This is a genomic window from Ralstonia chuxiongensis, from assembly GCF_024158925.1.
GTDB lineage: Bacteria > Pseudomonadota > Gammaproteobacteria > Burkholderiales > Burkholderiaceae > Ralstonia > Ralstonia chuxiongensis.
This window is the reverse complement of record NZ_JAMYWC010000008.1, coordinates 112600-168978: the sequence shown is the minus strand read 5'-3', so window position 1 is coordinate 168978 and position 56379 is coordinate 112600. Positions and strand designations below refer to the sequence as shown.

Sequence of the window (56379 nt, the reverse complement as noted above, 5' to 3'; positions counted from 1 at the left end):
CTGGTGGCCAACCACGCCCAGGCCGTTCACTTCCTGCACCTGCTCGTCGGCGTCGGTGATCAGCCAGTGGCGGGAAATGAGCTGGCTCGGCACGTCACCGGTGTTGCGAATGGTGATGGTGTAGGCGAAGGCGTAGCTGCCCTGCTCCGGCTCGGATTGCTCCGGCAGATAGCGCGTCCGGACCTGGACGGTGAATTCGTAGCTCGGCATGTCGATCCACAATCAGAATTGGCGCCCATTGTGCGGCATGGCTGTGGCAGCGGCAAGGCGCGGACAGACGGCCGATCCGGCTAAAATAGCGGCCTCCTTTGCGCATCTGCGCGCCTTATCCGTCTCCCATCATGTCCGCAGCCATCGATCCGTCCGGTTTCCGCATCGCCCCGTCCATCCTGTCCGCCGACTTCGCCCGCCTTGGCGAAGAAGTGCGCCGCGTGCTCGAATCGGGCGCCGACTGGATCCATTTCGACGTGATGGACAACCACTATGTGCCGAACCTGACCGTCGGGCCGCTGGTCTGCGAGGCGATCCGCCCGCACGCGCAAAAGGACGGCAAGCGGGTGCCGATCGACGTGCACCTGATGGTCAGCCCGGTCGATCGCATCATCCCGGACTTCGCCAAGGCCGGCGCTGACCTGATCACGTTCCACCCGGAAGCTTCGGAGCACATCGACCGCTCGCTGGCGCTGATCCGCGACAACGGCTGCAAGGCTGGCCTCGTCTTCAACCCGGCCACGCCGCTGCACTACCTCGACCATGTGATGGATCGCCTGGACATGGTGCTGATCATGTCGGTCAACCCGGGCTTTGGCGGCCAATCGTTCATTCCGGAAGCGCTGAACAAGCTGCGCACCGTTCGCCAGAAACTCGATGCATACCAGGACAAGACCGGCCGCAAGATCCTGCTTGAGATCGATGGCGGGGTGAAGGCGGACAACATCGCTGAGATTGCCAAGGCCGGCGCCGACACCTTCGTCGCGGGTTCGGCCGTGTTCGGCAAGCCGGACGCGGATGGCGGCTATCGCGGCACCGTGGGCGCGCTGCGCCAAGCGCTGGCACCCCTGGCATGACGACGGGCGCGCTACCCGCCGGCCCCGTCCGCGCTGTCATCATCGACCTGGACGGGACGATGGTGGACACGGCGGGCGATTTCCACGCCGCCATCAATGCGATGCTGGAGGCCCTTGGCGCCACGCCGGACATGTCGGCCGAGGAAGTCGTCAGCTACGTCGGCAAAGGCTCGGAAAACCTCGTGCGGCGCGTGCTGGATGCGCGCTTGCCACCTGCTCAGGCCAATAGCCGCTTTGCGGAGGGCCTGGAGGCATACCAGCGCGCCTACGTCGCCATCAACGGCCAACACGTGAACGTCTATGAGGGCGTGCGCGAAGGGCTGGCTGCATTGCGCGGCATGGGCGTTCCCCTCGCCTGCGTGACGAACAAGCCACACGACTTCACGCAGCCGCTTCTGGCCCAACTCGGTCTGAACACGTATTTCGACCTTGTGTACCCCGGGGACGCCTTTCAATATCGCAAGCCCGATCCGTACCCCATGCTGCGCGTGGCGGAGGCATTTGGCGTGACACCGGCCGAAATCGTGGCCATTGGCGACTCGGAAAACGACGCCCGCGCGGCCCGTGCTGCCGGCATGCGCGTGCTGGCGGTGCCGTATGGCTACAACCACGGCCAGCCTATACAGGGCGCAGGAGCCGATGCTATAGTCGACACACTTTTTGCGGCAGCTGAGCTGATCCGGCCGTATGCAGAGCCACACAGCCTCGTCTCTGCCGCTTCCAACTGACGATCCATGTTCCTGAATCGCAAACGCGTCGACGCTGGTGGTGACCGGGGGGCCTGGCCCTGGCGGCCCTGGCACGCCCTCGTCCGGGCGTAAGCGTTTGCACGGCTGCTGATCGTTCTTCCTCGGTTTCGGCACTCTGGCGCGTCACGAACGCGCCGCCCAAACCACCCTCGCATCTCCTGCCCCAAACGCTGACCGCCCGCCGGTCTTCCGCTGGCCTGCTATCGGCTGCGGACGGCCCTTGCGGGATCGCACGGTCGCTTTTACGACGTTCGCGCGTTCCCATCCCTGATGTTCTGCTAACGTTCCGACGGCATCATTGACGCTCTTGCGTTTGCCGTGGAGCGAACGCATGCCGATGGGCGCGCAACCGCCCGCCTGGCGAATCGACCTGACCGCTCATGACCGAACTCGAATTCAAATCGCTGGCCGACCAGGGCTACAACCGCATTCCGCTGATTGCCGAGGCATTGGCCGACCTGGAGACGCCGCTGTCGCTGTATCTGAAGCTGGCGCAGTCGCACGACCGCGGCACGCACACGTTCCTGCTGGAATCGGTGGTGGGCGGCGAGCGCTTCGGGCGTTACTCCTTCATCGGCCTGCACGCGCACACGCTGCTGCGCGTCAAGGGCAACCACACCGAAGTGGTGACCGACGGCAAGGTGGTGGAAACGCACGACGGCAACCCGCTGGACTTCATCGCCGCGTTCGAGCGCCGTCAGAAAGTGGCGCTGCGCCCGGGTCTGCCGCGGTTCTGCGGCGGCCTGGCGGGTTACTTCGGCTACGACGCCGTGCGCTTCATCGAGCCCCGCTTGGCTGAAACCGCTCCACCCGACGATCTGCAACTGCCCGACATCCAGCTCATGCTGTGCGAAGAGCTGGCCGTGATCGATAACCTGTCGGGCAAGCTCTACCTCATCGTCTACGCCGATCCGTCCAAGCCCGAGGCCTATTCACGCGCCAAACAGCGCCTGCGCGCGCTGCGCACGAAGCTGCACCAGCCGGTAGATGTGCCGGTGACGTCGCCGTCGGTGCGCACCGACACCATCCGCGAGTTCGACAAGGCGGACTACATCACCGCCGTGCTCAAGGCCAAGGAATACATCGCCGCCGGCGACATGATGCAGGTGCAGATCGGCCAGCGCCTGGTCAAGCCGTTCCGCGACGCGCCGCTGTCGCTGTACCGCGCGCTGCGCTCGCTGAACCCGTCGCCGTACATGTACTTCTACAACTTCGGCGACATGCAGATCGTCGGGGCATCGCCGGAAATCCTGGTGCGCCAGGAAGAGCGTCGTGTGCCGGTTGCTGAAAATAACGGCAACGGCGCCGACGAATCCGCCCGCATCGTCACGATCCGCCCGCTGGCCGGCACGCGCCCGCGCGGCAGCACGCCCGAGCGCGATGCGGAACTCGCCACCGAGCTGCTCAACGATCCGAAGGAAATCGCCGAGCACGTCATGCTGATCGACCTGGCGCGCAACGACATCGGCCGCATTGCCGAGATTGGCTCGGTCAAGGTGACGGACCAGATGGTCATCGAGAAGTATTCGCACGTGCAGCACATCGTGAGCTCGGTCGAAGGCCGGTTGAAGCCCGGCATGACCAACATGGACGTGCTGCGCGCGACCTTCCCGGCGGGCACGCTTTCGGGTGCGCCCAAGGTGCGCGCGATGGAGATCATCGACGAGCTGGAGCCGGTCAAGCGTGGCATCTACGGCGGCGCCGTCGGTTACCTGTCGTTCTCGGGCGAGATGGACCTGGCCATCGCCATCCGCACCGGCATCATCAAGGACGGCAATCTCTACGTGCAGGCCGCCGCCGGCGTGGTGGCCGATTCGGACCCGGATGCCGAATGGAGGGAAACCGAACACAAGGCGCGCGCCGTGCTGCGCGCCGCCGAGCAAGTGCAAGACGGCCTCGACGCCGATTTCTGAGGTCAAGGAGAACACCATGCTGCTGATGCTCGATAACTACGACTCCTTTACCTACAACATCGTCCAATACTTTGGTGAACTCGGCCAGGACGTGCACACGGTCCGCAACGACGAGATCACGATCGAAGAGATCGAAAAGCTGAATCCGGAGCGCATCTGCCTTTCGCCCGGCCCGTGCACGCCGACGGAAGCCGGCATCCTGGTTCCGGCGCTCAAGCACTTTGCGGGGCGCGTGCCCATCCTGGGCGTATGCCTGGGGCATCAGGCCATCGCCGATGCGTTTGGCGGGCGCGTGATCCGCGCGCAGAAGGTGATGCACGGCAAGGTCAGCACCATCGAAAACACCGGCGTGGGCGTGTTCGCCAACCTGCCGAGGCATTTCAAGGTGACGCGCTATCACTCGCTGGCGATCGAGCGCGAAACGCTGCCGGACTGCCTGGAAATCACCGCCTGGACGGAAGACGGCGAAATCATGGGCGTGCGCCACAAGACGCTGCCCGTCGAAGGTGTGCAATTCCACCCGGAATCGATCCTGTCGGAGCACGGCCACGCGCTGCTTGCCAACTTCCTGAAGGAACGCGTCTGATGCGCCGCGCGTGCGCGGTGGCGCTGGCGATGATGGCAAGCCTGCCGGCAATGGCCGGTACGCTGGAAGCCTGCCGCGCCGCCCAGCCCGAAGCCGGCAACGTCGCCCGCTGCGTGCAGGCCGCGCGCAAGTCGGCGCTGGCCGAACTGACCGTTGCTGAATCGGCACGCCGCAACATGCTGCGCGCCCGCATTGCCGACAACCCCGGCACGGACCGTGGCGCCGCCATGGCATTCGACCGCACCGTGCGCGCACACCAACTCTATCGGCAGGCCGAATGCGACCTGCAACGCCGCCTGGCCCGCAATGCGCCCGATGCCGAACTGGCTGAAGCCGCATGCGAGGCCGATCTCTCGCGTGAGCGCATCGGCGCCTTGCGCGACGCCGCACAGCCGGCCACCCCGGCTGCGGCTCCGGCAGCGCCCAACTGAATACGGAACGACCATGTCCATCACTCCGCAAGAAGCGCTCGTCCGCTGTATCGAACATCGGGAAATCTTCCACGACGAAATGCTGCACCTGATGCGGCTCATCATGCGCGGCGAGATGTCGCCCGTCATGGCAGCCGCCCTCACCATGGGGCTGCGCGTCAAAAAAGAAACCATCGGCGAAATCGCGGCCGCTGCCACCGTCATGCGCGAGTTCGCCACCAAGGTCGATGTGCCCGCTGAGGTGTCCGATCACTTTGTCGACATCGTCGGCACGGGCGGCGACGGCGCCAACACGTTCAACATCTCGACCGCCTCGATGTTCGTGGCGGCGGCGGCCGGCGCGCGCATCGCCAAGCATGGCGGGCGTGGCGTCAGCTCCAAGTCGGGCAGCGCCGATGTCCTGGAAGCGCTGGGCGTGAACATCATGCTCACGCCCGAGCAAGTGGCCGAATCCATCGAGACAGCAGGCATCGGTTTCATGTTTGCGCCCAATCACCACCCCGCCATGAAGAACGTCGCCCCCATCCGCAAGGAACTGGGCGTGCGAACGATCTTCAACATCCTCGGGCCTCTGACCAACCCGGCCGGCGCGCCGAACATCCTGATGGGCGTGTTCCACCCGGACTTGGTCGGCATTCAGGTGCGTGTGATGCAGCGCCTGGGCGCAAAGCACGCCGTGGTCGTCTACGGCAAGGACGGCATGGACGAGGTGTCGCTGGGTGCCGCCACGCTCGTCGGGGAACTCAAGGACGGCGTGGTCACCGAATACGAAATCCACCCCGAGGACTACGGCATGCAGATGGTCTCCAACCGCAGCCTGAAAGTGGCCGACGCGGAGGAGTCCAAAGCCATGCTGATCGACGCGCTGGAAAACAAGCCCGGCACCCCGCGCGAAATCGTGTCGCTCAACGCGGGCGCGGCGCTGTACGCGGCCAACATCGCCGGTTCAATCGGTGACGGCATGAAGCTGGCCCGCGAGGCGATCGCCTCGGGCGCAGCGCGTGCCAAGCTCGACGAACTCGTGCGCGTCACCAACCAGTTCAAAGCCTGATATGTCCGACATCCTGCAGAAAATCCTGGCCGTGAAGGCCGAAGAAGTGACCGCCGCGCGCAAGCACCGCGACCTCGCCAGCGTGCGGGCCGAAGCTGAAGCCAACCGCAACGACAGCGCGCTCGGCCCCCGTGGCTTTGCCAAGGCGATGCGCGAAAAGATCGCTGCCGGCAACGCCGCCGTCATCGCCGAAGTGAAAAAGGCTTCGCCGTCCAAGGGCGTGCTGCGCCCGAACTTCAAGCCCGCCGACATCGCCCGCAGCTATGCCGAGCACGGCGCCGCGTGCCTGTCGGTGCTGACCGACGAGCAGTTCTTCCAGGGCCAAGCCGATTACCTGCGCGAAGCCCGCGCCGCCTGCACGCTGCCGGCACTGCGCAAGGACTTCATGGTCGACCTGTACCAGGTGTACGAAGCGCGCTCGTGGGGCGCAGATTGCATCCTGCTGATCGTTGCCGCGCTGGATCAAGGCCTGATGGTCGAACTCGAAGCGTGCGCGCTCGAAATTGGCCTGGACGTGCTGGTGGAAGTGCACGATGGGCGCGAGCTGGACCGCGCGCTGCGTCTGCAAACGCCGCTGGTGGGCGTGAACAACCGCAACCTGCGCACGTTCGAGACCTCGCTCGACACCACGCTCGACCTGCTCAAACACATGCCGGACGATCGCATCGTCGTGACGGAATCCGGCATCCTTACGCCGGACGACGTGCGCAAGATGCGCGCCGCTGCCGTCAACGCGTTCCTCGTCGGTGAAGCCTTCATGCGCGCCGAAGACCCGGGCGCCGAACTCGCCCGCCTGTTTGCCTGATCGATGGCCCGCGAAGTTGAATTGAAGCTGGCCGTGTCGGCCGGCACGCACGACGCGCTGGTCGGCTGGCTGGACGCCCATGCGCAGGCAGCCGGCTCGGTGGAATTGGGAAACGTCTACTACGACACGCCCGACCAGGCGCTGGCACGCAACCGTGCCGCGCTGCGCGTGCGCCGTCAGGGCAGTCAGTGGCTGCAAACGCTGAAGACCGCAGCAGTGAGTACGGCCGGTTTGAGCGCCCGCCACGAATGGGAGGTGCCGCTGCAGAACGATGCGCTGTCCGTCGATGCCTTTGTCGCCAACAACGCCGCCGAGGCCGCTGATTATGTGCGGCCACATGCAGCCGCGCTTGCGCCGCTGTTCCGCACCGACTTCACACGCCGCCTGTGGCATGTGCGTGCCGAGGGCGGCGAGATCGAGATTGCACTGGACGCCGGCGCCATCCTCATCCCCGGCACGCAAGCACGCGAGCCGATCGACGAGCTGGAACTGGAATGGAAGCCGGCCGCCGACAGCACGCTCAGCGAAGACGCAATTGCCGAGCGACTGCATGCCTGGACCGAGACGCTGCGCGCCGCCGTGACCGGACTCACGCCGCTCGACATCAGCAAGGCGCAACGCGGCTACCAGTTGCGCGCGAAAGCCATCGGAGGCCAGACATGACGCGACACGCCAATCCGGCGCAGGCCGCCCTCTTCGATGAGCCTGCGGTCGAAATCACCACCGCCGGAGATTTCATCCCGCTGGCCCGGCAGTTCGACGCCCTGCCCGCAGACTGGAAGACGCTCCTCACGCCGTGTATCGCTCAGACCAATTGGCCGGAGCTGTGTGCCTTTGTCGATGGTGAGCGCGCAGCCGGCAAGCCGGTCTTCCCCACCGACGTTTTTCGCGCGCTGCACCTCACATCGGTAGACGATGTGCGCGTCGTCATCCTCGGTCAGGATCCGTATCACGGCACGGGCACCGTCGATGGCCGCGAGATTCCGCAGGCGCATGGGCTGGCATTCTCGGTGCCCGCAGGCGTGCGCGTGCCGCCAAGCCTGCGCAATATCTACAAGGAAATCGAAGCGGAATTTGGCTGCAAGCTGCCAGGCACCTCCGGCAACCTGGAGGGCTGGGCACAGCAAGGCGTGCTGTTGCTCAACACCGTCCTCACCGTTGAACAAGGTCAGGCCGCTGGCCACGCCAAGCGCGGCTGGGAGCGCATTACTGATTGCCTGCTCGAGCAACTGGCGCGCGTCGGTCACAAGCGCGTGTTCATGCTGTGGGGCAGCCACGCGCAAGCCAAGCGCGCGCTGCTGTCGGATGGGCATCTCGTGCTGGAGGCGCCGCACCCCTCGCCGCTGTCGGCGCATCGGGGGTTCTTGGGATGCGGGCATTTCAAGACGGCCAACGATTGGCTGGCGGCACAGCACCAACCCACAATCGACTGGCTGAAACCACAGGCCGCTTGAGCCGCGCGGGCCATGCGGCCCCATCGACGAGCCCCCGAGCGTCGGCTTTGAGTGTCTGGAAGCCGGGTTCGGCGCTCCAGGACTCAACGTTGAATCTCCGAGACCCGGCCTCGACTCTCCGAGACTCGGCTTCGACTCTCCGAGACTCGGCTTCGACTCTCTGAGACTCAACTTCGACTCTCCGAGGGTCGGCTTCGACTCTCTGAGGCCTGACCCTTTGGCTCTCCGAGGCCCAACGTCGACGCTCCGAAGGTCACCTTTGACTGTCTGAGGCTCGACCTCGACTCTCTGAGGGTCAAATTCGACTTTTTTTCGACTCGAGTTTGAACCTTCGAGATCCGTCGTCGGCCCTCCGAGACTCAACTCTGGCCCTATGAGGCTGACCTTTGACGCTCGGATACTGGATGTCGGCTGTCTGTAGCTGGACGTCGGCTCTCTGAGCCCCGTCGTCGAGGGTCCGGGGCTCAGCGCAGTCGCGGTGGAAGATCGCCGCCCGTGCGAAGCCTTTCAGCCACCGGCCGCGCTAGTCCTTCGAAATACGCAGCGCGCGTCCGAGCGCACCACAGCGCAATGCGATCTTGGCCGTGTCGGCCCGCAGCGCCTGCAGGCGCCGCTCCAGCAAGTGCATCGCCGATAGCGAATCCGATTCTGCTGCCGCATCGACCATGCGGGAACGGGCGGATTTATCGGCGAAATCCGCAGCGCCCAACTCTTGCGTATCGCGCGGACGCACGCCCCACCCGCCTTCATGCACAGCCTGGTCGAAACGCTCCTTGGCGCGCGCGAGGCTTTCGAGCGCGGCTTCGGCGGTCTGTTCGACCAGCGCGCGGGTGTCAGCTTCGTCCAGCTCCTGCGCGCGCTGACGCATCAGGATGCGCACCGCCGCCACATGCGCGGCCACCAAGTAGTTCTGGACGATGAAGCGGTTGAGGTTGTCGACGGCGCGGTGGCGGCTCTTGGGCTCGTCCAGCATGCGCGCGAAGGCGGAGATCAGCCCCGTGAGCGATTCCATGTACTGCTTGCGCTGCACGCGATAGGCGAAATCATCCTTGAGCGTGCCGAGCAGCAGCTCGCGCGCGGCCTCAATAAAGCGCCGGTTCGTGCGCAGCACGTCATCCACCAGCTTGGGCAGGTTGCGATATTCCCAGGCGGGCAACACATAGCTGAACGCGGTCGCGATGGCCGCCCCGATCAGCGTATCGACCAGCCGTTCGCCAATGGCGCCCTTGCTGCCCGGCAGCAGCAGGTTGATCTGGATAAGCACCTGCACGCAGGCGGCAATGGCCGTGTAGCGGTAGCGCACGGTGACGAACGCCGCGCTGGCCGCCGTCGAGAGGTACAGCACGCCCATCAGGATCCACGTCGAATGGGTGAAGCGCAGAATCACCGCCGCGATCACGCAGCCGATGAGCGTACCAAGCACCCGATCGAAGTTCCGCTGGCGCGTCATGCTGAACGTCGGTTTGAGGATCACGACAATGGTCAGCAATACCCAGTAGCCGTGCGACGCATATGGCAGGTGGTCGGCAATCCACAACCCGGCAGCCACCGCCATCGAGATGCGCAACGCAAAGCGCAGCACCGGAGACCGCCAGGTCAGTTCTTCCAGCACCAGGCGCAGTTCGTATTTCTGGCGTGTGAGGAACGGCGTCATGTCCGGACGCAGCAGCACCTGCGACGGCTCGACCTGTGTGTCGGTGGCGGCATGCAACTGCGCCATCAGGCGGATCGCCCCGCGCACCGTGGCCACCGATTCTTCCAGCGCTGCAATGGCTTCGATCGGCACGCCATGGTGGTCGCGTTGGAGTTCGAGCAGCGCTGCCTCAATGGCGGCCATCTCCTTGTCGTACGACATCGGCGTAGGCGATGGCCGATCACGGCCGACGGCATAGGCGACGCCTTCGATGTCCAGGCGCATGCGCTCGATCAGCTCGCGCAGCAGACGCAACACCTCGGCATCGGCCAGCCATTGACGCAGCACGACATAGTCGGTGTTGGAAGACAGCAGGTACTCGTAGATGTCGAGCATCCGCATGTGGACCTGCACGAGGCGCCCGTCGCTGGAGGTGCGGTTATCGCGGAAAACAAAATCGCGCGCCACCTGCTGCTTGTCGGCCACCGAAATCTGCTGGCGCACGAGCGCATTGAACTGCTCGTCGAAATCCTTGGAGGCGTCGTAGAAGCCGGCTTTGCATTCCACGTACACGGCCAGTTCGTACAGGCATTCGGCCAGCACCTGCTCTTTGATGCGCCGCCGCTGGCCCCACGCCACCGCCATCGCAAAGGCCATGTAGCCGATCGCGCCGAGGAAGAACTGCAACGTGTGTTCCACGGCTTCGCGGAAAGCGAATTCTTCGGTAAAGGTGAGCGTCATGACGAACAGCGCCGCAAACTGCAGCGGCATCGTCTTGTTGCCGTACGCCACCATGAGCCCCGCCAGGAAGCTCACCACGACGATCACCACCGGCAGGATCGCGTACGGCGTCACCACCGCCACGAGAAAAGTGACGGCGGTGGTCAGCAGCACGCACGCCATCATCTCGTTGAACTTGTGCCGCAGCGGGCTGGGCAAATCCATGAGGCTGGTGCACAGCGCACCGATCGACACCACCATCGCGCCCTGCAGATCCATCACCAGCAGTGCGAGCAGCGTCAAGCCGATCACGCCCGTGGCAGTACGGATGCCGCGCGAGACGTAATGGCTGTAGAGGAAGGTGCGTGGATCGTGGACGTAATCCATCGGATCAGGCGGCGTGCGTCAGGCCGACTTGCCGCGCGCTACCTTGCGCGCAGCCGCCCGCTTGCCCAGCCACGCCGAGCGCAGCGGCGACGGCTCCGTCGCCAGCGCCAGGGTGAACTGCGGCGTGGCATCGGCGGCGAGTGTCACGTTCAGCGTCATCAGTTCGTCGCGGCGAAACACGTGCACCGGCACGATATCGTCGGCGCGATGGCGCGTGAGCGTCTTGTCGAGCTGACCCGACGGCACACGCAAGCCGTCCACCGCGACGATCAGATCGCCGGCAGACAATCCGGCGCGCTGCGCCGGGCTGCCGTCGAATACCTGCTGCAGCTTGACGAAGCCGTTCTCGGCGGCGGTCTTGACGCCCAGCGCGAGCGCCGTATCGGCGGCCTTGCGCGTGGCGCTAACGCCCATCGCCTTGAAGAGCGCGGGCAGCGGCGGGTCGTCGCGGCCCTCGCTCAACTGGCGCACCAGCGTGCGCAGGCGTACACCGGTGGTTTCTTCCATCAGGCTGATCAGCCCGGCTTCAGTCACGCCGCGCTGCGTGTGCCCGGCGGCATAGAAATCACGGCCGTACGTCACCCACAGGGCACGCATCACGTCGTCGAGCGAACGTTCGCCGTGGGTCTGCGTGCGGATCGTCAAGTCCAGCGCCAGCGCCACCAGGGAGCCCTTGGTGTAGTAGCTGACGATGGCGTTGGGTGCGTTTTCGTCCTGGCGGTAGTACTTCGTCCACGCATCGAACGAGCTTTCGGCCACGCTCTGCTTCAGGCGGCCGGCGCCGCGCAGCACGCCGTTCCACGTCTTGCCGAGCATCTCCAGATACTGCGCTTCAGAGATCAGGCCCGAGCGCACCAGCATCAGGTCATCGTAGTAGCTGGTGAACCCTTCAAACAGCCACAGCAGCGGCGTGTGGACCTCGCGGTCGAGCGCGTACGGCACGAAGGTGGCCGGTTTGATGCGCTTGACGTTCCAGGTGTGGAAATACTCGTGGCTGACAAGGCCAAGGAAGGTGCGATAGCCCTCGGTGGTCTCATCGCGGCCGGTCACGGGCAGGTCGTTGCGCGCGCACATCAATGCGGTGCTGGCACGGTGCTCCAGGCCGCCGTAGCCGTCGGTGGTGACCATCGTCATGAAGACGTAGCGGCGGTTGCTGTCGAGGAACGGCGCCGTGGCAGTGTGCGGCTCGAACAGGCGGATCTGCGCTTCGCAGATGCGCTTGAAGTCGCGGGCGATGCGTTCCAGATCGAGATTCGGCACGCGGCCGGTAAAGACGGCGTCGTGCTGCGCGCCGCAGGCCTCGAACGACACCAGCTCGAACGTGCCCATCTCGACCGGGTGGTCGATCAGTTCGTCGTAATCGGCCGCTTCGTACCAGCCGAAGCCGTAGCGCTTGGCGCCAGCCTTGCCCTGGACGCGGCCAGTGGCTTCGCGCAGCGCGGTGGCCACGCGCCAGCCGCGGTAGGCATCTCCGGCGGGCGGCTGGATGTCGACCAGGCACCGCTGGTCATCCGCGCCTTCCACACGCAGAAATACCGACGTGCCGTTGAAGAAGCCGTGCGTGGCGTCCAGATGCGCGGCGCGCACTGACAAGTCCCACGCATAGACGTCGTATGAAACCGTCAGCGGCCCGCTGCACGGGGCGGCCCACCACGTGTGCTTGTCGACCTTGGTCAGGCGCACCGGCCTGTCAGCCGACGATGCCTCGATCCGCACGATGTTGCGTGCGAACTCGCGGATCATGTAGCTGCCCGGAATCCACGCCGGCAGCGAAAAGCGCTGGCCTTGGCTGTCAGGCGCGTCAACCGTGACGGTGACGGTGAAAACGTGCGCTTCAGGCGCGGCGGGGGCGATGGTGTAGCGGATCGGCTTCATGGCGGACATTGTAGCGTTGCCGTCCCACGCTGCCGAAGGCAAATCGTCCGCAAACCGGCCTGCCAGCCTATCGGTTGACGTCGACCACGACGCGCCCGCGCATCTTGCCGGCCACGATGTCGTGTGCAGCGTCGATGGCCCCTGAGAGCGTCACCTCGCGCGTGATGGCGGCCAGGCGATCGGGCAGCAGATCGGCGGCCAGGCGTTGCCACGCGGTCTGGCGCAACGCACGCGGTGCCATCACGCTATCGATCCCGCACAGCGTTATGCCACGCAGGATGAACGGCGCGACGGTCGCCGGAAAATCCATTCCCTGCGCCAGCCCGCACGCCGTGACGACGCCGCCGTAGCGCACCTGTGCGCAGGCGTTGACCAGCGTGTGCGAGCCCACCGAATCGACCACCGCGGCCCAGCGCTCCTTCTGCAGCGGTTTGCCAGGGGCGGACAGCTCGGCGCGGTCGATCACCTCCGCCGCGCCCAGCGCCTGCAGAAAATCGGCCTCGCTCGTCTTGCCGGTGGACGCCACCACGCGGTAGCCCAGCTTGCCGAGCAGCGCGATGGCGATCGAGCCCACGCCACCCGACGCGCCGGTCACCAGCACCTCGCCGTCGCCTGGTTTCACGCCGGCGCGCTCCAGCGCCAACACCGAGAGCATGGCCGTGTAGCCTGCGGTGCCGATCGCCATGGCCTGGCGCGCATCGAGCCCCGCCGGCAATGCCACCAGCCAATCGCCGGAAAGCCGCGCCTGCTGGGCAAGGCAACCCCAGTGCGTCTCGCCGACGCCCCAGCCGTTGAGCACGACCGAATCGCCCGTCCTCCAGTCCGGGTGCGAGGAATCGAGCACCACGCCCGCCCCGTCGATACCGGCCACCATCGGCCACTTGCGCACCACGGGGCCTTTGCCGGTGATGGCCAGGCCGTCCTTGTAATTGATGGTCGACCAGTCCACGCGGATCAGCACGTCGCCAGCGGTCACATCGTTGGCAAGCGCTTCGGGCGTGGACAACGCCGCGTCATCAAGGTCGACGATGTGGGCCAGCGGCCCGCCATCCTGCTTTTCCAGCATCAGCGCGCGAAACGACATGCCAAGTCTCCGAGGGTGAGGTGAATGCAAGCGCCCAAAGAAAAAGCGCCGGATCTACCGGCGCTTCCTTCGTGCGAATTACGACTTCTTGAGCGCGGCGAACTTGCGCTCCAGCGTGGCCGCGTCGATCAGGCCCGGGGCCCGGGTGCCGTCCGGGAAGATGATGGCCGGCGTGCCGGTCACGTTGAGCTGCTGGCCGAGCTTCAGGTTGGCTTCCAGCGGTGTGTCGCAGGTGCCGGCGCCGCCCGGGGCGGTCTTGGCGGTCATCCAATCACGCCAGGCCTTGGCGCGGTCAGCCGAACACCAGATCTGCTTGGCCTTGGTGTTGGAGTCTTCCGACAGGATCGGGAACAGGAAGGTGTAGACCGTGATGTTGTCGACCTGCGTGAGCATCTGCTCCAGCTTGTGGCAGTACGGGCAGTTCGGATCGGAAAACACGGCGATCTTGCGTGCGCCGTTGCCCTTGACCCATTTCACGGCGCGGTCCAGCGGCAAGTCGGACCACTTCACGCGGTTCAGCTCGGCCAGGCGCTCTTGCGTGAGGTTGGTGGCGGTCTGCGTATCAAGCAGGTCGCCATTGAGCACGTAGCGGCCGGTGGCATCGCTGTAGACGACCTGGCTGCCGAGGTTGATTTCGTACAGGCCAGCCAGCGGCGACTTGGTGACGCTCTTGATTTCCACGTTCGGGCCCAGGGCCTTCTGTACCGTGGCCTTGACCTTGTCCAATGCGGGCTCGGCGGCACCGGCGCTCAATACATAGCCCGCGCCAATGGCTGCCACAGCCACCGCAGAGGCGATGGCCGCCACCCGAATACGAAACGACATAACGACTCCTGGAACCCCGAAAAACCACAAACCCGCTGAGACAGCCTCAGCCGAGTGCGTGCTTGATCAACAAGCGTTTGATAAATGGCGTCATGCCCACCATGCGCATCCCCGCGTTGCGTACCGTGCGGGGCAGCGCGCCCGGCAGGGCGAACAGTTTGTGCAGACCATCGGTAGCGGCCGTGAGCGAAAGCAGGTCTTCGCGGCGGGCGCGCTCATAACGGCGCAGCAACCTCAGATCGCCATGATCGCGCATGGTTTCACGTTCCGCCATCACCCGGCCAATTTCGGCCACATCCCGAAGCCCGAGGTTCATGCCCTGCCCGGCCAGCGGATGGATCACATGCGCAGCGTCGCCCACCAGCGCCACACGCGGCGCGACCGCCCGGCTGGCGTGTTGCAGCACGAGCGGGAAGCCCTGCGCAGGCGTGATGTTCGACAGACGACCAAAGCGTGCGGCGATGGCGCCACCGGCCGCGGCTTCCACGGCGCGGCACAGCGCCTCCGGCGACAGCGCGAGCAGCTCGCGGGCGTGGTCTTCGCTGGCGGACCACACCATTGACATGCGCCGATCGGGCAACGGCAGCATCGCGAGGATCTCGCCGCGCAACGGGGTGGTGTCATCCGGTGCGGCGGCCTGCTCGGCAGATGCACCGAGGAACCATTGCCACGCGGTGTCCTGATGCCAGCGCTCGGCCTGGAAGTTGGCAACCACGCCAAGCTGTCGATACGGCTTCGCTTCGGCCTGGATGCCGGCCTGCTGGCGCACCCACGAATTCTTGCCGTCGGCGCCGATCACGCATTCCGCGCGGATCGTCTGCCCGTCGGCCAGCGTCAGCCGCACGGCATCAGCTTCCATTTCGAAGCCGGTGGCGGCATGCGGGAAGGTCTGCACCGTATGGGCGAAGCGCAGCGCCGTTTCCAGCGCGCGCTCGACGAGCGACGATTCGGCAATCCACGCCAGTTGCGGCGTGCCGGCTGCGTAGGCGGAAAAATGCAGGTCGGGGTGGGCGTGCTCGCCACGTGCGGCAGCGTCGTCGCCAAAGATCCGCATGTCCTGCACAGGCTGCACGCGCGTCATGTCGAGCGCCGGCCAGATGCGCAACTGCTCCAGCAGCGCCTGGGAGCTGGAAGAAAACGCGTAGACACGCGCATCCCAGGCATCCGGCCCAGCGGGCGCGGAGGCTGGGGCGGGCGGTGCGATATGCGCGATGCGCAAGCCGATCTGCGCCAGCCGCAGCGCGCAGGCGCGCCCGACGATGCCGCCGCCCACCACGGCCAAGTGGTAAGGCGCTGCCTCTTTGGGCACAGCCTTGGAAGAGGAAAACGCGGGTGTATTCATGGTGCGCCGATTATAGCGGCGAGGGGTCTTCCAGCCTTGTGGCCGCGCAAATGTGTCACGGCCGACACTTGGCGGTGCCGCACCGCGGCTCGGTGTTTACGCCTACCAGCCCTGCGGCGAGACGCCGGCGCCACACGAACCCATTGCAACGCGCAGCGCATATTTGGCGCGCCAATATGCCGAGTGCGCCGCATATGTGCGAGGCAATTCGCCCGACCGCAAACCCGCGATGTGACGCCGTTTTCACCCGAATTCAGCGACTCAAGCCATCCGTCGGGATGGACGATAAAAGCCGGGTAATTCGACGTTTTGACGGGCGCGGCCGGCCGATACAGTGCGGGTCCGATCCACACATTCCTCATCGCCATGTGGACTTTTTCCGAACGCTTCGCCGCATCGCTGACGCTGGCCGCGCTGCTGGCACTGGCCGGCTGCGCGCAAATGCCTGCCCAGACGCCAGCCCCGGTGGCCCGCACCGCGCCCACGGGCGAAGTCATGACCTTCGCCATCCCGCCTGATGCACTGGGCGCGCATGACCCGCAACTGACCGCCGTGCTGACCAAGGCTGGGGCACTGGCCGCTGCGCAGAAACACCCCGCGACGATCCAGGTGGCCGCACTGGCGCAGGATTTCCGTTATCTGAACCAGGCGCTGTGGAACGGCGTGCCCGCGCAGCGCGCGGGCTACGTCCGCCTGGAAAACCTGACCGTCAGCGCCAGCCAGCCCTACAGCGTGACGATCCGCACGCAGGATTAAGAGGACCGTCATGCGAATGACCCATCTGCTCGTTCCGCTCACCGTTGGCCTGCTGGCGATACCGGCCGCAACGGTCTTTGCCGCGCCACCCGACACACTGATGCCGACGACAACTGCGGCGCCCGACCGCGTCTATCCGCCCCTGCCCTCGCTGGCGATGCTGCCGCCCGGCGGCGGAGCCGAAATCGAACCGGCGCCCGTGGCGCGCACGCGCGGCGGCAAGCGCAAGGTCGCGCTCCCACAGTGGCGCAAGGCGACCGAGCCGGTGCCGCGCATGGTGGTGTCGGAGGCATCGCACACGTATCTGGCCGGTATCGAGCGGCAGCTTGAAGTGGCCCTGCAGAAGTAATCGGAAACCGCCGGAGCCGCCATGTCCCTCGCCCGCCCTCTTCGCTTGACCTGCAGCCGCCTTGGCGTGGCGCTTGTGCTGGCCGCCTCCAGCGTTGCTGCGCACGCCGCCTCGGGCGATTGCTTCGAGCAGGCGGGCACCTACCAGGGCGTCAACCCTGCGGTGCTGCGCGCGATCGTGTGGTTTGAATCAAAGGGCGATGCCGGCGCCATCCACCGCAACGCCGACGGCTCGGTCGACATCGGCCAGGCGCAGATCAACTCGATCCACTTCAGCACGCTGGCCCGCTACGGCGTGCCGCGCCGTGCGTTGACCGACGCCTGCGTCAACGTGTTCGTGGCGGCGTGGCTGCTCAAGCAAAAGATGGTGCGCCACGGAAACACCTGGCGGGCCATCGGCGCGTACCACTCGGAAACTCCTGTCCACCGCGACGCCTATGCGCGCAGCATCCAGCGGGTGCTGATGTCGTGGGGAGAATTGCGGGCGGACCGCTGAATCGGGTCCGGTCCCGGAACCGCTCTGCTGCTCAGTAGTACGAAACGGCGGCGTACGCCTGGCGTGCGCCAATGGCGCGGCGCTCGCCGCTGACCAGGCGCATCAGTTCATCCTGGCGCGGGCAGACCAGCGCACGCACGCGGGCGTCGTTGGCCAGAATACGCATCATCAGGTCACGCTTGCGTTGCACTTCTTCGTGCGACAAGGCCGGGCGCAGGCCGTGGCCCAGACGCTCCATGTGGGCCGCGCATTCGCGCTCCAGCAAGCTCACTTCGTCCCAATCGCCGCGTTCGGCCGCATCCACCATGTTTTCGGACAGGCTCGCGATGGCCTCGTAGCTGGCGAACAGGCCAGCGCTGTCGGAAACCGTATGGATCGGGCGGGCGGCGGTGGCGACGGTCCAGGACATGCTGTGCTCCAGAATCAAACGTGTTGTTTGCGGGAGACCAGTGCAATAGGCATGCCCGGGCGGCCCGCCACCGTCTCCAGTGCGCGCAGAAACGGCGCTCAAGTCTTTGCCGGCTTGGCTTCGTAGGATACGGAGGGCATCTGGCGGCAGGCGTCGCGGGCCCGAAAAACGGCCGCTTCACGCGAAGTTGTTACGTTTCTGGAACGTAACGCGTAACGGGGCCCGTAACGCCTTCGCCCCCTCGTCCATGCAGCCGTGAAGCGCCTTGTTTGCCCAAGCCGCACTCTAGAATGAGGACATCGCGCCGCTAGCATGCGATCGGTTGCTCGGGCCGGGCATCTCCGGAGCGCCGATTGCCCATCGAATGAGAACTCACATGGACCAGACAAACGACGCGCACCCCGCCCTGCGCACGGTGCTGCTCACCTGCATCACCATGGTGGCGTTCGCGTCGAACTCGCTGCTGTGCCGGCTGGCGCTTCAACAGGCGGCCATCGATGCGGCGAGCTTTTCCAGCATCCGGCTGGTATCGGGCGCCGTCGTGCTAGCCGTCCTTGCGCGGGCAAGCGCGGGGCAGACACCGCCAGCGCGTGTTGATTGGGCTGCCGCGACGATGCTCTTCGTCTATGTCGTCTTCTTCTCGTTTGCGTATCTGACGCTGAGCGCAGGCACCGGCGCGCTGATTCTGTTTGGCGCGGTGCAGCTCACCATGCTGGCGGCCGGCCTGCGTGCCGGCGAACGGTTCGAGGCGCTTGGCTGGGCGGGTTTTGCGCTGGCGGCAGGTGGGCTCATCTATCTCGTATCGCCCGGCGTGACAGCGCCGACGCCGCTGGGTGCCGCGTTGATGACGGTGGCGGGCGTGGCCTGGGGCGTGTATTCCCTGCGCGGGCGCGGGCTCGACAATCCGCTGGGTGCAACTGCCGGCAACTTCCTGCGCGCCGCTCCCATGGCGCTCGCGCTGAGCATGTTGCTGTATGACCGCGCACACGCCAGCCCGGCCGGTATCCTGCTCGCGCTTGCCTCCGGCGCCCTCACTTCGGGCATCGGCTATGTGATCTGGTACGCCGCGCTCAAAGGGCTGTCGGCGATCCGTGCGGCGGCGGTGCAACTGTCGGTGCCGCCCATTGCGGCGTTCGGCGCGGTGCTGTTCCTGGCGGAGCCGCTGACCCCGCGCCTGGCAGCCGCCTCCGCCGCCATCCTCGGTGGCATTGCCCTGGTGCTGGCCAGCCGCACGCAGCGCAAGCGCGCCGAAGCGGCATCGTAGGGCTAGACGCCATCCGGAGCGGTTACAATCACGCCTTTCCGTGAACGACGCGCACAGCCCGGATTCCGCTGTGCTGCCGCCTCCCCCGCGTCACGCAACCCCTTGATTTAGAGCCTTTTTCACCATGAGCCTCCAATGCGGCATCGTTGGTCTGCCGAACGTCGGCAAGTCGACCCTGTTCAATGCCCTGACCAAAGCCGGCATCGCTGCCGAGAACTACCCGTTCTGCACGATCGAGCCCAACGTAGGCGTGGTGGAAGTGCCGGACGTCCGCCTGCAAGCGCTGGCCGACATCGTCAAGCCCGAGCGGGTGCTGCCGGCGGTGGTCGAGTTCGTCGACATTGCGGGCCTGGTGGCGGGCGCCTCCAAGGGTGAAGGCCTGGGCAACCAGTTCCTGGCCAACATCCGCGAGACGGATGCCATCACGCACGTGGTGCGCTGTTTCGAAGATGAAAACGTGATCCACGTCGCCGGCAAGGTCGACCCGATCGCCGACATCGAGGTCATCAACACCGAACTGGCCCTCGCTGACCTGGCCACGGTTGAAAAGGCACTGCAGCGCTACACCAAGGCCGCCAAGTCGGGCAACGACAAGGAAGCCGCCAAGCTGGTCGCGGTGCTGGAAAAAGCGCAGAAGGTGCTGGATGAAGCCAAGCCGGTGCGCGGCCTGAACCTGACCGACGATGAGTGGGCAACCATCAAGCCGCTGTGCCTGATTACCGCCAAGCCGACCATGTACGTGGCCAACGTGCGCGAAGACGGCTTCGAGAACAACCCGCACCTGGACGCCGTGCGCAACTACGCCGCGCAGACGAATTCGCCGGTGGTGGCCGTGTGCGCCGCCATCGAGGCCGAAATCGCGGATCTGGATGACGCTGACAAGGCTGAATTCCTGGCCGACATCGGCATGGACGAACCCGGCCTGAACCGCGTGATCCGCGCGGCCTTCAAGCTGCTCGGCCTGCAAACCTACTTCACCGCCGGTGTGAAGGAAGTGCGCGCCTGGACGATCCACATCGGCGACACGGCCCCGCGTGCCGCTGCGGCCATCCACACCGACTTCGAACGCGGCTTTATCCGCGCCCAGACGATTTCGTACGACGATTTCATCCAGTTCAAGGGCGAACAAGGTGCCAAGGAAGCCGGCAAGATGCGCGCCGAAGGCAAGGAATACATCGTCAAGGACGGCGATGTGCTGCACTTCCTGTTCAACGTCTGAGCAGCACAAGCACAACGAAAAAGCCCCGCAATCGCTGCGGGGCTTTTTTCATGGGCGACGCGAAAATGCAAGCCTGAGCAACAGGACAACCCGGGCACCGTCCAGCCTTGTAACGTTGAGGCGGCCCAGCATCACTTTTTTACATGCGGGAAGGGACGACAACGCTGCTTCGGTGCTCTACCGGGCGCATCGCCATGCCGTTTTCACGTGTCGGGCACGTCGCTTGCGTAGCAACCTGGCAAATACGCTGAACCCCGGCAGGCCGCTTCCGCCCGGGGCAGCCCGCCGTCCCCGCCAGGCATTCAGCCAAGGCCATCGGGGCGGTGCACTCGCCCGACGCCATGAGTTCGCAATCGCCTCCGCCCTTGTCCGCAGTTGACGACATCGACGCCTCGCCCGGCATCGGCAGCCACGCTGCCATCCAGTCGCGCGGGGTGTTGCTGTGCCTGTCGGAGCCCGATTTACGCATCCACCAGGTGAGCGAAAACCTGGAGGCCGCGCTGGGTACGCCACTGGCCACTGCGCTGCAGGCCCCCGTCGACCGTGTGATCGGCACCGCCGGCCGCAAGTTGCTGGAGCGCGCTCTGGGCACACACAGCATCGACGGCCATCCTCTGTATATCGGCACGCTGCAGACGCCACACGGCCACGCGCTCGACGCGGTGACGCACCGGCACAAGCGCACGCTGATCCTGGAGCTGGAACCTGCCGCGCGTGCGGCCGACGGCGCGTTTGCATCGATGTACCCGCTGGTGCGCACGTTCGTCGCCAGCCTGCAAGCGGCCAGCACGGTCGATGCGCTGACGGACTTGGCCGCGCGCGAAGTCCGCCGCCTGACCGGCTTTGGCCGCGTCACGATCTACCGCATAGACCGCGATGGTTCCTTGCAGGCACTCGCAGAGGCGCGCAACAACGCCTATGACACGCTGGTCGGCACGCACCTGTCCGGCGCGGGCGTGACGCCCGAACTGCACAGCCTGTATAGCCACAGCCCCTTGCGCCTGGTGGCAGACGTGGACGATACGCCGGTGGGTCTGGTGCCGCCTCTGCACCCATCCACGGGGCGCACGACTGATCTGACGTACGCGGCCCTGCGCGCCGCGTCCGATGCGCAGCGCGAAACCATGCGCCGCATGGGCGCCAAGGCCTCGCTGACGCTGGCGCTTACGGTGCGCGGCAACCTCTGGGGCTTGATCGCCTGCCACCATGCGACGCCCTGTTCGCTGTCGTTTGAGGTGCGCACGGCATGCGAACACCTGGCGCAGATTCTGTCGCTGCAGATCGAGGCAAAGGAAGACCGCGCCGAGATCGCCCACCGGCTCGAACTGCGACGCATCCTTGTGCGCCTGCTGGCTGCGATGGCCGACCGCGACCATTTCCAGGATGGCCTGATCGAACATCCCGCCGATCTGCTGCGCTTTGCCTCGGCAAGCGGCGCCGCCATCGTGCGCCAGGGCGAGTGCGTGCGCATCGGTGTCGCGCCTGACGAAGACAGCATCCTGCGCCTGACCGAATGGATGGCCAACGAGCACCCTGGCGAGGTCTTCCACACCGACCGCCTGGCCGCCACCTATCCGGACGGCGCGGCACTGCTGCCCCAGGCCAGCGGTGTGCTCGCCGTGCAGGTTTCGCAACTGCATCGGCACTACGTAATGTGGTTCCGCCCCGAAACCCCGCACACCGTGCGCTGGACGGGCGACGCACCGGACCTGGCCACCAGCCACGATAACGGGCACATGCTCGGCCGCACGCGCCATTGGCAAGAGCACGTCGCGCAGACCTCGCGCCCGTGGCGTACGAGCGAAGTGGAGACCGCTGCGGAGTTCCGCTACGCCGTGCTTAACATCGTGCTGCGCCGCGCTGAAGAAGCCGCAGAGTTGACCAGCGAGCTGCGCCGCGCCAATCACGAGCTGGAAGCGTTCTCGTATTCCGTTTCGCATGACTTGCGCGCGCCGCTGCGCCACATCGCCGGCTATGCCGAACTGCTCGACGAGATGGAAGGCCAGCACGTCTCGGCGCGCGGGCGGCATTTTCTGCAGACGATCTCGGAGTCGTCGCGCTTTGCGGGCAAGCTCGTCGACGATCTGCTGACCTTCTCGCAGATGGGCCGGGGCGCGCTTCACCTGACCGATGTCGACCTCGCCCAGCTCGTGCGCGGCGTCGTGCGCGACATGACGATCGACCAGGGGCGCCGCCATATCGAGTGGAGTATCGCCGCGTTGCCCGTGGTACGCGCCGACCCGGCATTCTTGCAACTGGCGATGCGCAACCTGCTCTCCAACGCCGTCAAATACACGCGTGACCGTGATCCGGCGCGCATCCATATCGACGCCGAACAGACCGACGCCGAAACCATCGTGCGCATTGCCGACAACGGCGTGGGCTTCTCGATGGAATACGTGGCCAAGCTGTTCGGCGTGTTCCAGCGGCTGCATCGCATGGACGAGTTCGAGGGCACCGGCATCGGCCTGGCCAATGTGCGGCGCATCATCGATCGCCACGGCGGCCGCACCTGGGCCGAGGGCGAGCTCAATCGCGGCGCGACGTTCTACTTCGCGCTGCCGCGCACGCCCGACCCGCAGGCGGTATCCGAGGCAGGCCTCAGCACACCCTGACTCGCGATGCCTGATCGTTCTTTCCACGTTCATTGTCACCATGCTCAAACCCATCCTGCTCGTCGAAGACAACCCAAACGACCTCGAGCTGACCCTGCTGGCGTTGGAGCGCAGCCAGCTTGCCAACGATGTGGTCGTCACCCGGGACGGCGCTGAAGCGCTGGATTACCTGCACGCACGCAACCTTTACGCGCAACGGGTACCAGGCAACCCGGCCGTGGTGCTGCTCGACTTGAAGCTGCCGAAACTCGACGGCCTGGAAGTGCTGGCTGAGATTCGCGCAACGCCCGTGCTCAAGAGCCTGCCGGTGGTCATGCTTACCTCGTCGCGAGAAGAAACCGACCTGCTGCGCAGCTACGAGCTGGGCGTCAATGCCTATGTGGTCAAACCGGTGGAGTTTCGCGCGTTTGTCGATGCGATTGCCGACCTGGGCGTGTTCTGGGCGGTGCTGAACGAACCGCCGCCGGGCTCCACCCGGGCACGCCGCACGTTGCTGCCGGCGAGCTAGCCGCCAATCCGGAGCATTCGCCCCCATGCCCAATCTGCAACTGCTGCTGGTCGAAGACAATCCGCTCGACGCAGAACTGACGCGCGCGCGGCTGGAAACCGCCAACCTGCAAGCCGACACCACGCTGGTCGACAACGAGACCGACTTCATCGCCCAGCTCAGCGCACGGACCTTCGACGCCATCCTGGCCGACTACATGCTGCCGCAATTCACCGGGGCGGAGGCGCTGGACATTGCGCGCCGCATGGCGCCGCAAACGCCGTTCATCTTCGTATCGGGTGCGCTGGGCGAGGAACATGCGGTGGACATGCTCAAGCGCGGCGCCACCGATTACGTCATCAAGCAGCGCTTGCAGCGCCTGCCCGTGGTGCTGTTGCGCGCGCTGGCCGAAGCGGCCGAGCGCCGCCAGCGCATCGCCGCCGAAGCCGCCCTACGCGAGGCGGAGACGCACTTCCGCCTGCTGATCAACGCGCTCAAGGAACACGCTGTGCTCTCGCTAGACCCGCAGGGCATCGTGCGCACCTGGAATGCGGCATCGCGCGGCATTCTCGGGTATGCACGCGAGGACATCCTCGGCAAGTCGGCAGAGATTCTGTATCCGCAGGCCGCGCGCGAGGCGGGGGAATTCCAGCGCAAGCTCGAACGCGTGCGCCGCGAAGGCAGCCTCACCGACGACCGCTGGATGCTGCGCAAGGACGGCACGCCGTTCTACGCATCAAGCGTGGTCACCGCCATCCACAACGAGACCGGGCAACTGGTCGGCTTCTCCAAGATCATCCGCGACTCCACGGAAGAGCGTATCGCTGCCGACGCCCTGCGCCGCGCAAAGGAAGAAGCCGAGACCGCCAACCACGCCAAGGACCACTTCCTGGCCGTGCTTTCGCATGAACTGCGCACGCCGCTCACGCCAATCCTGACCGCCGTGCATCTGCTGGAACTGCGCCAGGATCTGCCGGCGTATGTGGTCGCACAACTGGAAGTCGTGCGCCGCAATGCCGAGCTGGAAGCGCGCCTGATCGACGACCTGCTCGACATCACCGGCATTGCGCGCGGCAAGCTGGCGGTGAGCTTTGCGCTGGTCGATTTGTATCCGCTGCTGGAAAGCACGCTGGAGATGTCGCGCAACGACATGCAGGCCAAGCGGCTGTCGCTCAAGACGCGCTTCGAGGCGGGCCGCAGCCGGCTGTATGCCGACGGCGCACGCATCCAGCAGGTGATCTGGAACCTGGTGCGCAACGCCGTCAAGTTCACGCCCGAAGGCGGCGCCATCGAGGTGCGCGTCTGGAACCCGTCGCCCTCCACCGTGGCCGTGGCGGTGAAGGACAACGGCATCGGCATCGAACTCGACGCACTGCCGCGTATCTTTTCGGCATTCGAACAGGCCGACGCATCGATCACGCAGCGCTTTGGCGGGCTGGGCCTGGGCCTGGCGATTGCCTACGCGCTGGTGCAGAAGCACGAGGGGTCATTGATTGCCGAGAGCGCCGGCCGCCACGAGGGCGCTACGTTCACGCTCACGCTGCCCTTGGCCACCGAGATGGTGCAGCCCGAGACACCGCCCTCGCCGCCCTTGCCACGCGCCCAACCGACGCGCGGCTTGCACGTGCTGCTGGTGGAAGACAACGCCGATACGGCCGAAGCCATGTCGCAAATGCTGGAGATTCTCGGTCACAGCGTCGCCGTGGCCAATAGTGCCCGCACGGCCATGCAAGCCGCTGAATCTGGCACGTTCGATCTGCTGATCAGCGACATTGGTCTGCCTGACGGCAGCGGCCTGGACGTGGTGCGTATTTTTGCCGAGCGGCAAGCCGCACCGTCGATTGCGATTACGGGCTACGGCATGGAAGAAGACATCGCCCGCTGCCGCGACGCGGGCTTTACGGATCACCTGACCAAGCCGGTTGACTTCAAGCGGCTGGAAACGCTGATGGCCGGCTACCTGGCCGCGCGCGATGCGCGCACTGCCGACGTGGGCGCGGGCTGAGCCGCGCCAGAACGCCGCAGGACACTCGCCCTAGCGGCGCAGCAGGCCCCAGGCGGCGGGCAGCAGCATGGCGCCCACCACGGCGGCCGTCCAGGCCATGATCTGCCCATCGGCATAGAGGTGGGCAAACTGGCCGCTGTAGTAACCAAACAACGCGCCAATCCCGCCCGTCACCAGCGCAGCCGCCCACCCCAGGCGTTTGCCTGCGGGATGCAGCCAACGCGCCGCCACGCCCACCGCCAGCCCGATCCATAGCGGCCCGATCCACCCCATGCCTGTTCTCCGTGTTGCTCTTGAGCGATTCAACTGGACGCGTACCTTAGCGCAGGACGGTGCAGAAGGCCACGGTAGCCCACCACGCGGTGCGTGACGAATAATCGACATTCGTCCGCACATGCCACCAGATTTGACCTGGGTCCTGCTCATCCGGAGGCCGGGCGTTATAATCCAGAGTGCTCAAAATTCGTGCCGTCCCCAATTAACCGGCCGCCCCACATGCAGTTGCTGACCCTCGGAATCAACCACCACACTGCGCCGCTTTCCCTGCGCGAGAAGGTGGCGTTTCCGCTCGAGCAGCTCAAGCCCGCGCTGGGCACGCTGCGCCAGCACCTGCCGCACCTCAGAAGCACGGCCGAAGCGGCCATCCTTTCCACCTGCAATCGCACCGAAATCTACTGCGCCACCGACGGCAACCTGCCCGAGCAGACCGCGCACGAGCATGCGATTCGCTGGCTGGCACAGCACCACAACATCGACCCCGGCGAACTCGCGCCCCATGTGTATTCGCTCGGGCAATCGCTGGCGGTACGGCACGCTTTCCGCGTGGCCAGCGGGCTCGATTCCATGGTGCTGGGTGAGACGCAGATCCTCGGCCAGATGAAAGACGCCGTGCGCACCGCCACCGAAGCGGGCGCCCTCGGCACGTACCTGAATCAGCTATTCCAGCGCACCTTTGCGGTGGCCAAGGAAGTGCGCGGCACGACGGAGATCGGCGCGCATTCCGTGTCGATGGCCGCTGCCGCCGTGCGCTTGGCGCAGCGCATCTTCGAATCGATCGCCGATCAGCGCGTATTGTTCATCGGCGCCGGTGAAATGATCGAGCTGTGCGCCACGCACTTCGCCGCGCAGACGCCGCGTGAGGTAGTGATCGCCAACCGCACGCTGGAACGCGGCGAGAAGCTCGCCGAATCGCTGTCGAACCAGGGGCTGAACGCCCGCGCCGTCCGCCTGGCCGAACTGCCGACCAAGCTCGCCGAGTTCGACATCGTTGTTTCGTGCACGGCCAGCACGCTGCCCATCATCGGCCTGGGCGCCGTGGAGCGCGCCATCAAGCAGCGCCGCCACCGCCCGATGTTCATGGTCGACCTGGCCGTGCCGCGCGACATCGAACCCGAAGTCGCGCGTCTGTCCGACGTATTCCTCTACACCGTGGACGACCTGGGCGCCATCGTGCGCGAGGGCAACGCGCTGCGGCAGGCCGCCGTGGCGCAGGCCGAGGCCATTATCGAAACGCGCGTGCTGAACTTCATGCACTGGCTCGATGCGCGCAGCGTGGTGCCCATCATCCGCGATCTGCATGCGCAGGCCGAAACGCTGCGCCAGGGTGAACTGGAACGCGCCCAGCGCATGCTTGCGCGCGGCGATGATCCGGCGCTGGTGCTCGAAGCGCTGTCGCAGGCGCTGACCAAGAAATTCCTCCACGGCCCGACGCATGCGCTCAACCACACGCAGGGCGAAGGCCGCGAACAGCTCATCGACCTGCTGCCGGCGTTGTTCCGCCAGTCCAGCCACTCCGAGCGCTAGCGGCCAGCGCATCGCACGCGCGCGCCGCATGTTTTCACTCCGGCACGCAACTTCTGGCGCGGTATCATGCGCCGCCCTCGCTTCCAGCGTTTCCCTCCGCGACTGCCCGAATGAAGCCCAGCATGCTGTCCAAGCTCGACCAACTGGCCGAGCGCATCGTCGAAATCAACGCGCTGCTCGCGCGTGAAGACGCCACCGCCAACCTCGACCAATATCGCAAGCTCACGCGCGAGCACGCCGAACTGGAGCCCGTGGTCGCACAATTTGCCGCGTGGAAGCAGGCCGACGAAGACATCGCCACCGCGCAGGAACTGGCGGCCGACCCGGACATGAAGGCGTTTGCCGAAGACGAACTCCGCGCCGCGCGTGAGCGCATGGAATCCCTCGAAGGCGAGCTGCAGCGCCTGCTGCTGCCCAAAGACCCGAACGACCATCGCAACATCTTCGTAGAAATCCGCGCAGGCACGGGCGGCGATGAATCCGCTCTTTTTGCCGGCGACTTGCTGCGCATGTACACGCGCTACGCCGAACGGCAGCGCTGGCAGGTGGAGATCGTGAGCGAATCGCCCTCGGACCTGGGCGGCTACAAGGAAGTGATTGCGCGGCTGGTGGGCGAAGGTGCGTACTCGCGCCTGAAGTTCGAATCGGGCGGCCACCGCGTGCAGCGCGTGCCGGCCACCGAGGCGCAGGGGCGCATCCACACGTCGGCCTGCACCGTGGCGGTCATGCCGGAAGCCGATGCGTTGGCCGACATCCAGATCAACCCGGCGGATTTGCGCATCGATACGTTCCGCGCGTCCGGCGCGGGCGGCCAGCACATCAACAAGACGGATTCCGCCGTGCGCATTACCCACCTGCCGACCGGCTTGGTGGTGGAGTGCCAGGATGACCGCAGCCAGCACCGCAACAAGGACCGTGCCATGCAGGTGCTGGCCGCACGCCTGAAGGATCGCCAGGAGCGCGAAGCGCAAGCCAAGGAAGCCAGCGCCCGCAAGAGCCTGATCGGCTCGGGCGACCGCTCCGACCGCATCCGCACGTACAACTTCCCGCAAGGCCGCGTGACCGATCACCGCATCAACCTGACGCTGTACAAGATCGACGCGATCATGGACGGCGACATCGACGAACTCGTGGGCGCGTTGGCGGCCGAGCACCAAGCGGAACAACTCGCGGCGCTGGGCGAAGACACCTGATCGCTCAATCGTTAAAAAAGCGCGCGCTCCGTAACATCCGCTTGCGTTTGATACAGCTTTGCGCGATGGCGAGCCGGCCTCGCGTTCCTATAATCGATCTCGATCACGCCGAGTGCATCGCCGGTCGCATCCGGCGCGCACTCATCAACAAGCGCGGCAACATCACGATTAGGAGAATCGCAATGCGTACCCAACTGCTGGCCATCACTGTCGCTACCACCCTCGCACTCGGCCTGGCCGCCTGCGGCAAGAAAGACGACGCCACCGACCAAGCTGCCAAGAGCGCGATGGAGCAATCGAAGGACGCCGCCAAGCAGGCGATCGACAACGCCGGCACCGCCGTGAGCAAGGCCGCCGACGCCGCCAAGGTGGAACTCTCGCAAGCCGCTTCGGATGCGCAGGTCTCTGCATCAGGTGCGTTGGCACAGGCCAAGGATGCCGCCAAGACCGCAGCCGACAAGACGGCCGACGCCGCCAAGGTTGCAGCCGACAAGACCGCTGACGCCACGAAGGAAGCGGCCGACAAGGTCAAGGACGCGACCAAGCAATAAACGCTGTTTAACCAAACCGACCCGCTCGCGGGCCCGCGCCACATCGGCCGGGCCCGTGTTATTTTGTGCGCCCGATCTTCGCTGCTGGTCTGTTGCCGTGTCGTCTGCTTCTGTCATTTCGCCCGAAACCCTGGCTCGCGTGTCCGACGCGCTGACGGCGCTGGCGCGCGCCGGCTTGCCTGCCCTGGAAGCACGGATGCTGGTCTCGCACGTGACGGGCCTGTCGCGCGTGCAACTCATCACGCAAGACACCTGCGCCATCGACGTGGCCGCGCGCGCGCAAATCAGCGACCTCGCAACACGCCGCCTGGCCGGCGAGCCGATGGCCTATCTGCTGGGCGAACGTGAATTCTTCGGCCGCACGTTCAAGGTGACGCCAGCCGTGCTTATTCCGCGCCCCGATACGGAATTGCTCGTTGAACAGGCGCTGGACCGTCTGGAAGAACGCGATGCGCCCGCCGTGCTCGACATGGGCACGGGCAGCGGCATCATTGCCATCACGATTGCGCTGGCGCGACGCGACGCGCGCGTATGGGCCACCGATGCCTCCGCCGATGCGCTGGCCGTGGCAATCGGCAACGTCGAGGCGCTGGGGGCTGCCAACGTCCAGGCTGCGCTGGGCGACTGGTATGGCGCGCTGGCCGAAACCGATGCGCCACACGCCTTCGACCTGATCGCCAGCAATCCGCCGTACATCGCCGCCACCGACGCGCATCTCGACCAGGGCGACCTGCGCTTCGAACCCGCCAGCGCCCTCACCGACCACGACGACGGCCTGCGCCACCTGCGCAACATCGTCGCAGGGGCGCCTGCACGGCTTGCCTCCGGCGGCTGGCTGCTGCTCGAGCACGGCTACGACCAGGGCGAACCCGTGCGGGCGCTGCTGGGCGGCGCCGGCTTCGCCAACGTCTTCACCGCGCAAGACCTGGCCGACCACGACCGCTGCAGCGGCGGGCAATGGCTGGATCAAAACGCCGGTGCGCGTTCCTCGCTAAAATAGAAAAGTTTTCCAATGCGGATGTCAGCTCGGACACCCAGCTGCCGCCCCTCACCAAATCGAGTCTCCCCATGAGCACCACGCACGAAAAGATCGACCAGATCGTCAAAGGCCACCCCGTCGTCCTCTTCATGAAGGGCACGGCGCAATTCCCGATGTGCGGCTTCTCGGGCCGCGCCATCCAGATCCTGAAGGCCTGCGGCGTGGATCGGCCGCACACCGTCAACGTGCTGGAAGACGATGAAATCCGCCAGGGCATCAAGGACTACGCCAACTGGCCGACCATTCCGCAGCTCTACGTCAAGGGCGAATTCATCGGCGGTTCGGACATCATGATGGAGATGTACCAGAGCGGCGAACTGCAGCCGCTGCTGGCTGCTTGATCTAGTTTTCGGCTAAGCGTGACCTTGCCCGTGAACGCCACGGTCCAGACGCCACCTGTGCGCCGCATCATCGTGGCCATCACGGGGGCGTCGGGGGCAATCTACGGTGTGCGGCTGCTGCAGGTTCTGCAGGGCCTGCGTGAATCAGCGGGGGTGGAATCGCACCTGCTGATGTCGCCCGCAGGGCTGATGAACGTGCAGCACGAGCTACACATGGCACGCGAAGAAGTGGAAGCGCTGGCGCACGTCGTGCATAACGTGCGCGACATCGGCGCGACCATTGCCAGCGGCTCGTTTGCGGCGGAAGCGATGGTGGTGGCGCCCTGCTCGATGAAGACGCTGGCGGCCGTTGCGCACGGCCTGTCGGACAACCTCATTGCCCGCGCGGCCGATGTCACACTCAAGGAGCGTCGCCGCCTCATCCTGATGGTGCGCGAAACGCCGTTGAATCTAGCGCACCTGCGCAACATGACGGCCGTCACAGAGATGGGCGGAATCGTGTTCCCGCCCGTGCCGGGCTTCTACCAGCGCCCCAAGACGATCGACGACCTGGTCGACCACACGGTCGGGCGCGTGCTGGATCTGCTTGGCTTGCCGCAGACATTAGCGCCCGGCTGGCCGGGCCTGCGTTCAACGGACTAGACGCAGATCAGCCAACGGGTGATCAGCGGTGGTGGTAATTGAAGTACACCGAAGGTCCACCCCAATAGCCGCCGTAATAGGCCGGATAAGCCGGTGCAGCATAGACAGGCACAGGCGCCACGGCTACCGGTGCCGGATACACCGCGCAACCCCCAAGCGTCGCGGCCAACAAGGCCAGAGCCACGATTTTCATGATTAGCGTCCTTCGGCCCCGCTAGTGGAGCCACGTGGACGTTATAAGCCGACGCGAGCGACGCCGGCGTCATGCGGGTGTAAGCGGTGTAACCGAAAACTACGAACGTGTGTCCGTAAGTTCACTGCTTAGGCGCCGGTTTGCCTGCAGAGGGCTTAGCCGTCGCGGCGGGTGCCGAGGCCGCCACACCGGACGCAGCAGCCGGCTTGGGGGCATTCGGATCGACTTCGGCACGCATCTGATCCATTACTGCCCCGGCGCGCGGTGCCCAAAGGAATTCCACCGTGCCGTTCTGCGGCTCTTCGGGAATCGCGTACATCGTGATGATGGTCTGATGGCCTGCCCAGCGTGCGCGCAGCGAATCGACCGTCTTACCAGACTTGAGCTTGAGCGGCGCCTTGCCTTCCTGCGCGGGCTTGCCGTAACGATCGGACAGGGCCTGGAAGACGCGCTGTTCGGTATCGACGCCGCGTGTCGGCACGAACATGCCGGCGATGTTGCCGTCCTGGTCAATCAGGAGCACGGCCTGCGGCCCGTCCATCAACTCGGGGCGCGATGCCTGCGGCACGCCCAGCGAGCGCGTGCGGCCATGCGATTCAAGCGCGTCGGAGCAATATTCGGCGACGTCCTTGCCGCCATTCGCGCGTACGTCTTCGCACGAGGGCAGTTTGCGCAGGGGCTTGCCGAGCGGGAAGGCATCGAGCAGCACCGCCACGTCGCCGGGATCGCGCACTGCCTTGGCAGGCGCTGCAGCCTTTGGAGCCGCCTTGGCTGCGGGTGCGGCAAACGCCACAGGCGCGAGCAACGAGGTCGAAAAGGCAAGCGCGGCAGTTGCCGTGGCGCGTCGCGTCCAGCAGGTCATGCGAACTCCATGGAGGAAAAAGCCGAGAGTGTGCCATGCGGAAATCCCGGCACACAGGAAAGCGGTTCTGACCGCTAGCCGGCGGTGTGCGTTCCCCTCAACCGAACGGTTGACCCGCCACAGACCGCCTGATTACACGCCATTTGACGCCGATGGCGGTCCGATACGGCCAGAAACATTATCAAAATGTTGCCGGTTTTGATCTCGCAAAGGTACGGCGGGTAAAATCTCGGCGGCACAGACGAATGACCGGCAGGACCGAAGCGTCACGTTCCTCGGCCCGCCGCATAGACGCGATCTCATTTTGAACATTCCCTCCGCTGTTTCCTCCCGCACGCCGGGGGCCGCTCGCGCGGCACGCAACCGTTCGGTAGCCGGCTATGCGCGGTTGGCCGTGGGCCTGCTGGCACTGGCTTCGGCGCATGCTGCGCTGGCCTTCGGCTTCAACGATGTGGCCGCACGCGCCAAGCAACTGGCCTCCAAGCCGTACCAGGCGCCCGCCGAAACCCTGCCCCGCGAACTTCGCGAGCTGCGCTACGACCAGTACCGCGAAATCCGCTTCAAGTCCGACCAGGCTTACTGGCGCCGCGACAAGCTGCCGTTCGAACTCGGTTTCTTCCACGAGGGTTCGTACTACGACCAGCCCGTGAAGATCAACGAGGTGTCGCCCGCCGGCGTGCGCGAAATCCGCTTCGATCCGCGCCTGTTCGACTACGGCCCGGTCAAGCTCGACCCGAAGCAGTTGCAGAAGCTCGGCTTTGCCGGCTTCCGCGTGCACTACCCGATGAACACGCCCAAGTACAAGGACGAGGTCATCGTGTTCCTGGGCGCGTCGTACTTCCGAGGCATCGGCAAGGGGCAGGTCTACGGTCTATCCGCGCGCGGCTTGGCCATCGACACCGCGCTCAATTCAGGCGAGGAATTCCCCCGCTTCACTGATTTCTGGATCGAACGGCCTGCCGCCAACGCGAAAGAGCTGACGATCTACGCGCTGCTCAACTCGCGCCGCGCCACGGGCGCCTACCGCTTTGTCATCAAGCCGGGCAGCGACACGGCGGTCGACGTCAAGGCGCAGCTGTACATGCGCGAGAACGTGAGCAAGCTGGCCATCGCCCCGCTCACCAGCATGTTCTTCTTTGGCGAGAACCAACCGGCGCCTGCGCTGGATTTCCGCCCCGAAGTGCATGACTCCGACGGCCTGTCGGTGCTTTCCGGAACAGGCGAATGGATCTGGCGTCCGCTGACGAACCCCAAGCGCCTGCTGGTCAGCTCGTTCGGGACGACCAATCCGGGCGGTTTCGGCCTGATGCAGCGTGACCGCGCGTTCTCCAGCTACCAGGAAATCGGCGACCGCTATGAGCTGCGCCCGAGCGCGTGGGTCGAGCCCGTCGGCAAATGGGGCGCGGGCCGTGTGGAGCTGGTACAGATTCCGACGCCAGACGAGACGAACGACAACGTGGTCGCCTACTGGGTGCCAGAGAACCCGCCCAAGCCCCATCAGCCGTTCAATCTCGAATACCGCCTGCTGTGGCAGAAAGACGCCGACAAGAAACCGGCGCTGGCGTGGGTTACGCAGACGCGCCGCTCGCACGGCTGGACGACCAAGCGCCCCGACGAGCGCAAGCCCGACGATACGATCGCCTTCGTGGTCGACTTTGAAGGCCCCGCGCTGGCGAAGCTTCCGCCCAATGCACCGGTTGAGCCCGTTTTCTCGGCAGATGCCAACGGCAAGATCGAATCGATCTTCGGCCAACCCAACACCGCGACCGGCGGCTGGCGCGTGACCGTGCGCCTCAAGCGGGTCGACGACGATAAACCCGTCGAAATGCGTGGCTACCTGCGCAGCGGCGGCACCGGACTTTCTGAGACGTGGAGCTACCTGTTACCTCCGGGCTGAACGTGACGACAGCCCAGACTGACGGTGCCGCTGGCACCGCCCCCTCCACCACCCCTGCCACAGCGCAGTCTGTGGCCGACCATTACCTAGAGGCGCTGCCGCTGGCGGCCGAGGCGCGCGCTGCGCTGCTGCGCACCGCGGGCATCACAGCCGGCGACGATGATGCGGCAGCGCTCGCCAAGCTGCATCGCGCACTGGCCAAGCTCGACCCGGCGCAGACGACCTCGCTCGACGCCGATGCGCCGGCCTACGCTTCTGTAGGCTCGCGTCTGGATGCCGCCTATGGCGCCACGCGCGCCGATGCCGCGTCGACGGAGCCCTCTGCCGAGCCCGCACCGCCGCTTGAACACGACAGCGAAGGCCGCATCCACCTGGATACCGGGCCCACGCCTGCGCGTCGCTCGATGGTGCCGTGGCCCTGGGTGCTCGGGCCGATCTGGCGCACCCGCAAGGCCATCGACCGTTGGATGCACGGCGGCAAGAAGCCAGTGCCGTATGAAGCGCCCGACTCGCCGGACCCGAAGGGCATCTGGCGCTTCGTCGGCTCGCGCCGCCGTCTGACGCTGCTGGCGCTGATGATCGCGCAGACCATCGCTGCCACCTGGGCGATGAGCACGGTGCTGCCGTACCACGGTGCCGACTGGCTCGAAGCCATCATCATCGTGCTGTTTGCTGTGCTGTTCTGCTGGGTGTCGGCAGGCTTCTGGACGGCCATCACCGGCTTCCTGCTGCTGGCCTTCCACGGCGACCGCTTCGTCATCTCGCGCCGCGCCACGCCCGACGCCACGATTCCCGACGATGCGCGCACGGCCATCGTCATGCCGATCTGCAATGAAGATGTGCAGCGCGTGTTCGCGGGGCTGCGCGCAACGTACGAATCGTTGCAGCGCACGGGGCATCTGGAACACTTCGACTTCTTCGTGCTTTCAGACTCCGGCGACCCGGACATCCGCACCGCAGAAGCCGACGCGTGGCTGCATATCTGCCGCGCACTCGATGGTTTCGGTCGCATCTTCTATCGTTGGCGTCGCCACCGCGTGAAGCGCAAGAGCGGCAACATCGACGATTTCTGCCGGCGCTGGGGCGGCAAATATCGCTACATGATCGTGCTCGACGCCGACAGCGTAATGAGCGGCGATTGCCTGACGCGCCTCGTGCAGTTGATGGAAGGTGCGCCAAGCGCGGGCATCATCCAGACCGCGCCGCGCGCCGCCGGCCGCGACACGCTGTACGCACGTATCCAGCAGTTCGCCACGCGCGTGTACGGGCCGCTGTTCACGGCCGGCCTGCACTACTGGCAACTCGGCGAATCGCACTACTGGGGCCACAACGCCATCATCCGGCTGGACCCATTCATCAAGCACTGCGCGCTGGCACCGATTCCGGGCAAGGGCTCGCTTGCAGGTGAGATCATGTCGCACGACTTCGTCGAGGCCGCGCTGATGCGCCGCGCGGGCTGGGCCGTGTGGATCGCCTACGACCTAGACGGCAGCTACGAAGAAATGCCGCCCAACCTGCTCGACGAGCTGGGCCGCGACCGCCGCTGGTGCCACGGCAACCTGATGAACTTCCGCCTGTTCGGCGCGCCTGGCTTCCATCGTGTGCACCGCGCCGTGTTCATCACCGGGGTGATGGCTTATCTGTCGGCGCCGCTGTGGTTCCTGTTCCTGATCCTGTCGACGGCCCTGCTGGCCAAGCACACGCTGATCGCGCCGGAGTACTTCACGCAGCCGCGCCAGCTCTTCCCAATCTGGCCGGAGTGGCATCCCGAAAAAGCCGCCGCGCTGTTTTCCGCTACCGCCACCGTGCTGTTCCTGCCGAAGATTTTGAGCGTGCTCGTTCTGTGGGCCCAGGGGCCGAAGCGCTTTGGCGGGGCGATCCACCTGGCGTTGTCGATGGCGATTGAGGCAGCGTTCTCGGTGCTGGCTGCGCCGGTGCGCATGCTGTTCCACACGCGCTTCGTGACGGCAGCGTTCCTCGGCTGGAAGGTGCACTGGAAATCGCCGCCGCGCGAAGACGCACAAACACATTGGGGCGATGCAGTACGCCGCCACGGCCTGCACACCGTGATCGGCATCGTCTGGGCTGCGATCGTGTATTGGCTGAACCCGAGCTTCCTCTGGTGGCTTTCGCCAGTCGTGGGCGCGCTGATCGTGTCGATTCCGCTGTCGGTGCTCTCCAGCCGCGTGAGCCTGGGCCGCCGCATGCGGCGCCTGCGCCTGTTCATGATCCCGGAGGAAGTGCGCCCGCCGCGCGAACTTCGCGCCACGCGCAAGCACCTGCGCAATGCGCCGCCAATGCCGGACTTCCGCCAAGCCGTGGTCGACCCCGTCACCAACGCGCTGATGTGCGCGATCGGCACGGCCCGCTTTCCGCACGACCGACGCCTGATTGCCGTGCGGGAAGCACATGTGCGTCACGCACTGGAAGCCGGTCCCGACAGGCTCACAGGCAAGCAGAAGCTGGTATTGCTGTCGGATCCGTTCGCGCTGTCGGCGCTGCACCTGGCGGTGTGGTCGTCACCTGAGCAGCGAACGGCCTGGGAGCCTGCACAGGGCTGAACGAGCCGCCCCACGTGAAATACCGCGCCCCACCAGTGTCTTGCCGGTGGGGCGTTTTACTTCCCGTTACATCCGTAGGATTTGCGTATCACCTGAAGCGCCCGGCGGTTCATAGAATGGCATCACGAACTTGATACACGAAGTCGACGGCACCTCCGCCCCGGCCTCGCAACCGTAAGGAGAAGCATCATGAAACGCACACTGCTCGCATTCGTTCTGGGTGGCGCCGCGCTGTGCGCCTCGACGGCGGCGCTGGCGCATGTGGACGTTGGCGTGTCGATCGGCGTGCCTGCACCGGTGTACGTGGCCCCGGCCCCTGTCTATGCACCGCCGCCCGTGGTGTATCGCCCGGCCCCGGTCTATGCCCCTGCCCCGGTCGTCTATGGCGGCTACTACCGCGACCGCGACGACTGGCGTGAGCGTGAATGGCGCCGTCACGAGTGGCGCGAACGCGAATGGCGTCATGATCGCGGCTGGCACCGCGGCTGGGACCGCTAATGCCTGACGCCTAGCGCGAACAGATAACTACATCGCCACGCGGGCCGCTCACACGAGCGGCCCGTTGCTTTTGTACGCTCGAATGCCTGCGCATTCTGCAATCCGACCTATGCTGACGTAGCGGCCACAGCAATCCCGCCGCCGGTCGCACAGCACACGGGAGGACGCCATGTCGATCTCCAGCACCCTCGACGGCTGCCTGCGCAGCAAGGGCTGCCTGTACGAGGTGATTCGTCATCCGCATACCCACACGAGCACTGAAACCGCGCAATCTGCGCATGTCCCGGGCGACCGTCTGGCCAAGACGCTGCTGCTCGAAGACAAGCTTGGCTATGTCGCGGCCGTGTTGCCATCGACGTATCACCTGCATCTGTCCGAGCTGCAAAAGGAATCGGGGCGCATGGACCTGACGCTGGCCGATGAATCGGAGTTGCGCGAAGTCTTCCGGGACTGCGATGCAGGGGCCGTTCCGCCCGTGGGCATGGCCTACGGCATGCCGACCTACATCGACAGCAGCTTGATGACGCACGGCGACGTCTACTTTGAAGCTGGCGACCACGAAAACGTCGTGCATATGGACATGGATCAGTTCATGGCCTTGATGCGCGACGCCAAGCCCGCTCACTTCGCGTATCGCATGCAGGGCATCCTCTTCTGAGGAGGCGGCCATGGCCGACGACGTTGTCATCACGGTCCGCAACAACGGGCCGTATCACATCAAGGGAAGCTTCCGGATCGTCACCCAGGGCGGACGCGAATTACCGGTGGAGGAAGGGCAGGCATGGCTGTGCCGCTGCGGGCACTCGCTGAACAAGCCGTTCTGTGACGGCTCGCACAAGCGCGTCGAGTTTGACAGCAACCTCGACGCGCCTGCGCCGGTTGAGGCGGACCGCTCGCCGTAAGCAGGAACGCGGGCCGAAAGACCCGCATATTTTCGCTTAGCGCGTGACAGGCTTGTAGCGGATACGCTTGGGCTTCGCGCCCTCTTCGCCCAGACGCTTCTTCTTGTCGGCTTCGTATTCCTGGTAGTTGCCCGGGAAGAATTCGACGTGCGAATCGCCTTCGAAGGCAATGATGTGCGTGGCGATGCGGTCGAGGAACCAGCGATCGTGCGAAATCACCATCACGCAGCCCGCGAATTCGAGTAGCGCGTCTTCCAGGGCACGCAGCGTTTCCACGTCGAGGTCGTTGGACGGTTCATCCAGCAGCAGCACGTTGCCGCCCGAGATAAGCGTCTTGGCCAGATGCAGGCGCCCACGCTCGCCGCCCGACAGCGTGCCGACGTGCTTCTGCTGATCGCCACCCTTGAAGTTGAAGCGGCCGATGTAGGCGCGCGATGGCGTCTCATACCGGCCCACCGTAAGGATGTCGGACCCGTTCGAAATCTCTTCGAAGACAGTCTTGTCTGCGGACAGCGCGTCGCGGCTCTGGTCAACGTAAGCCAGCTTGACCGTCGGGCCGATCTTGATGGTGCCCGAATCCGGTTGCTCCTTGCCCGTGATCATGCGGAACAGCGTCGACTTGCCGGCGCCGTTCGGGCCAATGATGCCGACGATCGCGCCCGGCGGAATCGTGAAGCTCAGGTTGTCGATCAGCAGGCGATCGCCATAGCTCTTGCTGACGTTGGTGAATTCGATCACTTCATTGCCCAGACGCTCGCCGGCCGGGATGAAAATTTCCTGCGTTTCGTTGCGCTTCTGGTATTCCTGGCTGTTCAACTCGTCAAAGCGGGCCAGACGCGCCTTCGACTTGGCCTGACGGCCCTTCGGGTTCTGGCGCACCCATTCCAGTTCTTTCTTCAGCGCCTTCTGGCGGGCCGATTCGCTCGACTCTTCCTGCTTCAGGCGCGTCTCTTTCTGATCGAGCCACGAGCTGTAATTGCCCTTCCAGGGGATGCCGTGGCCTCGGTCGAGTTCGAGAATCCACTCAGCGGCGTTATCGAGGAAGTAGCGATCGTGCGTCACGGCCACCACGGTGCCCGGGAAGCGCGTGAGGAACTGTTCAAGCCAGTCCACCGATTCGGCATCCAGGTGGTTGGTCGGCTCGTCGAGCAGCAGCATGTCGGGGCGCGAGAGAAGCAGCTTGCACAGCGCAACGCGACGCTTTTCGCCGCCCGAAAGGTGCTCGATCTTGGCGTCCCACGGCGGCAGGCGCAGTGCGTCGGCGGCAATTTCAAGCTGCAGTTCAACGTTGTCACCGGCACCAGCGGCGATGATGGCTTCCAGGCGCGCCTGCTCTTCGGCCAGCTTGTCGAAGTCGGCGCCTTCCTCGGCATACGCTGCGTAGATCGCTTCGAGCTGTTTTTGCGCATCCATCACTTCGCCCAGGCCGCTCTCGACCTCTTCACGCACGGTCTTGGCGGGATCGAGCTGCGGCTCCTGCGGCAGGTAACCGATGTTCAGGTTGGGCATCGGCGTGGCTTCGCCTTCGATGTCCTTGTCGAGGCCGGCCATGATCTTGAGCACGGTCGACTTGCCCGAGCCGTTCAGACCCAGCACACCGATCTTGGCGCCCGGGAAGAACGACAGCGAGATGTCCTTGAGGATCTGGCGCTTGGGCGGAACGATCTTGCCCACGCGGTTCATGGTGAAAACGTACTGTGACATGGCGGAATTGCGGGGGGAAACGCAGAAATGGGGAACCCGGCGAGTTTAACAAAGCCGGGGCATGGCAAACCCAAGGCTCAAGGCCGCACGAGCAAAAGAAAAGGCGCCCACCAGGGGCGCCCTTCCGATGCAACAGAGGCCAAGCCTCGTTACATCGTCATCATGTTGGCGTTCATGTTATGCATGACCCACAGCGAGCCGACAATGACGATCGCCAGGATCAGCAGCGTGAACAGGAAGGCCATCACGTTCCAGCGCTGGGCGGACGAGCCATCCAGGTGCAGGAAATAGATCAGGTGCACGACGATCTGCACGACCGCCAGGGCCATCACCGTCACCAGCACCGTCTGGTGCGAGTAGCCGCCGTCCATCACCATCTTGAACGGGATGGCCGTCAGGATCACAGCCAGCACAAAGCCGATCAGGTAGCCCTTGACGGTGGCATGGCCGGCGCCGCCAGCTGCATGGCCGTGGGCATCATCGTGGGCAATGCCCGTCGAAACGTTGGTCTGTTCCATTTACATCGCTCCCAGCAGATACACGACGGTAAACACGCCGATCCACACCACGTCCAAGAAGTGCCAGAACAGGCTCAGGCACGACAGGCGGGTCGATTGCGTCGGGGTCAGCCCTTTGCGGCTGATCTGCCACATCAGGACGATGATCCACAGCATGCCGCTCGCCACGTGCAGGCCGTGCGTACCGACCAGCAGGAAGAACGACGACAGGAACGCGCTGCGGCTCGGGCCCGCGCCCTCTGTAATCAGGTGGTGGAACTCGTTGATTTCCATGCCGACGAACGCGGCGCCCAGCAGCAGCGTGATGCCCAGCCACAGCATCACTTGATCCTTGCGGCCGTTCTGCAGGCTGATCATCACCATGCCGTAGGTGATGGACGACACCAGCAGGATGCCGGTTTCGATTGCCACATACGACAGATCGAAGAGTTCCTTGCCCGTCGGGCCGCCTGCCGTCGCACCGCGTAGGACGCAGAACGTGGCAAACAGCGACGCGAAGATGATCAAGTCGCTCATCAGGTACACCCAGAAGCCGAAGACCTTGGTGTCTGCGGCATCGTGGTGGTGCGCATGGTCATGCGCGTGGTCGTGGCCGTGCGCGTGACCGTGCGCGGCGTGACCGTCTAGAACATTGGAAGCCATGGTTTAAGCCTGCGAACCGATACGTTGGAAGTAGGCCGACTCGGTCTCGTGAACCTCGTGAGCGGGCACGTAGTAATCGATGTCGTCGTTGTTGCTGCGAAGGATGAAGCTGCCGATCATGCCGACCAGGCCCAGCACGGCCATCCACCAGATGTGCCAGATCAGCGCGAAGCCCATCACGATCGAGAACATGCCGATGAAGAAGCCGGCGCCGGTGTTCTTCGGCATGTGGATCTTTTCGTAGCTCGGTGCAACCTGCGTCAGCACTTCACCGCGCGCCTTCATGTCTGCAAAGGCGTCGATGTCACGGATGACCGGCACGCGTGCGAAGTTGTAGTGCGCCGGCGGCGACGACGTCGCCCACTCCAGCGTACGGCCGCCCCAGGGGTCGCCCGTCAGATCAGCCAGCGCATGACGGTTGCGGATGCTCACGAAGATCTGGATGAGCTGCGAAGCAATACCGCAGGCGATGATCGCGGCGCCGATCACGGCAACGATCAGCCACGGTTGCCATGCCGGGTTGTCGGTATGGTTCAGACGACGCGTCATGCCCATGAAGCCAAGCACGTACAGCGGCATGAACGCGGTGTAGAAACCCACGAACCAGCACCAGAAAGCGCGCTTGCCCCACTTCTCGTCCAGCTTGAAGCCGAAGGCCTTCGGGAACCAGTACGTGATACCCGCCAGGTAACCGAACACCACGCCACCGATGATGGTGTTGTGGAAGTGAGCGATCAGGAACAGGCTGTTGTGCAGCAGGAAGTCGGCGCCCGGCACAGCCAGCAGCACGCCGGTCATGCCGCCGATCACGAAGGTGATCATGAAGCCGATCGTCCACAGCATCATCGAGTTCAGCTCGACGCGGCCGCGGTACATCGTGAACAGCCAGTTGAAGATCTTCACGCCCGTCGGGATCGAGATGATCATCGTCGCGATACCGAAGAACGCGTTGACGTTCGCACCCGAGCCCATGGTGAAGAAGTGGTGCAGCCACACCAGGAACGACAGCACGGTGATGCCGGCGGTCGCCCACACCATCGACGTGTAGCCGAAGAGCTTCTTGCGCGAGAACGTCGAGACGATTTCCGAGAACATGCCGAAGGCCGGCAGGATCAGGATGTACACCTCGGGGTGGCCCCAGATCCAGATCAGGTTCACGTACAGCATGGCGTTACCGCCGCCGCCGTTCGTGAAGAAGTGCATGTCCAGGTAGCGGTCGGCACCCAGCAGTGCCAGCGCCACGGTCAGCACCGGGAAGGCGGCCACGATCAGGATGTTGGCGCACAGGGCGGTCCAGGTGAAGATCGGCATGCGCATCAACGTCATGCCCGGCGCGCGCATCTTGAAGATGGTCGCGACGAAGTTCACGCCGGTCAGTAATGTCCCCAGGCCCGATATCTGCAACGCCCAGATGTAGTAATCGACCCCCACGCCCGGGCTGTACGCCAGCTCCGACAGCGGCGGGTATGCCAGCCAGCCGGTGCGAGCGAATTCACCCACGCCCAGCGACACGTTGATCAGCACGACACCTGCGGCGGCCAGCCAGAACGACAGCGTGTTCAGGAACGGGAACGCCACGTCGCGCGCGCCAATCTGCAGCGGCACGATCAGGTTGATCAGGCCCGTCATCAGCGGCATGGCCATGAAGAAAATCATGATCACGCCGTGCGCGGTGAAGATCTGGTCGTAGTGCTCAGGCGGCAGATAGCCGGCACCACCGCCCGAGGCGACCGCCAGTTGCGAGCGCATCATGATGGCGTCGGCAAAGCCGCGCAGCAGCATCACGATGGCCAGAATGCAGTACATCACGCCGATCTTTTTGTGATCGACCGAGGTGATCCACTCATTCCAGAGGTAGGTCCACTTCTTGAGATAGGTGATCAGGCCGAACACACCTGCGCCACCCAACAGAATGGCCGACACCGTCACGACCACGATGGGCTCGTGCAGCGGAATGGCCTCCAGACTCAACTTGCCAAACATCGTCAACTCCTAGGAATTCTTGGCCGCGCTCTTGGGCGCTGGCAGGGCGGACTGCACCGGCAGCGGACGCGTTGCCGCCTCAGCCGTGGCCGTCGTGCAGTTGGCGCCTTCGAGCGCCTCGTCGAGCGTCAGGACCTTCTCGCCCTCGCCCATCTTGTCCATGTATTTGTGCAGGATGCTGTGATACAGGGTCGGGTCGACCGATGCATACACCGCTGGCGGCACCTTCTCGCTCGGCTTGGACAGCTCGGCGTAGCCTTCCTTGGTCAGGTTCTGCGACGACTCACGAACCTGCTTGACCCAGGCATCGAACTCTTCGCTCGTCATGGCCGTGGCCTTGAACTTCATGCCCGTGAAACCCGAGCCGCTGTAGTTCGACGACATGCCGTCAAACACACCGGTCTCATTGGCGATCAGGTGCAGCTTGGTCTGCATGCCCGCCATGGCGTACACCTGGCTGCCGAGCTGCGGGATGAAGAACGCGTTCATCACCGTGTCGGACGTGATCTTGAAGCTGATCGGGGTGTTGGCCGGGAACGCCAGTTGATTGACCGTTGCGATCTTGAGTTCCGGGTAGATGAACAGCCACTTCCAGTCGAGCGAAACGGCCTCGACGGTGATGGGCTTCACATCCGATTCGATCGGCTTGTACGGATCGAGCGCGTGCGTGGACTTGTAGGTGATCACGCCCAGCACGATGATGATCAGGCAGGGGATCAGCCACACCACGACCTCGATGGCGTTGGAGTGCGACCAGTCCGGCTCGTAGCGGGCCTTGGTGTTGGACGCGCGGTACTTCCACGCAAACACCAGCGTCAGCACGATCACGGGGATGACCACTAGCAGCATCAGGCCGGTCGCCACCAGGATCAGCGTCTTTTCTTCAGCCGCAATCATCCCCTTCGGGTCCAGGACCGTCAGGTTGCAACCCGCCAGCAAGAGCGGGAGGCTTGCGGCGAGGAGCCGCTTCATATGTGGAACGAGTGTGTTCTTCATGTCTTGCACAATTGCGCCGGCGATGCTTCCGGACATCACGGGAGCCCAGCAGCCCAGACAGCGGCCACAGGCGGAAAAACGCGGGAAATGAGAAAAGACCGAACTACCGTCACCCCGAATAGGCCTGGGTGCAGCAGCGGATCTTCGATCACATCAGGCGCCGGTCAGGGAGAAGCTGAACCCAACGCCCTCAGTTGGCGAGGCGGGCTTCGCTCATGCCGGGCATGGGCGAAGTCGAGCGCCGCCGCGTCGCACAAAGCGGCGGACGACAGATCGGGGGCGTAAAAGGTCGGAGCAGGCACTACGTCATGCGCCCGTTGGGGGAGCGCGGTTGGGAGTGGAATGCGGGCGCGATCTTACCGCCAGATGGCGCTCCGGATTGCGCTATGTGCTCAGGCAAATAGAAAACGGCGTCGATTGACAAGTGATGCCCTCGCCGTACGGCTAGGGTTTACGTGGCTTTGCGGGTAAGCAAATCGAAAGTGCCTGTTGTTGCACTGCGACAATCAGCCACAGTGGCGCGCACCCGACGTTATCCCCAGATGTGCGCCCAAATAGGCTGCGAATAATAAGAACAATTCTCATCTTGGCTCCCTCGTCCTTCACAGGACGGCGTCACTGGCTAAGGAGCCCAACAATCCGCACCAGCACCAGCCCTGCCGCCACAACGAGGTAACCGCGCAGCACAAACATCCATGTGCGTTTGAGTGGCGTCCAGCGCGCAGGCGTGAGCTGCTCAAGCGATGGCATGGTCCAGTGATCACGATCCAGCACACTCACGCGCCGCGGATGGTGCGGCCGATGGGTACGTCGCCCGATACGCCACAGCACGAGCGACATCACCGCCGCGATCAGCGTGCCGCCGATCAGGATGGCGCCAATCTCGAATTCGCCAATGCCCGGGAACAGCACGGCGGCAGTGAGGATGACCGACAACATCACCAGCACAGCCACCACACCGCCGGTGAATATGTTCATCGCGCGACCGTTCGTCCACGGGCCCAACACAGCCTTGTCGTTGCACAGCAGCAGCAGGAACACCGTGGCGCTTGGCAACAGCACCCCTGCCAGCGATTGCACGGCATTGGTCAGCAGACCGAGCGGCACGCCCGGCGTCAGCACCAGCCCTGCGGCCAGCAACGTCAGCCCGAAGTACACGGCATAGAAACCCTTGGCCTCCGTCGGCTTGCGATGCAGGGAGTGCCGGACGGCAAACACATCGCCAATCGCATAAGCGGTCGACAACGACACCGCGCACGCGCCGATGATGCTGGCATCCAGCAGCGCAATCGCAAACAGCACGCCGGCCCAGCGGCCCGAGTGGCGCTCCAGGCCGTGCGCCGTGCCGAGCGCATCGGTGTAGTTGCCGAACTCCGGCGTGCCGTGAAAGGCTTGAGCGCTGAAGGCGATCATTGCCACCGCGCCAGCAATCACGAGGACAATGCCGAGCCACAAATCGGCGCGTTCATAGCGAATGAAACGCGCGGCGATGCGCTTGTCGATCACGTAGCTCTGCTGGAAGAACAACTGCCACGGCGCCACGGTCGTGCCCACGATGGCGATGATCAGCAACATCACCTCGGCCAGCGGTGCCCCCGCCGGCAGCGCCGGCACGAAGAAATCGCGCGCCACCTGCGCCATCGGCGGATGCACCATCACGAACACCGGGATGAGCGTGAGGCTGCCCGCCACCAGCACCAGCGCAAAGCGCTCGAAGCGGCGGAAATCTCCGGTGGACGCGGCCAGCATCACCAACGCCGCCGCCGCGCACACGCCCCAATGCCGCGGGATGCCGAGGTACTCAAGTGCCAGGCTGATGCCAATGAACTCCGTCACGAGCGTCAGCGCGTTCACGAGGAACAGATCGATGACGGAGAAGCTGCCCCAGAACTTGCCGAAGCGCGCAAAGATCAACCGAGCATGGCCAACGCGCGTGACGGCGCCCAAGCGCAGCACCATCTCCTGGTTCACGTACAGCACCGGAATGAGCAGCAATAGCGTCCACAGCAGCGTGGTGCCGTAGTTCTGCCCAGCCTCTGTGTACGTGCCGAAGGCGCCGGCGTCGTTGTCGCCAACCATCACGATCAGGCCAGGCCCGAGGATGGCGAGCAGCGTTCGCAAGCGCGCCCGCCAGCTATTGCGTGCGCCCGTATCGTGATGCGCGATGGTGCCAAGCGCACCGCGAATTTCGCCCACATGGGCATCGTCGAGCGCGGCATGACGTGGTGGTGCGTCGATGCCCGAAGCGAATTGGGTCATGTCGACCTCCGTTTGTGTTGTGTTGTCGGATTACCCGCCGTTGAACTACCAATAGGTGCGCGAGAGCCGGATGGCCGCGGCCGCGTAGCCGTGGTTGGAAAGCGTTTGGCCGCCGTCACCGGCGCGCCGGTTGGACGTGGTCGACGCGGCGTCGGCACGCTCGGGCGCACCGGCCCGGGCCTGCACAAACGGCGAACTGAACGGCAGTGCGATCGCCGAGAAACGACGAGCGGGAATATTGAATTTGCGCATGACACACTCCTCGCCGCGTGCACAGACGCCCGGCACGCAGCAATGGCCGCGCGCGTTGAACACACGCGGCGGCATAGTCGAAACGATCAAGGAGCGATGCAGACACCGCTGCCTTGCCAGGGCGGCAAGTCAGCAGCAAGGAACAACCGTGCGGCAGACTCGCCTAGTGAGAAAAAGACGTTCGGTAAGGTCGACTCGGACTGTCCATATGGGTCCTCCTACGGTTAGAACTCGGCGTGGACGCGCACGCCCACGAACTTGGCCGGACCGCGATCGCGGTTGTAGCCTGGGTTCTGAATGAGCTGGAAATCCGGGCTGATCGCCAGCGCCTTGGTTACCTGCAGGCTGTAGAAAAGCTCGACCACGCGCTCGTGGCCATAGTTCAAGCCGCCATCGCCAAGGAACGCGCCGCTGCCGCCCGCGGCCAGATAGGCGCGGTGATCGGGCCCCAGCATATTCACCGCGACGGCCACGCCCAGCACATCGTTCGGACGGCGCCAAGCAGCACCCTTGAGCAATCCACCAAACGACACGCTCCGGCCAACTTCGGTAAAGGCGTATGTCTCGGTCTTGTCGTCCGACCAGTTCAGACGTGCGAACAGGCCGAGGTTGTCGCCGGCCTTCTGTTCGAAAGAGACGCCAACGCCCAACTTGGCGTGCTCCTTGCGCATCTGCCCGACATCGGGCGCTGCACCAATGGCCGCGCCCAGCGCCATCGCATCGTCAAACCGGCCCATGCGCGCCTCGTTGCGCCAACCGAGCAACCGCGCCGTGCCTTCCTGGCCGAACAGCGTGTAGCGCTTCTCCAGCTCGAGGACGTCGCCGTAGTGCTTGAGGAACCGCGTGTCGAGCGGCAAACCGTTCGATTGTTCCGGCTGCAGGAAGCGGCCAGCGCGCACGGCCCAACCGTTCTCACTGTCGACGTACTCAAGCGCCACGCCCCAGTTGTAGCCACGCGCATCGGCGGGATAGTCGAACGACGGATGCGCCATGAACGACCAGTTCAAGAACTGCGTGCGCGGGTCCTGCGCATACGACACCGCATCAAACACATCGGGCACGGCGAAGTTGCCGGCAGTCAGCACCACACGGCGCTTGTCGACGACGTTGGCGAACTGGTTGAAATCGGCGTCGACCTTTTCCGTGTCGCCTCCCAGGCCCCACGTCTGGCGCAGGAAAGCGCGGGCGCGGTACAGCGTTGGATTCGTCCCGGCCGTCTTGGCCAGCTCGCCGTTGGGCAAGCCACCGAGGCCATGCAGCTCCGAGAACGCCACGCCCTGCGCGACCTCGGGGTTGAAGTGGAACTCGGCGCCCGTCCACAAACGCATGCCCAAGTCGAGCGTGGCCGTGAAGGAATAGCTCTTGGCGCGGGCGGCGCCGAGGCTGTTGCCGCCGCTGACCGCAGCGTCGAATGCAGGTTTGCGTTGCCACACGTAGGTGGTTTGGCCATGGAAACCGAAACGGTCGTCCAGTTCGCCGCTGGCGATGCGCGAAACGTCACCCGCTGAAGCGGGTACATCCGCCGCATCCGCCATCGACATCACCGACACAATGGCCGCCACGCCCATCAGCAGGCGAACCCAAACCAGCGGGCGCACCGCCACCCAAACGTACTGCAGCATTGAGAGAAACAGCATGAGACCTCCCCCGCCCGTTTCTCTGACGGGCGTAGGCGAACGTCGGCCGCGCCGCGTCACGGCGCGCGCAAACGCACGCAGCCACGCGGCTGTGCCGGATACAACAATCGAATTCAGGAAAGGACTTGCGCAGAGAACCTACGCAAGCGCCACCACCCGCCGTGCAATACGGCTAGGCAGTGGTGAGGCGCGAAGACGGTGCGCCGAGACTGTCTAGCCGTTCAATGTGCGATCGAGGATCGACTAGAACAACTGTCCATGGAGATGCACTCCGTAGCTATGACGGGGCGCAGAGTAACAAAGTCTCGTTGACGGCGGCAAGCGTTTTCTTGGAGCTGTTACGAAGCCCATTGCGCGACGGCAACAACCCGATAAGAGGCGTCTCGCAAGTCGGCATCGATACACTGCAATCACGATCGAGCGCATCACGTGAGGGCGCTCGCCACAGCGATATCAGACGGAGGTTGTATGACGCGCTTAGCAACGCTGCTCACTACGATTGCTGCAATAGCGGGCATGGCCGGCTGCTCGACGGCAGTCTCAGAACAGACCAGGAACGGGGCCGAATCCAAGATGGCCGAACACACACCAGCCACGGCCACTTGCCAGGCGGCCGCAGGTCCTGACAACGCCCTGATCGGCAAATCCGAACAGGACGCTGCCGCCCTGCTCAACGGCTGCATCTGGCGCATCAGCGAGCGCGGTGGCAGAGCCCTGCCCGGCACCATGGATTACCGTGAAGAACGCCGCAATCTGGGCATTCAGGGCGGCAAGGTGATCTGGGTGCGGCGCGGTTGAGGCTCGCAAAGCTGAACGGGCCGCCGGACAAAAGAAAACGGCCTCCGCAAGGGAGACCGTTTTCGTGATGCTGGTGCCGGCTGCAGGACTCGAACCCGCCACCTGATGATTACAAATCAACTGCTCTACCAGATGAGCTAAGCCGGCAAAGAAACGCGATTCTAACCTAACACGCGTTACTTGACGACCTTTAGTGCGGGCTTGCCACCGATGCGCGGCACATTCGGCGGTGTCGGTTCGTCTTCCGGGCCGGGTTCCGCTTCGACAGGGACCGGCGCAGGCACCGACTCAGAGTCCACCGCGGCCAGCTTGGGCGGCGGATTGTTCTCGCGTTCGGTCGCGGCCTGTGTCGTCGGCGTGCTGCGCTCTACCGGGAATGCCATACCCTGCCCGTTCTCGCGCGCATACACGGCAAGTACGTTTTCAATCGGCACTTCGATCTTGCGCGACACGCCCGAGAACCGCGCGTGGAACGTGATCCACTCGTTGCCCATGTCGAGCTGGCTGGTCGCGTCAAAGCTCACGTTCAGCACGATTTCGTCGTTCTTGACGAACTCGCGCGGCACGTTGGTGCTCTTGTCGACGAAGACAGCGATGTACGGCGTGAAGCCGTTATCCGTGCACCATTCATAGATGGCACGGATCAGATAGGGCTTGGTGGATGTTTCCGACATGATGAAATCAGTGACCGTTGGGCGCGGCCGCGCACACGTGCAACCCGGGCGAGACCGGCGACCCAGCGGCAATCAGCGGCGCATGACCTTTTCCGACGGCGTCAGCGCTTCAATATACGCCGGACGGCTGAAGATACGCTCAGCGTATTTCATCAGCGGGGCCGCATTCTTGGAGACCTCAATACCGTAGTGGTCCAGGCGCCACAGCAGCGGCGCAATCGCCACGTCCAGCATCGAGAACTCTTCGCCCAGCATGTACTTGTTCTTCAGGAAGATCGGAGCCAGCTGCGTAAGGCGGTCGCGGATGGCCGCACGTGCCTTCTCGTGATTCTTCTCGGCGGCCTTGCCCTTTTCGTTCTCGAGCACGGAGACGTGCGTGAACAGTTCCTTCTCGAAGTTGAACAGGAACAGGCGGGCGCGGGCGCGCTGCACCGGATCGGCCGGCATCAGCTGCGGGTGCGGGAAGCGCTCATCGATGTACTCGTTGATGATGTTCGACTCGTACAGAATCAGGTCGCGCTCAACCAGGATGGGCACCTGGCCGTACGGGTTCATCACCGCGATATCTTCCGGCTTGTTGAAGAGATCGACGTCGCGAATCTCGAAATCCATGCCCTTTTCGAACAGGACGAGGCGGCAACGCTGCGAGAACGGGCAAGTGGTGCCCGAGTACAAGACCATCATGGTTGTAGTTCCTTGGCGCATGGGCCGGGGGCGGCCCTATGACGGTACAGCCGTGACGACAAATGACATCGCCACGGCACAAAAGCGAAAAGGCAAAGGGCTAGAGCCAGTTCTCCACCGGCCTAGCCCTTGCCCGGAAAACACGGATTTTACTTGATGTCCTTCCAATAGGCCGCATTCAGGCGCCAGGCCAGCACGAAGAACACGCCAATGAACAACAATACCCAGACGCCGAGGCGCTTGCGCAGGTTGCCCGCAGGCTCAGCCATCCAGTCCAAATAACTGACCAGATCGGCGACTGCCTGGTCATATTCGACCTTATTCATCTTGCCCGGGACCGTCACTTCAAGGCCAACGAGCTTCTTCTCGGCTTCGCCATGCTCGGACTTCACTTCGGCGTACTTCGGCACTTGCTGGCCTTGCAGCTCCCACAGCACATGCGGCATGCCGACCTTGTCGAAGACCAGGTTGTTCCAGCCGGTCGGACGCGTGTCGTCACGGTAGAACGTGCGAAGGTAGGTGTAGAGCCAGTCGCTGCCGCGCGCCCGGGCAATCACCGACAGGTCCGGCGGTACGGCACCAAACCACTTCTTCGCGTCCTCGCGGTCCATGGCGATGTGCATCGTGTCGCCGACCTTGTCTGACGAGAACAGCAGGTTTTGCTTGATCTGCTCCTCGCTCAAACCGATGTCGCGCAGGCGGTTGTAGCGCATGGCGCTGGCGCCGTGGCAGTTCAGGCAATAGTTGACGAACAGCTTGGCACCGCGCTGCAGCGCAGACGTGTCGCTGGACTGGTTGGGCGCCGGATCGAGCGGCACGCCGCCCTCATTGGCCATCACAGGCGCGGCAAACACGAGACCGGCCAAGGCGAAAATCGCAAGCAGCTTTTTCATTCTTGTGTCCTTCATGGGTCCTTGTGCTCGGCTCGAATCAGTGCGGCGTGAATGTGACGCGCTCAGGCACTGGCTTGAACGTCCCGATCTGGCTCCAGATCGGCATCGCGAGGAAGAACGCGAAGTACAGAATGGTGCCGATCTGCGAGATGATCGAACCGATCGGGCTCGGCGGCTGAATGCCCAGATAGCCCAGCACCGCAAAGGCGATCACGAAGAGGATCAGCAGCGTCTTGTGGAAGCCCGGGCGATAGCGGATCGACTTGACCGGCGACTGATCCAGCCACGGCAGGAAGAAGAAGATCACCACCGAACCGCCCATCACCACCACACCCCAGAACTTCGCGTCGATGAAAGCGAAGCCCAGCGCCAAGACCACGGCCACAGCTACCGCCACGCCCTTGACCTTCATGCTCTTGGAACGCACGAACAGCAGACCCAGCATGATCGCGATGAAGCCCCACAGCCACGGCAGGAAGTCCGACGTAGTCGCGCGCAGCATCGAGTAGAACGGCGTGAAGTACCAGACCGGCGCAATATGCAGCGGCGTCTTCAGCGAGTCTGCCGGGATGAAGTTATTGGCTTCCAGGAAGTAGCCGCCCATTTCCGGCGCGAAGAACACGATCGCGCTGAAGATGAACAGGAAGACCGCGACGCCGACGACGTCGTGCACCGAGTAATACGGGTGGAACGGAATGCCGTCGAGCGGAATGCCGCGCTCATCCTTCTTGGCCTTGATCTCGACGCCGTCCGGGTTGTTGGAGCCCACTTCGTGCAGCGCGATAATGTGCGCTACCACCAGGCCCAGCAACACCAGGGGCACAGCGATGACGTGGAACGAGAAGAAGCGGTTCAGCGTCGCGTCGGACACCACGTAGTCGCCGCGAATCCAAAGTGACAGGTCCGGGCCGATCAGCGGGATAGCGGAGAACAGGTTCACGATCACCTGCGCGCCCCAGTACGACATCTGGCCCCATGGCAGCAGATAGCCCATGAAGGCTTCGGCCATCAGGCATAGGAAGATCAGGCAGCCGAAGATCCAAACCAGCTCGCGCGGCTTACGGTACGAGCCGTACAGCATGCCGCGGAACATGTGCATATACACGACGATGAAGAACGCCGAAGCGCCGGTCGAGTGCATGTAGCGCACCAGCCAGCCCCACGGCACCTCGCGCATGATGAACTCCACGCTCGCATAGGCGACGGGGATGCCGGCGGCGTTGAGTGTGCCGTCTGGCTTGTAGTTCATCACCAGGAAGATGCCCGTGACGATCTGGATCACCAGCACCAGCAGCGCCAGCGATCCGAAGAAATACCAGAAGTTGAAATTCTTCGGCGCGTAGTACTCCGACAGATGCGCCTTCCACAGCTCCGATGCCGGGAAGCGTGCATCGATCCAGCCCAGCAGCCCGGTTGTCTCCACCTTCTTCTCGGCCATGATCAAGCCTCTCCTTTCTCGTCTTTACCGATCACCAGCTTCGTGTCGGACAGGAACATGTACGGCGGAACGTCGAGGTTCTGCGGCGCGGGCTTGTTCTTGAACACGCGGCCAGCCAGATCGAACGTGGAGCCGTGACACGGGCAGACGAAGCCGGGGTCTCCGGCAAGCTGCACATTGGCGCCCGCGGGAAACGGACCAGACGGGGAGCAGCCAAGATGGGAGCAGATGCCGACCACGACCAGCAGGTCTTTATGCTCGGCACGGGAGCGGGTTTCGTTCTTGCAATAGTCCGGCGTCTTCATGGTGAAGGGCACGTCGGACTTGGGGTCAGCGACTTCGTTATCGGTCTTCTTGAGCGATTCCAGCATGTCGGGCGTGCGCTTGAGCAGCCAGACCGGCTTGCCGCGCCATTCCACCACCTTCATCTGGCCGGGGGCCAGGTCACTCACGTCGGCCTCTATGGGCGCGCCCGCTGCACGGGCTTTTTCAGATGGTGCGAATGTGCAAACGAAAGGGGCCGCAACTGCAACCCCTCCCACACCACCAGCCACGGATGTCGCAATCAATAGATTACGGCGACCCTTGTCCACGTTTTGCTGGTCACTCATTCAAGACCCCAGGATGAGAAATCAAGATAGATTCGCGTCAACCAAAAATTATACCCGACCGTACCTAGCCAACGGTAGCGGTCGCGAGGGGCGGTCGTTGCAGATATAGTGGACGCACCGATTGCCCGCCAGCCCAGTACAGGCAAGGCTTCGGCATGTCTCTTGCAACCTCGCTTTCAACAATTCAGGTCAACCGTTCGCTAGCTTGACCGTTTGTCTCGAATCAAACAATCCGGAGAAAACCGATGGCACTGATGCAAGACTTCAAGAAATTCGCGATGCGCGGCAACGTGATCGACCTGGCAGTGGGCGTGATCATCGGTGCGGCATTCGGCAAAATCGTCGATTCGCTTGTCAATGATCTGATCATGCCGCTAATCAGCCGCATCGTGGGCAAGCTGGATTTCTCGAACCTGTTCATCCAACTCGCAGAGGCACCTGCGGGTGTGCCGCACACCCTTGCCGATCTGAAGAAGGCCGGCGTGCCAGTCTTCGCCTACGGCAACTTCATCACCGTGGCGGTCAATTTTCTGATTCTGGCGTTTATCGTGTTTCTGATGGTGCGCGCCATCACGCGCGTGATCGACGCCAACCCGCCGGCAGCGCCGGCCGAAACACCAGAGAACATCCTGCTGCTTCGCGAGATTCGCGACAGCCTGAAGAACAAGCCGTAATCAGACGCGAATCACACCGGATTCGGGATATCGATAAAGGTGTGACGCACGCTGAAGCGCTCGGCCAAGTGATTGCCGAGCGCCCGAACGCCGCCGCGCTCAGTGGCGTGGTGGCCCGCACCAATGTAGGCGACCCCCGATTCGCGCGCCAGATGCGTTGTCTGCTCAGACGCTTCACCGCTCAGATACACGTCCACACCGGCGGCCACGGCGGCATCAAACCAGCCTTGGGCACCGCCCGTGCACCAACCGACTGTGCGCACCGGACGATCCTCCTCGCCAATCACGAGGGGCATCCGATTCAGCTTGGCCGATACCGTCTGCGCGAAAGCGCCCAGCGTGGTCCCTTCGGCAAGCGTACCAATCCAGCCGAGTTCATCGTCGCCGAACCGGCCCTGGGGCGAGATGCCCAGCAACGCACCCAGCTGTGCGTTGTTGCCCAGCTCAGGGTGCGCATCGAGGGGGAGGTGATACGCGAACAGATTGAGATCGTGCGCCAGAAGTTGCTTCAAGCGCGCATGCTTCTGGCCCACGACACGGCCGTCCTCCCCCTTCCAGAAGTAACCGTGATGCACGAGGATGGCGTCGGCACGCGCTTCGATGGCGGCTTCGATCAACGCTAGGCTGGCCGTCACGCCCGTCACGATATGCGTAATGGTGTCACGCCCTTGTACCTGTAGACCATTGGGGCAATAGTCCCGAAAACGGGCCGCCTGCAACAGGTCGTTCAAGTACAATTCAAGTTCTTTTCGATCCATTTGGACTCAATTTCGCTCTATGTTGCGCCGCTTTTGGCTGTTTTTTGCGCAAGCCGTCACGGTCGTCCTGGCCGTCTGGTTTGTGATCGCCACGCTCAAGCCTGATTGGCTGCAGCGCGGCAAGGTCGCAGTGCAATCCGGCTCGCCCATCGTCGCGCTTAAGGAAGTCGCTCCGCTCGGCCACGGCGGCACCTCAAGCAACTCCTACGCGGAGGCCGCCAAGGTCGCCATGCCTGCGGTGGTCAACATCTTCAGCAGCAAGAACGCGCCGAAGCGCGGCAATAACCCGCAGGCCAGCGCAGATCCGTGGTTTCGCTTCTTCTTCGGAGACCGCGCCCCGGAACAACGCCAGGAACCCACGGCCAGTCTTGGCTCGGGCGTGATCGTCAGCTCGGAAGGCTACATTCTAACGAACCACCACGTGGTGGACGGCGCCGACGAGATTGAAGTCGCCCTGACCGACGGCCGCAAAGCCAACGCCAAGGTGGTCGGCTCCGATCCCGAAACCGATTTGGCCGTCCTCAAGATCAACCTGCCGAATCTGCCCGCCATCACGCTGGGCCGGCTGGAGAATGTGCGCGTTGGTGACGTGGTGCTTGCAATCGGCAACCCGTTCGGCGTGGGCCAGACAGTGACGATGGGCATTGTCTCCGCCCTGGGCCGCAGCCACCTGGGCATCAACACCTTCGAAAACTTTATCCAGACCGACGCTGCGATCAACCCAGGCAATTCGGGTGGCGCGCTGGTCGATGCCGACGGCAACCTCCTCGGGATCAACACAGCGATCTACTCGCGCTCGGGTGGCTCGCTGGGCATTGGCTTTGCGATTCCGGTGTCGCTGGCCAAGCAGGTGATGGAATCGATCATCTCGACCGGTAGCGTGGTGCGCGGCTGGATCGGCGTTGAGCCGCAGGATGTGACGCCGGAAATTGCCGAGTCGTTTGGCTTGTCCCGCAAGGATGGCGCGCTGATTGCCGCCGTGGTGCAAGGTGGCCCCGCCGACAAGGCGGGCCTGCGCCCGGGAGACATCCTCACCAGCGTCAACGGTGAGCCGATCCTGGATACGACGGCGCTGCTCAACAGCATCGCTCAGCTGCAACCCGGCGCGGAAGCCAAAGTAACGGTGTCGCGCAAAGGCAAGGCGGTGGAACTGACTATCGTCGTCGGCAAGCGTCCGCCGCCGACGCGTCGCAACGTACCGATGCCCTCGCAGGACGACGAAGAACAACAGTAAGCGGCAGGTTTCGGAACACACAAACGGCGGCCAGATGTGCCGCCGTTTTTTTATGCGCGCACGCTTGGCCATCAAGCCAACACGTTGAGGCGGTGGGCCACCTTGATGCGGCCACGCCCGCTCAACAAGCGATCAGACCAACAGAGGTGCGCGACATCGCTGCGAACTGCCTGCGTCACGCTCTGCTGGGGGCGGCGTCGGCGCACCCGGGTGTATGCCGCCACAAGACAGCAAGCGAGACGACTTCCCGCTCGCTTCGCCTGCACTCGCATCATCAACCGAAGCTTGCACATCAAGCCGAGCCATCCTCGGCAGCGTTTCGAGCATGGAGGCACGCTACGGATCGTTCGCACAAAGAAAAACGCCGATCCCTTTCGGAATCGGCGTTTAACCGTTTAATTCGATGCGCCCTTACGAGCGCGTCAAATTAGAACTTGTGACGCAGGCCGACGGTAGCGCCGAACTGGTTGTTGCTGTTGTTCGGGCCCGAGAACACTTGGTTGCCGCCCGTCAGCGTCGTGCCAGCGTAGCCAGTGTCGTTCAGACCCATCACGCCCAGACCCGAGCCGCCGCTGTTCTTAGCATAGGCCACGTTGAAGTAGGCGTCGGTGCGCTTCGACA

56 protein-coding genes and 1 tRNA gene (2 of these 57 cut by a window edge) are annotated in these 56379 nt (G+C 64.4%); 31 read left to right on the top strand and 26 right to left on the bottom strand.

What is annotated here, in order from left to right:
* Nucleotides 1-210 carry the 5' portion of a Co2+/Mg2+ efflux protein ApaG gene (apaG, locus tag NKG59_RS23635; protein ID WP_045203101.1) on the bottom strand. The gene continues 165 nt to the left of window position 1, outside the view, so only the first 210 of its 375 coding nucleotides appear in the window; the start codon lies at nt 208-210; its stop codon lies off the left edge, out of view.
* Between the two features lie 131 nt (nt 211-341).
* On the opposite strand from apaG, the gene rpe reads away from it, so the two are divergent.
* The 9 genes from rpe (at nt 342) to NKG59_RS23590 (ending at nt 8056) form a co-directional block, all read left to right on the top strand.
* Entirely contained in the window at nt 342-1067 is a 726-nt protein-coding gene (gene rpe, locus NKG59_RS23630; protein ID WP_253542016.1) for a ribulose-phosphate 3-epimerase, read from the top strand.
* The gene (locus NKG59_RS23625; RefSeq protein ID WP_253542014.1) at nt 1064-1795 is read left to right on the top strand and encodes a phosphoglycolate phosphatase; all 732 of its coding nucleotides are present in this window, start codon (nt 1064-1066) and stop codon (nt 1793-1795) included. The genes rpe and NKG59_RS23625 overlap by 4 nt, the downstream gene beginning before the upstream one ends.
* Before the next feature lie 401 nt (nt 1796-2196).
* The gene (gene trpE / locus NKG59_RS23620; protein WP_253542012.1) at nt 2197-3729 is read left to right on the top strand and encodes an anthranilate synthase component I; all 1533 of its coding nucleotides are present in this window, start codon (nt 2197-2199) and stop codon (nt 3727-3729) included.
* A 16-nt stretch (nt 3730-3745) separates the two neighbouring features.
* Nucleotides 3746-4315: an aminodeoxychorismate/anthranilate synthase component II gene (locus NKG59_RS23615; RefSeq protein ID WP_045203097.1), complete on the top strand. Its 570-nt coding sequence runs from the start codon at nt 3746-3748 to the stop codon at nt 4313-4315.
* On the top strand, nt 4312-4746 hold the full coding sequence (locus tag NKG59_RS23610) for a lysozyme inhibitor LprI family protein (RefSeq protein ID WP_253542061.1): 435 nt from the start codon (nt 4312-4314) through the stop codon (nt 4744-4746). Before NKG59_RS23615 ends, NKG59_RS23610 begins: the two co-directional genes overlap by 4 nt.
* Nucleotides 4747-4759: 13 nt before the next feature.
* Entirely contained in the window at nt 4760-5797 is a 1038-nt protein-coding gene (gene trpD, locus NKG59_RS23605) for an anthranilate phosphoribosyltransferase (RefSeq protein ID WP_024977775.1), read from the top strand.
* A 1-nt stretch (nt 5798) separates the two neighbouring features.
* A complete protein-coding gene (trpC, locus tag NKG59_RS23600; RefSeq protein ID WP_253542010.1) occupies nt 5799-6602 on the top strand; it encodes an indole-3-glycerol phosphate synthase TrpC in 804 nt (267 codons plus the stop codon).
* 3 nt (nt 6603-6605) lie between these two features.
* Nucleotides 6606-7265 carry a CYTH domain-containing protein gene (locus NKG59_RS23595; protein WP_253542008.1) on the top strand — a complete coding sequence of 220 codons (660 nt, stop codon included), beginning with the start codon at nt 6606-6608 and terminating at the stop codon, nt 7263-7265.
* Nucleotides 7262-8056 (top strand): uracil-DNA glycosylase, encoded by a 795-nt coding sequence (locus tag NKG59_RS23590; RefSeq protein ID WP_253542006.1) that lies wholly within the window; start codon nt 7262-7264, stop codon nt 8054-8056. The genes NKG59_RS23595 and NKG59_RS23590 overlap by 4 nt, the downstream gene beginning before the upstream one ends.
* Nucleotides 8057-8579: 523 nt before the next feature.
* Here the strand turns inward: NKG59_RS23590 and NKG59_RS23585 are convergent.
* The 5 genes from NKG59_RS23585 to NKG59_RS23565 all read right to left on the bottom strand — a co-directional run bounded on the left by NKG59_RS23585 (nt 8580) and on the right by NKG59_RS23565 (nt 15922).
* Nucleotides 8580-10796, bottom strand: a complete 2217-nt coding sequence (locus NKG59_RS23585; protein ID WP_253542003.1) for an FUSC family protein — start codon at nt 10794-10796, stop codon at nt 8580-8582.
* Nucleotides 10797-10814: 18 nt separating this feature from the next.
* Nucleotides 10815-12671, bottom strand: coding sequence for a M61 family metallopeptidase (locus tag NKG59_RS23580; protein WP_253542059.1), 1857 nt, complete (start codon nt 12669-12671; stop codon nt 10815-10817).
* Between the two features lie 67 nt (nt 12672-12738).
* The gene (gene acuI, locus NKG59_RS23575; protein ID WP_253542000.1) at nt 12739-13755 is read right to left on the bottom strand and encodes an acrylyl-CoA reductase (NADPH); all 1017 of its coding nucleotides are present in this window, start codon (nt 13753-13755) and stop codon (nt 12739-12741) included.
* Nucleotides 13756-13833: 78 nt separating this feature from the next.
* Nucleotides 13834-14580 carry a DsbC family protein gene (locus NKG59_RS23570; RefSeq protein ID WP_045203090.1) on the bottom strand — a complete coding sequence of 249 codons (747 nt, stop codon included), beginning with the start codon at nt 14578-14580 and terminating at the stop codon, nt 13834-13836.
* Nucleotides 14581-14626: 46 nt separating this feature from the next.
* Entirely contained in the window at nt 14627-15922 is a 1296-nt protein-coding gene (locus NKG59_RS23565) for a UbiH/UbiF family hydroxylase (protein ID WP_253541998.1), read from the bottom strand.
* 366 nt (nt 15923-16288) lie between these two features.
* Between NKG59_RS23565 and NKG59_RS23560 the strand changes: the two genes are divergently transcribed.
* The 3 genes from NKG59_RS23560 to NKG59_RS23550 are packed head-to-tail and all read left to right on the top strand — an operon-like array spanning nt 16289 to nt 17522.
* The gene (locus NKG59_RS23560) at nt 16289-16678 is read left to right on the top strand and encodes a hypothetical protein (protein WP_253541994.1); all 390 of its coding nucleotides are present in this window, start codon (nt 16289-16291) and stop codon (nt 16676-16678) included.
* 10 nt (nt 16679-16688) lie between these two features.
* Nucleotides 16689-17027 carry a hypothetical protein gene (locus NKG59_RS23555; protein WP_253541991.1) on the top strand — a complete coding sequence of 113 codons (339 nt, stop codon included), beginning with the start codon at nt 16689-16691 and terminating at the stop codon, nt 17025-17027.
* Nucleotides 17028-17048: 21 nt separating this feature from the next.
* Nucleotides 17049-17522, top strand: coding sequence for a lytic transglycosylase domain-containing protein (locus NKG59_RS23550; RefSeq protein WP_253541988.1), 474 nt, complete (start codon nt 17049-17051; stop codon nt 17520-17522).
* Between the two features lie 31 nt (nt 17523-17553).
* On the opposite strand, the gene NKG59_RS23545 is transcribed toward NKG59_RS23550, so the two are convergent.
* Entirely contained in the window at nt 17554-17931 is a 378-nt protein-coding gene (locus NKG59_RS23545) for a flagellar protein FliT (RefSeq protein ID WP_253541986.1), read from the bottom strand.
* 376 nt (nt 17932-18307) lie between these two features.
* Between NKG59_RS23545 and NKG59_RS23540 the strand changes: the two genes are divergently transcribed.
* The 5 genes from NKG59_RS23540 (at nt 18308) to NKG59_RS23520 (ending at nt 25521) form a co-directional block, all read left to right on the top strand.
* Complete coding sequence (locus tag NKG59_RS23540; protein WP_253541984.1) at nt 18308-19195, top strand: DMT family transporter; 888 nt, start codon at nt 18308-18310, stop codon at nt 19193-19195.
* 124 nt (nt 19196-19319) lie between these two features.
* Nucleotides 19320-20414 (top strand): redox-regulated ATPase YchF, encoded by a 1095-nt coding sequence (ychF, locus tag NKG59_RS23535; protein WP_024977789.1) that lies wholly within the window; start codon nt 19320-19322, stop codon nt 20412-20414.
* Nucleotides 20415-20779: 365 nt separating this feature from the next.
* Complete coding sequence (locus NKG59_RS23530; RefSeq protein ID WP_253541982.1) at nt 20780-23029, top strand: ATP-binding protein; 2250 nt, start codon at nt 20780-20782, stop codon at nt 23027-23029.
* A 40-nt stretch (nt 23030-23069) separates the two neighbouring features.
* A complete protein-coding gene (locus NKG59_RS23525) occupies nt 23070-23537 on the top strand; it encodes a response regulator (RefSeq protein WP_253541970.1) in 468 nt (155 codons plus the stop codon).
* A 25-nt stretch (nt 23538-23562) separates the two neighbouring features.
* Nucleotides 23563-25521, top strand: a complete 1959-nt coding sequence (locus NKG59_RS23520) for a hybrid sensor histidine kinase/response regulator (RefSeq protein WP_253541967.1) — start codon at nt 23563-23565, stop codon at nt 25519-25521.
* 30 nt (nt 25522-25551) lie between these two features.
* Here the strand turns inward: NKG59_RS23520 and NKG59_RS23515 are convergent, their stop codons facing one another.
* Nucleotides 25552-25794 carry a GlsB/YeaQ/YmgE family stress response membrane protein gene (locus NKG59_RS23515; RefSeq protein ID WP_045203080.1) on the bottom strand — a complete coding sequence of 81 codons (243 nt, stop codon included), beginning with the start codon at nt 25792-25794 and terminating at the stop codon, nt 25552-25554.
* A 222-nt stretch (nt 25795-26016) separates the two neighbouring features.
* On the opposite strand from NKG59_RS23515, the gene hemA reads away from it, so the two are divergent.
* The 6 genes from hemA to NKG59_RS23485 all read left to right on the top strand — a co-directional run bounded on the left by hemA (nt 26017) and on the right by NKG59_RS23485 (nt 31090).
* Nucleotides 26017-27324: a glutamyl-tRNA reductase gene (gene hemA / locus NKG59_RS23510; protein ID WP_045203079.1), complete on the top strand. Its 1308-nt coding sequence runs from the start codon at nt 26017-26019 to the stop codon at nt 27322-27324.
* Between the two features lie 110 nt (nt 27325-27434).
* Complete coding sequence (prfA, locus tag NKG59_RS23505) at nt 27435-28517, top strand: peptide chain release factor 1 (protein WP_253541964.1); 1083 nt, start codon at nt 27435-27437, stop codon at nt 28515-28517.
* A gap of 182 nt (nt 28518-28699) precedes the next feature.
* Complete coding sequence (locus NKG59_RS23500; protein ID WP_045203077.1) at nt 28700-29068, top strand: hypothetical protein; 369 nt, start codon at nt 28700-28702, stop codon at nt 29066-29068.
* Nucleotides 29069-29165: 97 nt separating this feature from the next.
* Nucleotides 29166-30068: a peptide chain release factor N(5)-glutamine methyltransferase gene (gene prmC, locus NKG59_RS23495; RefSeq protein ID WP_253541961.1), complete on the top strand. Its 903-nt coding sequence runs from the start codon at nt 29166-29168 to the stop codon at nt 30066-30068.
* 68 nt (nt 30069-30136) lie between these two features.
* Nucleotides 30137-30448 carry a Grx4 family monothiol glutaredoxin gene (gene grxD, locus NKG59_RS23490; protein ID WP_024977796.1) on the top strand — a complete coding sequence of 104 codons (312 nt, stop codon included), beginning with the start codon at nt 30137-30139 and terminating at the stop codon, nt 30446-30448.
* Between the two features lie 18 nt (nt 30449-30466).
* On the top strand, nt 30467-31090 hold the full coding sequence (locus NKG59_RS23485) for a UbiX family flavin prenyltransferase (protein ID WP_315862610.1): 624 nt from the start codon (nt 30467-30469) through the stop codon (nt 31088-31090).
* A 22-nt stretch (nt 31091-31112) separates the two neighbouring features.
* On the opposite strand, the gene NKG59_RS23480 is transcribed toward NKG59_RS23485, so the two are convergent.
* Together NKG59_RS23480 and NKG59_RS23475 are read right to left on the bottom strand one after the other, a co-directional pair.
* Entirely contained in the window at nt 31113-31283 is a 171-nt protein-coding gene (locus tag NKG59_RS23480; RefSeq protein ID WP_232041134.1) for a hypothetical protein, read from the bottom strand.
* A 121-nt stretch (nt 31284-31404) separates the two neighbouring features.
* Nucleotides 31405-32145, bottom strand: coding sequence for a hypothetical protein (locus tag NKG59_RS23475; RefSeq protein ID WP_253541957.1), 741 nt, complete (start codon nt 32143-32145; stop codon nt 31405-31407).
* Between the two features lie 310 nt (nt 32146-32455).
* Between NKG59_RS23475 and NKG59_RS23470 the strand changes: the two genes are divergently transcribed.
* The 5 genes from NKG59_RS23470 to NKG59_RS23450 all read left to right on the top strand — a co-directional run bounded on the left by NKG59_RS23470 (nt 32456) and on the right by NKG59_RS23450 (nt 38003).
* A complete protein-coding gene (locus NKG59_RS23470; protein ID WP_315862611.1) occupies nt 32456-34042 on the top strand; it encodes a glucan biosynthesis protein G in 1587 nt (528 codons plus the stop codon).
* Complete coding sequence (gene mdoH, locus NKG59_RS23465) at nt 34015-36603, top strand: glucans biosynthesis glucosyltransferase MdoH (RefSeq protein WP_253541954.1); 2589 nt, start codon at nt 34015-34017, stop codon at nt 36601-36603. Before NKG59_RS23470 ends, mdoH begins: the two co-directional genes overlap by 28 nt.
* Before the next feature lie 189 nt (nt 36604-36792).
* Complete coding sequence (locus NKG59_RS23460) at nt 36793-37101, top strand: hypothetical protein (protein WP_253541951.1); 309 nt, start codon at nt 36793-36795, stop codon at nt 37099-37101.
* 169 nt (nt 37102-37270) lie between these two features.
* Entirely contained in the window at nt 37271-37759 is a 489-nt protein-coding gene (locus NKG59_RS23455; protein WP_253541934.1) for an aminoacyl-tRNA deacylase, read from the top strand.
* Nucleotides 37760-37769: 10 nt separating this feature from the next.
* Nucleotides 37770-38003 carry a CDGSH iron-sulfur domain-containing protein gene (locus tag NKG59_RS23450; protein WP_024977804.1) on the top strand — a complete coding sequence of 78 codons (234 nt, stop codon included), beginning with the start codon at nt 37770-37772 and terminating at the stop codon, nt 38001-38003.
* Between the two features lie 36 nt (nt 38004-38039).
* Here NKG59_RS23450 and ettA read toward each other — a convergent pair whose 3' ends face one another.
* The 8 genes from ettA to NKG59_RS23410 form a co-directional block, all read right to left on the bottom strand.
* Nucleotides 38040-39707, bottom strand: coding sequence for an energy-dependent translational throttle protein EttA (gene ettA, locus NKG59_RS23445; protein ID WP_024977805.1), 1668 nt, complete (start codon nt 39705-39707; stop codon nt 38040-38042).
* 149 nt (nt 39708-39856) lie between these two features.
* Nucleotides 39857-40225 carry a cytochrome o ubiquinol oxidase subunit IV gene (locus NKG59_RS23440; RefSeq protein ID WP_024977806.1) on the bottom strand — a complete coding sequence of 123 codons (369 nt, stop codon included), beginning with the start codon at nt 40223-40225 and terminating at the stop codon, nt 39857-39859.
* Nucleotides 40226-40867: a cytochrome o ubiquinol oxidase subunit III gene (cyoC, locus tag NKG59_RS23435; protein ID WP_253541931.1), complete on the bottom strand. Its 642-nt coding sequence runs from the start codon at nt 40865-40867 to the stop codon at nt 40226-40228.
* 3 nt (nt 40868-40870) lie between these two features.
* Nucleotides 40871-42850, bottom strand: coding sequence for a cytochrome o ubiquinol oxidase subunit I (gene cyoB / locus NKG59_RS23430; RefSeq protein WP_045203070.1), 1980 nt, complete (start codon nt 42848-42850; stop codon nt 40871-40873).
* Nucleotides 42851-42859: 9 nt separating this feature from the next.
* Nucleotides 42860-43846 (bottom strand): ubiquinol oxidase subunit II, encoded by a 987-nt coding sequence (gene cyoA, locus NKG59_RS23425; protein WP_253541928.1) that lies wholly within the window; start codon nt 43844-43846, stop codon nt 42860-42862.
* A gap of 615 nt (nt 43847-44461) precedes the next feature.
* Complete coding sequence (locus tag NKG59_RS23420) at nt 44462-46105, bottom strand: NRAMP family divalent metal transporter (RefSeq protein WP_253541926.1); 1644 nt, start codon at nt 46103-46105, stop codon at nt 44462-44464.
* 45 nt (nt 46106-46150) lie between these two features.
* Nucleotides 46151-46357: a hypothetical protein gene (locus NKG59_RS23415; RefSeq protein WP_253541923.1), complete on the bottom strand. Its 207-nt coding sequence runs from the start codon at nt 46355-46357 to the stop codon at nt 46151-46153.
* Between the two features lie 224 nt (nt 46358-46581).
* Entirely contained in the window at nt 46582-47994 is a 1413-nt protein-coding gene (locus tag NKG59_RS23410) for a carbohydrate porin (protein WP_253541920.1), read from the bottom strand.
* Nucleotides 47995-48462: 468 nt separating this feature from the next.
* Here NKG59_RS23410 and NKG59_RS23405 point away from each other — a divergent pair, with 468 nt between their 5' ends.
* A complete protein-coding gene (locus tag NKG59_RS23405; RefSeq protein WP_253541917.1) occupies nt 48463-48792 on the top strand; it encodes a hypothetical protein in 330 nt (109 codons plus the stop codon).
* Nucleotides 48793-48863: 71 nt separating this feature from the next.
* Here the strand turns inward: NKG59_RS23405 and NKG59_RS23400 are convergent.
* The 6 genes from NKG59_RS23400 to petA all read right to left on the bottom strand — a co-directional run bounded on the left by NKG59_RS23400 (nt 48864) and on the right by petA (nt 53092).
* Nucleotides 48864-48939: transfer RNA gene (locus NKG59_RS23400), tRNA-Thr, on the bottom strand.
* A gap of 29 nt (nt 48940-48968) precedes the next feature.
* Nucleotides 48969-49466: a ClpXP protease specificity-enhancing factor gene (locus tag NKG59_RS23395; RefSeq protein ID WP_253541915.1), complete on the bottom strand. Its 498-nt coding sequence runs from the start codon at nt 49464-49466 to the stop codon at nt 48969-48971.
* Nucleotides 49467-49538: 72 nt separating this feature from the next.
* The gene (locus NKG59_RS23390) at nt 49539-50150 is read right to left on the bottom strand and encodes a glutathione S-transferase N-terminal domain-containing protein (protein WP_004634649.1); all 612 of its coding nucleotides are present in this window, start codon (nt 50148-50150) and stop codon (nt 49539-49541) included.
* Between the two features lie 149 nt (nt 50151-50299).
* The gene (locus tag NKG59_RS23385) at nt 50300-51043 is read right to left on the bottom strand and encodes a cytochrome c1 (RefSeq protein ID WP_024977815.1); all 744 of its coding nucleotides are present in this window, start codon (nt 51041-51043) and stop codon (nt 50300-50302) included.
* Nucleotides 51044-51080: 37 nt separating this feature from the next.
* The gene (locus NKG59_RS23380) at nt 51081-52484 is read right to left on the bottom strand and encodes a cytochrome b (RefSeq protein WP_045203112.1); all 1404 of its coding nucleotides are present in this window, start codon (nt 52482-52484) and stop codon (nt 51081-51083) included.
* Nucleotides 52484-53092 carry a ubiquinol-cytochrome c reductase iron-sulfur subunit gene (gene petA, locus NKG59_RS23375; protein WP_045203063.1) on the bottom strand — a complete coding sequence of 203 codons (609 nt, stop codon included), beginning with the start codon at nt 53090-53092 and terminating at the stop codon, nt 52484-52486. Before petA ends, NKG59_RS23380 begins: the two co-directional genes overlap by 1 nt.
* 245 nt (nt 53093-53337) lie before the next feature.
* Between petA and mscL the strand changes: the two genes are divergently transcribed.
* A complete protein-coding gene (gene mscL, locus NKG59_RS23370; RefSeq protein ID WP_252694989.1) occupies nt 53338-53766 on the top strand; it encodes a large conductance mechanosensitive channel protein MscL in 429 nt (142 codons plus the stop codon).
* 11 nt (nt 53767-53777) lie between these two features.
* Here the strand turns inward: mscL and NKG59_RS23365 are convergent, their stop codons facing one another.
* Nucleotides 53778-54524: a Nif3-like dinuclear metal center hexameric protein gene (locus NKG59_RS23365; protein WP_253541913.1), complete on the bottom strand. Its 747-nt coding sequence runs from the start codon at nt 54522-54524 to the stop codon at nt 53778-53780.
* 19 nt (nt 54525-54543) lie between these two features.
* Here NKG59_RS23365 and NKG59_RS23360 point away from each other — a divergent pair, with 19 nt between their 5' ends.
* The gene (locus tag NKG59_RS23360) at nt 54544-55758 is read left to right on the top strand and encodes a Do family serine endopeptidase (protein WP_253541911.1); all 1215 of its coding nucleotides are present in this window, start codon (nt 54544-54546) and stop codon (nt 55756-55758) included.
* Between the two features lie 427 nt (nt 55759-56185).
* Here NKG59_RS23360 and NKG59_RS23355 read toward each other — a convergent pair whose 3' ends face one another.
* On the bottom strand, nt 56186-56379 hold the 3' portion of the coding sequence (locus NKG59_RS23355; RefSeq protein WP_045203059.1) for a porin. Its footprint extends 913 nt past the window's final position; 194 of the gene's 1107 nt are visible here — the last part of the coding sequence; the start codon falls outside the window, past its right edge; it ends in the stop codon at nt 56186-56188.

Excerpts from the sequence above, each read along its gene's own strand:
- rpe (WP_253542016.1), top strand. The coding sequence starts at position 342 with ATGTCCGCAGCCATCGATCCGTCCGGTTTCCGCATCGCCCCGTCCATC.
- NKG59_RS23625 (WP_253542014.1), top strand. The coding sequence starts at position 1,064 with ATGACGACGGGCGCGCTACCCGCCGGCCCCGTCCGCGCTGTCATCATC.
- trpE (WP_253542012.1), top strand. The coding sequence starts at position 2,197 with ATGACCGAACTCGAATTCAAATCGCTGGCCGACCAGGGCTACAACCGC.
- NKG59_RS23615 (WP_045203097.1), top strand. The coding sequence starts at position 3,746 with ATGCTGCTGATGCTCGATAACTACGACTCCTTTACCTACAACATCGTC.
- trpD (WP_024977775.1), top strand. The coding sequence starts at position 4,760 with ATGTCCATCACTCCGCAAGAAGCGCTCGTCCGCTGTATCGAACATCGG.
- trpC (WP_253542010.1), top strand. The coding sequence starts at position 5,799 with ATGTCCGACATCCTGCAGAAAATCCTGGCCGTGAAGGCCGAAGAAGTG.
- NKG59_RS23595 (WP_253542008.1), top strand. The coding sequence starts at position 6,606 with ATGGCCCGCGAAGTTGAATTGAAGCTGGCCGTGTCGGCCGGCACGCAC.
- NKG59_RS23590 (WP_253542006.1), top strand. The coding sequence starts at position 7,262 with ATGACGCGACACGCCAATCCGGCGCAGGCCGCCCTCTTCGATGAGCCT.
- NKG59_RS23585 (WP_253542003.1), bottom strand. The coding sequence starts at position 10,796 with ATGGATTACGTCCACGATCCACGCACCTTCCTCTACAGCCATTACGTC.
- NKG59_RS23580 (WP_253542059.1), bottom strand. The coding sequence starts at position 12,671 with ATGAAGCCGATCCGCTACACCATCGCCCCCGCCGCGCCTGAAGCGCAC.
- acuI (WP_253542000.1), bottom strand. The coding sequence starts at position 13,755 with ATGTCGTTTCGCGCGCTGATGCTGGAAAAGCAGGATGGCGGGCCGCTG.
- NKG59_RS23570 (WP_045203090.1), bottom strand. The coding sequence starts at position 14,580 with ATGTCGTTTCGTATTCGGGTGGCGGCCATCGCCTCTGCGGTGGCTGTG.
- NKG59_RS23565 (WP_253541998.1), bottom strand. The coding sequence starts at position 15,922 with ATGAATACACCCGCGTTTTCCTCTTCCAAGGCTGTGCCCAAAGAGGCA.
- NKG59_RS23560 (WP_253541994.1), top strand. The coding sequence starts at position 16,289 with ATGTGGACTTTTTCCGAACGCTTCGCCGCATCGCTGACGCTGGCCGCG.
- NKG59_RS23555 (WP_253541991.1), top strand. The coding sequence starts at position 16,689 with ATGCGAATGACCCATCTGCTCGTTCCGCTCACCGTTGGCCTGCTGGCG.
- NKG59_RS23550 (WP_253541988.1), top strand. The coding sequence starts at position 17,049 with ATGTCCCTCGCCCGCCCTCTTCGCTTGACCTGCAGCCGCCTTGGCGTG.
- NKG59_RS23545 (WP_253541986.1), bottom strand. The coding sequence starts at position 17,931 with ATGTCCTGGACCGTCGCCACCGCCGCCCGCCCGATCCATACGGTTTCC.
- NKG59_RS23540 (WP_253541984.1), top strand. The coding sequence starts at position 18,308 with ATGGACCAGACAAACGACGCGCACCCCGCCCTGCGCACGGTGCTGCTC.
- ychF (WP_024977789.1), top strand. The coding sequence starts at position 19,320 with ATGAGCCTCCAATGCGGCATCGTTGGTCTGCCGAACGTCGGCAAGTCG.
- NKG59_RS23525 (WP_253541970.1), top strand. The coding sequence starts at position 23,070 with ATGCTCAAACCCATCCTGCTCGTCGAAGACAACCCAAACGACCTCGAG.
- NKG59_RS23520 (WP_253541967.1), top strand. The coding sequence starts at position 23,563 with ATGCCCAATCTGCAACTGCTGCTGGTCGAAGACAATCCGCTCGACGCA.
- NKG59_RS23515 (WP_045203080.1), bottom strand. The coding sequence starts at position 25,794 with ATGGGGTGGATCGGGCCGCTATGGATCGGGCTGGCGGTGGGCGTGGCG.
- hemA (WP_045203079.1), top strand. The coding sequence starts at position 26,017 with ATGCAGTTGCTGACCCTCGGAATCAACCACCACACTGCGCCGCTTTCC.
- prfA (WP_253541964.1), top strand. The coding sequence starts at position 27,435 with ATGAAGCCCAGCATGCTGTCCAAGCTCGACCAACTGGCCGAGCGCATC.
- NKG59_RS23500 (WP_045203077.1), top strand. The coding sequence starts at position 28,700 with ATGCGTACCCAACTGCTGGCCATCACTGTCGCTACCACCCTCGCACTC.
- grxD (WP_024977796.1), top strand. The coding sequence starts at position 30,137 with ATGAGCACCACGCACGAAAAGATCGACCAGATCGTCAAAGGCCACCCC.
- NKG59_RS23480 (WP_232041134.1), bottom strand. The coding sequence starts at position 31,283 with ATGAAAATCGTGGCTCTGGCCTTGTTGGCCGCGACGCTTGGGGGTTGC.
- NKG59_RS23475 (WP_253541957.1), bottom strand. The coding sequence starts at position 32,145 with ATGACCTGCTGGACGCGACGCGCCACGGCAACTGCCGCGCTTGCCTTT.
- NKG59_RS23460 (WP_253541951.1), top strand. The coding sequence starts at position 36,793 with ATGAAACGCACACTGCTCGCATTCGTTCTGGGTGGCGCCGCGCTGTGC.
- NKG59_RS23455 (WP_253541934.1), top strand. The coding sequence starts at position 37,271 with ATGTCGATCTCCAGCACCCTCGACGGCTGCCTGCGCAGCAAGGGCTGC.
- NKG59_RS23450 (WP_024977804.1), top strand. The coding sequence starts at position 37,770 with ATGGCCGACGACGTTGTCATCACGGTCCGCAACAACGGGCCGTATCAC.
- ettA (WP_024977805.1), bottom strand. The coding sequence starts at position 39,707 with ATGTCACAGTACGTTTTCACCATGAACCGCGTGGGCAAGATCGTTCCG.
- NKG59_RS23440 (WP_024977806.1), bottom strand. The coding sequence starts at position 40,225 with ATGGAACAGACCAACGTTTCGACGGGCATTGCCCACGATGATGCCCAC.
- cyoC (WP_253541931.1), bottom strand. The coding sequence starts at position 40,867 with ATGGCTTCCAATGTTCTAGACGGTCACGCCGCGCACGGTCACGCGCAC.
- cyoB (WP_045203070.1), bottom strand. The coding sequence starts at position 42,850 with ATGTTTGGCAAGTTGAGTCTGGAGGCCATTCCGCTGCACGAGCCCATC.
- cyoA (WP_253541928.1), bottom strand. The coding sequence starts at position 43,846 with ATGAAGAACACACTCGTTCCACATATGAAGCGGCTCCTCGCCGCAAGC.
- NKG59_RS23420 (WP_253541926.1), bottom strand. The coding sequence starts at position 46,105 with ATGACCCAATTCGCTTCGGGCATCGACGCACCACCACGTCATGCCGCG.
- NKG59_RS23415 (WP_253541923.1), bottom strand. The coding sequence starts at position 46,357 with ATGCGCAAATTCAATATTCCCGCTCGTCGTTTCTCGGCGATCGCACTG.
- NKG59_RS23410 (WP_253541920.1), bottom strand. The coding sequence starts at position 47,994 with ATGCTGTTTCTCTCAATGCTGCAGTACGTTTGGGTGGCGGTGCGCCCG.
- NKG59_RS23405 (WP_253541917.1), top strand. The coding sequence starts at position 48,463 with ATGACGCGCTTAGCAACGCTGCTCACTACGATTGCTGCAATAGCGGGC.
- NKG59_RS23395 (WP_253541915.1), bottom strand. The coding sequence starts at position 49,466 with ATGTCGGAAACATCCACCAAGCCCTATCTGATCCGTGCCATCTATGAA.
- NKG59_RS23390 (WP_004634649.1), bottom strand. The coding sequence starts at position 50,150 with ATGATGGTCTTGTACTCGGGCACCACTTGCCCGTTCTCGCAGCGTTGC.
- NKG59_RS23385 (WP_024977815.1), bottom strand. The coding sequence starts at position 51,043 with ATGAAAAAGCTGCTTGCGATTTTCGCCTTGGCCGGTCTCGTGTTTGCC.
- petA (WP_045203063.1), bottom strand. The coding sequence starts at position 53,092 with ATGAGTGACCAGCAAAACGTGGACAAGGGTCGCCGTAATCTATTGATT.
- mscL (WP_252694989.1), top strand. The coding sequence starts at position 53,338 with ATGGCACTGATGCAAGACTTCAAGAAATTCGCGATGCGCGGCAACGTG.
- NKG59_RS23365 (WP_253541913.1), bottom strand. The coding sequence starts at position 54,524 with ATGGATCGAAAAGAACTTGAATTGTACTTGAACGACCTGTTGCAGGCG.
- NKG59_RS23360 (WP_253541911.1), top strand. The coding sequence starts at position 54,544 with ATGTTGCGCCGCTTTTGGCTGTTTTTTGCGCAAGCCGTCACGGTCGTC.